Annotated in this window: 39 protein-coding genes and 1 pseudogene; 18 read left to right on the top strand and 22 right to left on the bottom strand. The window is 63.1% G+C overall.

Translation table 11 applies throughout. The features are described from left to right. Positions 1 to 412 precede the first annotated feature (412 nt). Together TU80_RS29090 and purD are read right to left on the bottom strand one after the other, a co-directional pair. A complete protein-coding gene (locus TU80_RS29090) occupies positions 413 to 3,184 on the bottom strand; it encodes a hybrid sensor histidine kinase/response regulator (RefSeq protein ID WP_017849673.1) in 2,772 nt (923 codons plus the stop codon). Positions 3,185 to 3,285: 101 nt separating this feature from the next. After that, positions 3,286 to 4,578, bottom strand: a complete 1,293-nt coding sequence (purD, locus tag TU80_RS29085) for a phosphoribosylamine--glycine ligase (protein WP_017849672.1) — start codon at positions 4,576 to 4,578, stop codon at positions 3,286 to 3,288. A gap of 21 nt (positions 4,579 to 4,599) precedes the next feature. Between purD and TU80_RS33605 the strand changes: the two are divergent. Next, positions 4,600 to 4,713, top strand: a pseudogene (locus tag TU80_RS33605) (outer membrane lipoprotein carrier protein LolA); the annotation flags it as partial. 15 nt (positions 4,714 to 4,728) lie between these two features. Here the strand turns inward: TU80_RS33605 and purH are convergent. From purH to TU80_RS29035, 10 genes are all read right to left on the bottom strand, one after another. Beyond that, positions 4,729 to 6,336 carry a bifunctional phosphoribosylaminoimidazolecarboxamide formyltransferase/IMP cyclohydrolase gene (gene purH / locus TU80_RS29080; protein ID WP_046384852.1) on the bottom strand — a complete coding sequence of 536 codons (1,608 nt, stop codon included), beginning with the start codon at positions 6,334 to 6,336 and terminating at the stop codon, positions 4,729 to 4,731. 81 nt (positions 6,337 to 6,417) lie between these two features. After that, complete coding sequence (fis, locus tag TU80_RS29075; RefSeq protein ID WP_002555375.1) at positions 6,418 to 6,738, bottom strand: DNA-binding transcriptional regulator Fis; 321 nt, start codon at positions 6,736 to 6,738, stop codon at positions 6,418 to 6,420. Further along, on the bottom strand, positions 6,735 to 7,748 hold the full coding sequence (gene dusB, locus TU80_RS29070) for a tRNA dihydrouridine synthase DusB (protein ID WP_017849670.1): 1,014 nt from the start codon (positions 7,746 to 7,748) through the stop codon (positions 6,735 to 6,737). Before dusB ends, fis begins: the two co-directional genes overlap by 4 nt. Before the next feature lie 185 nt (positions 7,749 to 7,933). Continuing rightward, complete coding sequence (locus TU80_RS29065) at positions 7,934 to 9,178, bottom strand: DUF3426 domain-containing protein (protein WP_057005977.1); 1,245 nt, start codon at positions 9,176 to 9,178, stop codon at positions 7,934 to 7,936. Positions 9,179 to 9,208: 30 nt separating this feature from the next. After that, on the bottom strand, positions 9,209 to 10,087 hold the full coding sequence (gene prmA, locus TU80_RS29060) for a 50S ribosomal protein L11 methyltransferase (protein WP_046384850.1): 879 nt from the start codon (positions 10,085 to 10,087) through the stop codon (positions 9,209 to 9,211). A 278-nt stretch (positions 10,088 to 10,365) separates the two neighbouring features. Continuing rightward, the gene (gene accC / locus TU80_RS29055; protein WP_017849667.1) at positions 10,366 to 11,727 is read right to left on the bottom strand and encodes an acetyl-CoA carboxylase biotin carboxylase subunit; all 1,362 of its coding nucleotides are present in this window, start codon (positions 11,725 to 11,727) and stop codon (positions 10,366 to 10,368) included. Positions 11,728 to 11,744: 17 nt separating this feature from the next. Next, positions 11,745 to 12,203 (bottom strand): acetyl-CoA carboxylase biotin carboxyl carrier protein, encoded by a 459-nt coding sequence (gene accB / locus TU80_RS29050; RefSeq protein WP_017849666.1) that lies wholly within the window; start codon positions 12,201 to 12,203, stop codon positions 11,745 to 11,747. A gap of 24 nt (positions 12,204 to 12,227) precedes the next feature. Next, entirely contained in the window at positions 12,228 to 12,683 is a 456-nt protein-coding gene (aroQ, locus tag TU80_RS29045) for a type II 3-dehydroquinate dehydratase (protein WP_017849665.1), read from the bottom strand. 296 nt (positions 12,684 to 12,979) lie between these two features. Then, positions 12,980 to 14,941, bottom strand: a complete 1,962-nt coding sequence (locus tag TU80_RS29040) for a methyl-accepting chemotaxis protein (protein WP_057005976.1) — start codon at positions 14,939 to 14,941, stop codon at positions 12,980 to 12,982. 53 nt (positions 14,942 to 14,994) lie between these two features. Beyond that, positions 14,995 to 16,665 carry a response regulator gene (locus TU80_RS29035; protein ID WP_057005975.1) on the bottom strand — a complete coding sequence of 557 codons (1,671 nt, stop codon included), beginning with the start codon at positions 16,663 to 16,665 and terminating at the stop codon, positions 14,995 to 14,997. A gap of 402 nt (positions 16,666 to 17,067) precedes the next feature. Here TU80_RS29035 and TU80_RS29030 point away from each other — a divergent pair, with 402 nt between their 5' ends. The 4 genes from TU80_RS29030 to speA all read left to right on the top strand — a co-directional run bounded on the left by TU80_RS29030 (position 17,068) and on the right by speA (position 21,336). Then, positions 17,068 to 18,045 carry a DUF2333 family protein gene (locus tag TU80_RS29030; protein WP_371928174.1) on the top strand — a complete coding sequence of 326 codons (978 nt, stop codon included), beginning with the start codon at positions 17,068 to 17,070 and terminating at the stop codon, positions 18,043 to 18,045. 2 nt (positions 18,046 to 18,047) lie between these two features. Continuing rightward, the gene (locus TU80_RS29025; protein ID WP_046384846.1) at positions 18,048 to 18,584 is read left to right on the top strand and encodes an NUDIX hydrolase; all 537 of its coding nucleotides are present in this window, start codon (positions 18,048 to 18,050) and stop codon (positions 18,582 to 18,584) included. A 322-nt stretch (positions 18,585 to 18,906) separates the two neighbouring features. Then, on the top strand, positions 18,907 to 19,278 hold the full coding sequence (locus tag TU80_RS29020) for a translation initiation factor Sui1 (protein ID WP_017849660.1): 372 nt from the start codon (positions 18,907 to 18,909) through the stop codon (positions 19,276 to 19,278). Between the two features lie 144 nt (positions 19,279 to 19,422). Then, positions 19,423 to 21,336, top strand: coding sequence for an arginine decarboxylase (gene speA, locus TU80_RS29015; protein ID WP_057005974.1), 1,914 nt, complete (start codon positions 19,423 to 19,425; stop codon positions 21,334 to 21,336). Between the two features lie 182 nt (positions 21,337 to 21,518). Here the strand turns inward: speA and TU80_RS29010 are convergent, their stop codons facing one another. Then, on the bottom strand, positions 21,519 to 22,856 hold the full coding sequence (locus tag TU80_RS29010; protein ID WP_057005973.1) for an MATE family efflux transporter: 1,338 nt from the start codon (positions 22,854 to 22,856) through the stop codon (positions 21,519 to 21,521). Positions 22,857 to 23,274: 418 nt separating this feature from the next. On the opposite strand from TU80_RS29010, the gene TU80_RS29005 reads away from it, so the two are divergent. After that, on the top strand, positions 23,275 to 28,176 hold the full coding sequence (locus TU80_RS29005; protein WP_057005972.1) for an alpha-2-macroglobulin family protein: 4,902 nt from the start codon (positions 23,275 to 23,277) through the stop codon (positions 28,174 to 28,176). Positions 28,177 to 28,370: 194 nt separating this feature from the next. On the opposite strand, the gene TU80_RS29000 is transcribed toward TU80_RS29005, so the two are convergent. Next, on the bottom strand, positions 28,371 to 28,664 hold the full coding sequence (locus TU80_RS29000; protein WP_017849656.1) for a hypothetical protein: 294 nt from the start codon (positions 28,662 to 28,664) through the stop codon (positions 28,371 to 28,373). Between the two features lie 90 nt (positions 28,665 to 28,754). Here TU80_RS29000 and pbpC point away from each other — a divergent pair, with 90 nt between their 5' ends. The 5 genes from pbpC to TU80_RS28975 all read left to right on the top strand — a co-directional run bounded on the left by pbpC (position 28,755) and on the right by TU80_RS28975 (position 33,525). Beyond that, on the top strand, positions 28,755 to 31,085 hold the full coding sequence (gene pbpC, locus TU80_RS28995; RefSeq protein ID WP_082643915.1) for a peptidoglycan glycosyltransferase PbpC: 2,331 nt from the start codon (positions 28,755 to 28,757) through the stop codon (positions 31,083 to 31,085). 159 nt (positions 31,086 to 31,244) lie between these two features. Further along, positions 31,245 to 31,553, top strand: coding sequence for a MazG-like family protein (locus TU80_RS28990; RefSeq protein ID WP_057005971.1), 309 nt, complete (start codon positions 31,245 to 31,247; stop codon positions 31,551 to 31,553). Next, positions 31,546 to 32,295 carry a methyltransferase gene (locus TU80_RS28985; protein WP_017849653.1) on the top strand — a complete coding sequence of 250 codons (750 nt, stop codon included), beginning with the start codon at positions 31,546 to 31,548 and terminating at the stop codon, positions 32,293 to 32,295. The genes TU80_RS28990 and TU80_RS28985 overlap by 8 nt, the downstream gene beginning before the upstream one ends. 24 nt (positions 32,296 to 32,319) lie before the next feature. Then, a complete protein-coding gene (locus TU80_RS28980) occupies positions 32,320 to 32,922 on the top strand; it encodes a DUF4136 domain-containing protein (protein ID WP_046485729.1) in 603 nt (200 codons plus the stop codon). Positions 32,923 to 32,967: 45 nt separating this feature from the next. After that, entirely contained in the window at positions 32,968 to 33,525 is a 558-nt protein-coding gene (locus TU80_RS28975) for a DUF4136 domain-containing protein (RefSeq protein WP_046485731.1), read from the top strand. A 35-nt stretch (positions 33,526 to 33,560) separates the two neighbouring features. Here the strand turns inward: TU80_RS28975 and TU80_RS28970 are convergent, their stop codons facing one another. Both TU80_RS28970 and TU80_RS28965 read right to left on the bottom strand, forming a co-directional pair. Continuing rightward, positions 33,561 to 34,409, bottom strand: a complete 849-nt coding sequence (locus tag TU80_RS28970; protein ID WP_057005970.1) for a MaoC family dehydratase — start codon at positions 34,407 to 34,409, stop codon at positions 33,561 to 33,563. 2 nt (positions 34,410 to 34,411) lie between these two features. Then, positions 34,412 to 35,764 carry a 3-oxoacyl-ACP reductase gene (locus tag TU80_RS28965; RefSeq protein WP_057005969.1) on the bottom strand — a complete coding sequence of 451 codons (1,353 nt, stop codon included), beginning with the start codon at positions 35,762 to 35,764 and terminating at the stop codon, positions 34,412 to 34,414. Positions 35,765 to 35,878: 114 nt separating this feature from the next. On the opposite strand from TU80_RS28965, the gene TU80_RS28960 reads away from it, so the two are divergent. Then, a complete protein-coding gene (locus tag TU80_RS28960) occupies positions 35,879 to 37,156 on the top strand; it encodes an acetyl-CoA C-acetyltransferase (RefSeq protein WP_017849648.1) in 1,278 nt (425 codons plus the stop codon). A 135-nt stretch (positions 37,157 to 37,291) separates the two neighbouring features. Beyond that, the gene (locus TU80_RS28955) at positions 37,292 to 38,191 is read left to right on the top strand and encodes a PA4780 family RIO1-like protein kinase (RefSeq protein ID WP_017849647.1); all 900 of its coding nucleotides are present in this window, start codon (positions 37,292 to 37,294) and stop codon (positions 38,189 to 38,191) included. 512 nt (positions 38,192 to 38,703) lie between these two features. Here TU80_RS28955 and cueR read toward each other — a convergent pair. The 3 genes from cueR to TU80_RS28940 all read right to left on the bottom strand — a co-directional run bounded on the left by cueR (position 38,704) and on the right by TU80_RS28940 (position 41,756). Then, entirely contained in the window at positions 38,704 to 39,105 is a 402-nt protein-coding gene (cueR, locus tag TU80_RS28950) for a Cu(I)-responsive transcriptional regulator (RefSeq protein WP_026140370.1), read from the bottom strand. 2 nt (positions 39,106 to 39,107) lie between these two features. Then, positions 39,108 to 41,309, bottom strand: coding sequence for a heavy metal translocating P-type ATPase (locus tag TU80_RS28945; RefSeq protein ID WP_057005968.1), 2,202 nt, complete (start codon positions 41,307 to 41,309; stop codon positions 39,108 to 39,110). A 66-nt stretch (positions 41,310 to 41,375) separates the two neighbouring features. Continuing rightward, complete coding sequence (locus TU80_RS28940; protein WP_046384837.1) at positions 41,376 to 41,756, bottom strand: hypothetical protein; 381 nt, start codon at positions 41,754 to 41,756, stop codon at positions 41,376 to 41,378. 147 nt (positions 41,757 to 41,903) lie between these two features. Here TU80_RS28940 and TU80_RS28935 point away from each other — a divergent pair, with 147 nt between their 5' ends. Both TU80_RS28935 and TU80_RS28930 read left to right on the top strand, forming a co-directional pair. Continuing rightward, entirely contained in the window at positions 41,904 to 42,095 is a 192-nt protein-coding gene (locus TU80_RS28935; protein ID WP_017849643.1) for a heavy-metal-associated domain-containing protein, read from the top strand. Positions 42,096 to 42,178: 83 nt separating this feature from the next. After that, positions 42,179 to 43,372 (top strand): multidrug effflux MFS transporter, encoded by a 1,194-nt coding sequence (locus TU80_RS28930; protein ID WP_017849642.1) that lies wholly within the window; start codon positions 42,179 to 42,181, stop codon positions 43,370 to 43,372. A 6-nt stretch (positions 43,373 to 43,378) separates the two neighbouring features. On the opposite strand, the gene TU80_RS28925 is transcribed toward TU80_RS28930, so the two are convergent. The 3 genes from TU80_RS28925 to TU80_RS28915 all read right to left on the bottom strand — a co-directional run bounded on the left by TU80_RS28925 (position 43,379) and on the right by TU80_RS28915 (position 45,157). After that, complete coding sequence (locus TU80_RS28925) at positions 43,379 to 43,564, bottom strand: hypothetical protein (RefSeq protein WP_057005967.1); 186 nt, start codon at positions 43,562 to 43,564, stop codon at positions 43,379 to 43,381. A 145-nt stretch (positions 43,565 to 43,709) separates the two neighbouring features. After that, entirely contained in the window at positions 43,710 to 44,723 is a 1,014-nt protein-coding gene (locus tag TU80_RS28920; RefSeq protein WP_057005966.1) for a zinc-binding alcohol dehydrogenase family protein, read from the bottom strand. A 140-nt stretch (positions 44,724 to 44,863) separates the two neighbouring features. Then, a complete protein-coding gene (locus tag TU80_RS28915) occupies positions 44,864 to 45,157 on the bottom strand; it encodes a putative quinol monooxygenase (RefSeq protein WP_057005965.1) in 294 nt (97 codons plus the stop codon). Between the two features lie 118 nt (positions 45,158 to 45,275). On the opposite strand from TU80_RS28915, the gene TU80_RS28910 reads away from it, so the two are divergent. The 3 genes from TU80_RS28910 to TU80_RS28900 all read left to right on the top strand — a co-directional run. Next, a complete protein-coding gene (locus TU80_RS28910) occupies positions 45,276 to 46,202 on the top strand; it encodes a LysR family transcriptional regulator (protein WP_017849637.1) in 927 nt (308 codons plus the stop codon). 137 nt (positions 46,203 to 46,339) lie between these two features. Beyond that, positions 46,340 to 47,035, top strand: a complete 696-nt coding sequence (locus tag TU80_RS28905) for an ArsR/SmtB family transcription factor (RefSeq protein WP_017849636.1) — start codon at positions 46,340 to 46,342, stop codon at positions 47,033 to 47,035. Between the two features lie 105 nt (positions 47,036 to 47,140). Further along, positions 47,141 to 47,845: MFS transporter (locus tag TU80_RS28900; RefSeq protein WP_248843153.1), on the top strand; the 705-nt coding region annotated here is incomplete at its 3' end.

Genomic DNA, 47,845 nt, shown 5'->3' with positions numbered 1-47,845 from the left:
AGGGGACTCTCGATTCCATGACATGGCCAGTTACCTCCTGGCCATGATTAATACATGTAAACGATGTCTCCGGTTTCAAACGTAAAGGATGTCTCCGGTCTGTACCGGGGCAAGCCCCCTCCCACATAGGATCTGTGGTGTTCGTCCATTGTGTGGCAGACGCAGGCTCAGTGTGGGAGGGGGCAAGCCCCCTCCCACATAGGAATCTGTGGTGTTCATCCATTGTGTGGCAGACGCAGGCTCAGTGTGGGAGGGGGCTTGCCCCCGATAGCGGTGTGACCGTCAGCTTATTTGTAACTGTTCCAGCGCTATCGAGAGCAAGCTTGCCATCGCCGTCTTTCAGTCGATGCATAGGTGACTGGTCCGCCGCCATCGGGGGCAAGCCCCCTCCCACACTCGATCGCATTTGACGTTAAGAGGGCGCATGCTCCGGCCGTGGCTGACGCTGCGCCACCCAGTACTCCACCAGCTCGCGCAATTGTGACAATTCCACCGGCTTGGCCATGTGCCCGTCCATCCCGGCCTGGCGTGCGCGCTCTTTGTGTTCCGAGAGGATGTGTGCGGTGAGCGCCACCACCGGCGTGCGAATGCGCTGGTGGCTGACTTCCCAGGCTCGCAACTGTTGGGTCGCGGAGAAGCCATCGAGGATCGGCATTTCACAGTCCATCAACACCAGATCATAGCGCTGGGCCTTCATCGCCTGCAGGGCTTCTTCGCCGTTGCTCGCGGTGTCCGGGTTGAGGTTGAGCTTGCCGAGCATGCCGCGGATGACTTTGGTGGAGATGCTGTTGTCTTCGGCCACCAGGATGCGGAAGTCGCTGGGCACGATGATGGCCGCCGGCGCGTTGAGGGGCGCGCGTGGCTGCCCGCCGCCTTTGCTGCGCTGGGTCAGTTCGTCGGCCAGGGTGGTCTTGAGGGTGTAGCCGGCCACCGGCTTGGCGAGGATGCGCTTGATCCCGCAATTGCGCGCAATGATCTTGCTCGGCGCGTTACTGATGCCGGTGAGCATGATCAGCAGGATGTCGTGGTTGAGGCTCGGGTCTTCCTTGATCTTGGCTGCCAGTTGCATGCCGGTCATGCCGGGCATGTTCTGGTCCAGCAGCACCACGTCGAAGTAATCACGCAGGTGCGCCTTGGTGCGCAACAACGCCAGGGCTTCCTTGCCCGACGGCACGGCGCTGACATTCAGGCCCCAGGCGGTGCATTGCTGCACCAGCACTTTGCGGCAGGTGTCGTTGTCGTCCACCACCAGTACCCGCGCACCCTTGAGCGGGCCGTCGAGGTCGGAGGTCGGGTGTTCCAGGCGTTCAGGGTCCAGCGGCAGGGTCAGCCACAGGGTGCTGCCTTGTTGTGCGCCGCTCTTGATGCCGAATTCGCCGTTCATCAACAGGATCAACTGGCGCGCGATGACCAGGCCCAGGTGGCCGCTCAAACGGGTGGCCGAGAGGAAGTTCTTGCTGTGCAGTTCGCTGTGCAGCAACGCATCGCGTTCGGCGGCTTCCATTGGCAGGCCGCTGTCCTGCACAGCAATGCGCAGGCGCGGCTTGGGGCTGCGCTCGTCGAGGGCGACGACGATCAACACTTCGCCTTCATCGGTTTTCTGCAGGGCGTTTTCCAGCAGGCTCAACATCGCCTGGCGCAGGCGCGTCGGGTCGCCGCTGATCACCCGCGGCACCTGGGGCTGGATAAAGCTGATCAGCTCGACGTTCTGCTGCTCGGCCTTGGCGCGGAAGATGCTCAGGCAGTCGTCGATCAGCGCATTGAGGTCGAACTGCACGTCGTCCAATTCGATCTGCCCGGATTCCAGCTTGGAGATATCGAGGATTTCGTTGATCAGTGTGAGCAGTTCGTTACCGGCGCTGTGGATCGTCTGCACATAGTCGCGCTGTTTGACCGACAACGGCGTGCCCAGCAGCAGTTCGGTCATGCCCAGCACGCCGTTCATGGGGGTACGGATTTCGTGGCTGATCTTCGCCAGGAACTCGGCCTTGGCGGCGATTTCGGCGTTGCTGGCCGCCAGCTCGCGGCTGAGGCTGAAGCGTGCTTCGACGATGGCGCGCTGGCGTTCGCCGAGGGCCAGGCTCATCAGCAGGCCACTGAGGCAGATAAAGCTGAGCAGGGTAATGATCAAGCCTTGCGGCGCCAGCAACGTGAGGCCAAGCAAGGCAGGCAGGATGATCAGTGTGCCGATGTTGAACACCACCATCCCCGCCACGAACAACCGCGCCGGCCGGTAGCCTTTTTGCCAGTGATAGGCCGAGACAAACAACATGCTCAGGCCGGCCAGGGCCACCAGGACGTAAGTGATGATGTTCAGCGGCAACGTGTTGACGAACAACAGCAGCAGGCCGCACAGCACGATCAACAGAATGTCGGCCATCAACAGTTTGTTCAGCGGGTGCGGGCCCAGCGGCATGAAGAAGCGATAGGCAAACATCAGCCCGCACGGTGCGGTCAGCAGCAGGGCGAGGTAGGCGCCCGGCGTCTGGATCGCGTGCCAGTTCTGCAGCCATGGCCCCAGCAGGTTGAGCAGCAACGCCAGGCTGAGCAGCAGCAGCACTTCGCAGGCCGCCAGCCACAGGCTGCTGCGTGAGCGGTGGTAGGCGAAGCGGGAGAGGTTGTGCAGGATCAGCATCAGCAGACAGCCGAACAGCAGGCCGTAGATCAGCGTCTGGCTTTGGTCGGCGGCGGCGAGTACGGCCGGCTCCAGGGTGATATAGGGGCGCAGTTCGTGTTCCGAGACCAGGCGCAGGTACACCTCAAGGGGCTTCGGGCTCTGGGGCATCGGCAGCATGAAGTCGCTGCTGGGCAGCGGGCGCTCGGCCTGGGGCTGGCGCGTGCCGGTGGTTTGCTGTTCCACCAGGGTGTCGCCATCCAGCACATACAGACTCAGGAGGGAAACGTCCGGGGCAAACACCCGCAGCACTTGCTCGTGCTGGCCGGGTTGCAGCTTGAAGCGTACCCACAACGCACCGTCCGGCTCGGCGGCAGTGATCCGGTCCAGTTCGATGGGGCTGAATTGATTGGTGTAGCGGGGCGAACGGATATCGCTCAGTTGCAGGTCGGCCTGTTCATCAAGCAATACTGCCCAGCCACTGCCTTGCGCAGCGGCCTGGGCCGGGAGCAAACAGAGCAGTGTCAGCAGACTGACAGTGAAACCTATGGCGATCCTGAGCCAGCGCACGGCGAAATCCCTTCGTAGGTTGAAGCACGGGTTAACTATGCGCGGGGTCATACGAGTACGGCAAGGGCCAGAGGCCCTTACCTAACCGAACGGATAGCGACTTAATGAGTCTCGCCACGTTCACGGGCAATCGCGCGATAGCCGATATCTTTACGGTAGAAGCAGCCGTTCCAGCTGATTTTCGCCGCCAGTTTGTAGGCCTGTTGCTGTGCAGCGTCGACACTGGCGCCCATCGCGGTGGCACATAGCACACGGCCACCTGCGGTCACCACCTTGCCGTCCTGCAGCGCAGTGCCCGCATGGAACACTTTGCCTTCCAGCGTCGCCGCCGCGTCCAGGCCTTCAATCACATCGCCCTTGGCGTAGTCGGCCGGGTAACCGCCGGCTGCCAGCACAATGCCGACGCTCGGGCGTGGGTCCCACTGGGCTTCAACCTTGTCCAGGGCCTGGGCCAGCGCGGCTTCCACCAGCAGCACCAGGCTCGATTGCAGGCGCAGCATCACCGGTTGGGTTTCCGGGTCGCCGAAGCGGCAGTTGAACTCGATGACCTTCGGGTTACCGGCCTTGTCGATCATCAGACCGGCGTAGAGGAAACCGGTGTAGACGTTGCCTTCATCGGCCATGCCGCGCACGGTCGGCCAGATCACCAGGTCCATCACACGCTGATGCACTTCGCTGGTCACGACCGGGGCCGGGGAGTAAGCCCCCATGCCTCCGGTGTTCGGGCCGCTGTCGCCGTCGCCGACGCGCTTGTGGTCCTGGCTGGTGGCCATCGGCAGGACGTTCTTGCCGTCGACCATCACGATGAAGCTGGCTTCTTCGCCGTCGAGGAATTCTTCGATGACCACGCGCGAACCGGCTTCACCGAAGGCGTTGCCGGCGAGCATGTCGCGCACGGCGTCTTCGGCTTCCTGCAGGGTCATGGCGACGATCACGCCTTTGCCCGCGGCCAGGCCGTCGGCCTTGATCACGATCGGCGCGCCTTTTTCACGCAGGTAAGCCAGGGCTGGCTCGATCTCGGTGAAGTTCTGGTAGTCGGCGGTCGGGATCTTGTGGCGCGCCAGGAAATCCTTGGTGAATGCCTTGGAACCTTCCAGCTGGGCCGCGCCGGCGGTCGGGCCGAAGCAGTCCAGGCCGCGGCTGCGGAACAGGTCGACGACACCGGCAACCAGCGGCACTTCCGGACCGACGATGGTCAGGGAAACGTTTTTCTCGGCGAAATCCGCCAGTTGTTCCAGGGCCAGCACGTCGATGGCGACGTTTTCGCACTTGGCTTCAATGGCGGTGCCGGCGTTGCCGGGGGCTACGAATACTTTCTGGACGCGTGGGTCCTGGGCAACTTTCCAGGCCAGGGCGTGTTCACGGCCACCGCTGCCAATAATCAAAACATTCATTTCAAAAACCTCTGAGAAACGCTGTGCTTCCCTGTAGGAGCGAGCTTGCTCGCGAAGGTCGTCAACGATAACGAGGGAAACCTGACACCTCGTGGCGTTTTTGAGTTTTTCGCGAGCAAGCTCGCTCCTACAGTCGGGAAGCGGTGCTGTTTAGTGACGGAAGTGGCGCATGCCGGTGAAGACCATGGCGATGCCGGCTTCGTCAGCCGCAGCAATCACTTCGGCATCACGCATCGAGCCGCCTGGCTGGATCACTGCGGTGACGCCGGCCTTGGCGGCGTTGTCCAGACCGTCGCGGAACGGGAAGAACGCGTCGGACGCCATCACCGAGCCCGCTACCTGCAAACCGGCGTGTTCAGCCTTGATCGCGGCGATGCGCGCCGAGTTCACACGGCTCATCTGGCCGGCGCCGACACCGATGGTCTGGCGGTTCTTGGCGTAGACGATGGCGTTGGACTTGACGTACTTGGCCACTTTCCAGGCGAAGATCAGGTCGTTGATTTCCTGCTCGGTCGGTGCGCGCTTGGTCACCACTTTCAGGTCGGCGCTGCTGATCATGCCGATGTCGCGGCTTTGCACCAGCAGGCCGCCGTTGACGCGCTTGTAGTCCCAGGCAGGGGCACGTTCGGCCGACCATTCGCCGCAGGCCAGCAGGCGCACGTTGGCTTTGGCGGCCACGATGGCGCGGGCTTCCTCGCTGACGGACGGGGCGATGATCACTTCGACGAACTGACGCTCGACGATGGCCTTGGCGGTCGCGGCGTCGAGTTCGCGGTTGAAAGCGATGATGCCGCCGAAGGCCGATTCGGTGTCGGTGGCGTAGGCCAGTTCGTAGGCCTGGCGGATGCCGCCTTCAGCGTCCGGGCTCACGGCCACGCCGCACGGGTTGGCGTGCTTGACGATCACGCAGGCCGGCTTGACGAAGCTCTTCACGCATTCCAGCGCGGCGTCGGTGTCGGCCACGTTGTTGTAGGACAGTTCTTTGCCTTGCAGCTGGGTCGCGGTGGCGATGCCCACTTCGGCCGGCTTGGCTTCCACGTAGAACGCCGCGCTCTGGTGCGGGTTCTCGCCGTAGCGCATTTCCTGGGCCTTGATGAACTGGCTGTTGAAGGTCCGCGGGAACTGGCTGCGACCTTCTGTGCTGAGGGTCTCGGCGGCCTGGTTCACGGTGCCCATGTAGTTGGCGATCATGCCGTCGTAGGCGGCGGTGTGTTCGAATGCCTTGAGCATCAGGTCGAAACGCTGGGCGTAGGTCAGGCCACCGGCTTTGAGGTTTTCAAGCACCTGGGCGTAGTCGCTGGCGTTGACCACGATGGCCACGTCTTTGTGGTTCTTGGCGGCCGAGCGAACCATGGTCGGGCCGCCGATATCGATGTTTTCGATGGCGGTCGGCAGGTCGCAGCCCGGCTTGTTGATGGTGGCTTCGAACGGGTAGAGGTTGACGGCCACCAGATCGATCGGCTTGATGCCGTGCTCGTTCATGATGGCATCGTCGATACCGCGACGGCCGAGGATGCCACCATGGATTTTCGGGTGCAGGGTCTTGACCCGACCGTCCATCATCTCTGCGAAACCGGTGTAGTCCGCGACTTCTACTGCGGCCACGCCGTTGTCTCGCAGCAGTTTGAAGGTCCCGCCCGTGGAGAGGATTTCCACGCCCAGGGCTTCCAGCCCCCGGGCAAATTCGAGAACCCCGGTCTTGTCGGAGACACTGATCAAGGCGCGGCGGATCGGCAGGCGGGTAGTCTGGTCGGTCATTTCAATTTCCATCAAAAGCAAAGGAGTCAGCAAAAAAGGCGACCGGTTTTACGCGGGCGCCTTTCTGGTCGGATTGAATGCTTACAGCAAATCGTATTGTTTGAGCTTTTTGCGCAAGGTGCCACGGTTGAGGCCCAGCAGCTCACTGGCTTTGGTCTGGTTGCCCTTGACGTAGTTCATCACGCTTTCGAGCAAGGGCGCCTCGACTTCGGAGAGCACGAGGTTGTACACGTCCGTGACGGAAGCGCCCTCAAGGTGGGCGAAATAATTGTGCAGCGCCTTCTCGACACTCCCGCGAAGGGTCTGGCCTTCTTCGCTCGGCGTGTTGAGGTGCTGTTTCAAATTGACGTTGTCGCTCACGGGTGTTGTTCCACTCACTAAAGTCTCGGTCATCATCGTCATGCGGCCACCCCCTCTCCGTCCCCTGTCACCAGGCTCTTGTCACGTTCGCTGAAGAACTCACGAACGTTGGCGCACTGTGCTTCCGTATCATCCAAACGATTGAAGTGGGCGCGAAACTCCCTGGCGCCCGGCAGGGTTGCGAGATACCAGCCGACATGCTTGCGAGCAATGCGTACTCCCATCACGTCTCCGTAGAAGGCGTGCAGGGCGGCCAGATGCTCTAGCAGAATACGTTCCACCTCGATCAACCCCGGTGCCGGCAACAGCTCGCCGGTACGCAGAAAGTGTTCGACTTCACGAAAAATCCATGGCCGCCCCTGGGCGGCCCGGCCAATCAACAGGCCATCGGCACCGGTCGCATGCAGCACGCGCCGGGCTTTCTCGGCTGAGTCGATATCGCCATTGGCAAATACCGGCATCGACACGGCCTGCTTGATCGCGGCAATGGTGTCGTACTCGGCTTCGCCGGTGTAAAGATCGGCGCGGGTGCGGCCATGCACCGCCAGCGCTGAAATACCCGCCTGTTCGGCGATCTTCGCCACCGTCAGGCCATTCTTGTTGTCCCGGTCCCAGCCGGTACGAATCTTCAGGGTGACCGGTACATCCACTGCGGCGACAACGGCCTGCAGGATCTCGGCGACCAACTGCTCATCCTTCAACAGCGCGGAACCGGCGGCCTTGTTGCAGACCTTCTTGGCCGGACAGCCCATGTTGATGTCAATGATCTGCGCGCCCAGCTCCACGTTGGCCCGGGCCGCCTCCGCCAGCATCTGTGCGTCGCCACCGGCGATCTGTACCGAGCGGGGCTCGGGATCACCTTCGTGGATCATGCGCAGCCGCGATTTGCGGGTGTTCCACAAGCTCATGTCGCTGGTGACCATTTCCGAGACTACTAGACCCGCGCCCAAACGCTTGCACAGCTGACGAAAGGGCTGGTCGGTGACCCCCGCCATTGGCGCGAGAATCAAACCATTGTGCAATGTGTATGGGCCGATGCGTACCGCCGACATAGGACTTCCCTGTTGTGGGGCCGGATCATTAGAGTTCGAAAAAGGGTTGGCATGATACCCGCTCTCGATGACTGGATAAAGGCTGAATTGGATAAAATCTGAACAGTTATTTCTTTATCGCCACCGGTTTGGTTGCCGGCGGTCCAGTCAATAATCCGTCGTCAAACCTCGATGACCGCGCCGATTCACTCGGGCGAATGAAAGCTCAGGCTGTAATTCACCGCTTTGTTGCCGGGGTCGAGGATGTCCAGGGAGATATGGATCGGCGTCTGCGACGGCATTTCACTGACCCCAGCCAGCTCACCGCTCAGGTATTCGGCGGGCTTGAAGCGCCGACTGGCGATCAGGTTGCCGTTCAGGTCGGCAAAGCGCAGTTCCAGCAACGGAAACGGCTGGGAGAACGTCGCGCGGTTATAGATGATTGCATCCACCACCAGCGCGCCGGCGAATTCAGGATGGCTGCGCACCACCAGGTTGCTGCTCTTGATGTGCGCGATATCGACCCGTGACGGCACCGTGCAGCCCAATGTCGGGCACAGTTGCTGGAACCACGGGCGATAGGCGTCCTGGCGCGCCAGGTCGTCGAACTGGTAGGCAATGTACTGGCCGGCGAGGCCGGCGGCGGCGATCAGCACCAGCAACAGCCAGAGCAGGCGACGGCCCCAGCTTGACGGGCGTTTGCCGGCGTACAAGTGCAGCGGGTCATCTTCGAGGTCCTGCAGCAGCTCGTCGTGGGCGCTGGCGGCGCTGCGCGAGCGCTTGCGGCCTTGGGGGGGCTCGTCGGGTTCCGGCGCGTCCACGTCGTCGCTGACCGCGCTCACGGGTGGATCGAGTTCGTCGTCTTCATCGGCAGGCGTGGAGCGCAGCGGCGGTTCATCGTCGATGTCGTCGGTAGCGAGGGACATCGACGGTTCGGTGCGCTGTTTAGTCGCAGGGACATTTGCCGGTTCAGGTTCGTCTTCGGGCGCTTTGGCGCGTTCTTCAGGCGGTTCGCTGAAGAGGCTGGCGGCCCATTTTTCTTCCTCGGCCTTGATCGTGTCGCGGCTGGCGCTGAGGGCATCTTCCTTTTTGCGTCGGTCGGCGCTGCCTTGCCGGCGTTCCGCGCCCAGCGGCTGGGTGTGTTGAATCTCGCGGCGTTCCAGCTTGGCCAGTTCTTTGTCCAGGTCCAGGTTGTCCAGGTCCAGCTCTTGCGCCGTCCACTGTTTCTGGCTGATCGCCCGCGGCGCCTCGGCGGCGTGCTCCGCTGCGGCCGGCTGTTCAGGCTTCGGCGCTTGCGCGTGGGCGCGCTGCTCCAGCAACTGGCGCGCGGCGTTGAACACTTGCAGGCACGAGCCGCAGCGCACCACGCCGCGCGCCACGTTCAACTGAGCGTGGCTGACGCGAAAGCGCGTTTGGCAATGGGGACACTGGGTGACGAAACTGTCGGTCATGCGGCCATCCGATTCAGGCAAGCGCTCATTCTAGCGCCGACGCCCGCTGATGCGTACCCAGCCATCACGATTGGCGATCGGGTCGAGCTCGAAATCCTGGGCGTAGGCTGCGGCTACGTCTTCACCCTGTTCGGCGAGGATGCCCGACAGCGCCAGGCGGCCACCCGGCTTGACCAGGCTCGACAGCTGCGGCGCCAGGGCCACCAGCGGGCCGGCGAGGATATTGGCGACCAGCACATCGGCCTGCACCTGGGGCAATTGCTCCGGCAGGTACAATGGGAATTTGCCTTCAGCAATGTGGTTGCGCCCGGCGTTATCGCGGGAGGCTTCCAGGGCCTGTACGTCGATATCGGTGCCGACGGCTTCCTTGGCGCCCAACAACAGGGCGGCAATCGCCAGAATCCCCGAGCCGCAGCCGAAGTCCAACACGTGGCAATCGTTCAGGTCCTGGCCGTCCAGCCATTCCAGGCACAGCGCGGTGGTCGGGTGCGTGCCGGTGCCGAACGCCAGGCCCGGGTCCAGCAGCAGGTTCACCGCGTCAGGCTCGGGGGCGGCGTGCCAGCTCGGCACGATCCACAGGCGCTGGCCGAAACGCATCGGCTGGAAGTTGTCCATCCAGCTGCGTTCCCAGTCCTGGTCTTCGATGATTTCGCTGTGGTGCTCGGGCAGCGGGCCGCCGGTGAGCAGTTCCATATGGGCCAGGACGCTGGCGGCATCGGTGCCGTCTTCGAACAGGGCCAGCAAGTGGGTGTGGGACCACAGCGGGGTGGTGTTGAGTTCCGGCTCGAAGATCGGCTGGTCTTCGGCGTCCATGAAGGTCACCGAGACGGCGCCCACTTCAAGGAACGCGTCTTCGTAGGTTTCGGCTTGTTCTGGGCTGATGGCGAGACGGACTTGCAGCCAAGGCATGGCGGGCACCTTTGAAAAAATGAGTGTGCAGCGGGGAGGGGCTGCGAAAGCGCGCAAGTTTACGCGAGCGTGGAGAAGAAGACGACTGTACTGACAGTACGCCGACCAAATGTGGGAGGGGGCTTGCCCCCGATGGCGGCAGCTCAGTCATAGATTAGGTGACTGACCCACCGCTATCGGGGGCAAGCCCCCTCCCACATTTGGACTGTGTACATCTTCAAAATGGAGGGGCCACAAACAACAAAGCCGCCCGAAGGCGGCTTTGTTGGGTGGAGCACTTACTGGTTGGCCAGTTTGTGTTCCAGGTAGTGAATGTTCACACCACCTTCGCAGAAGCCTTCATCGCGGACCAGATCCCGATGCAGCGGGATGTTGGTCTTGATGCCGTCGACCACGATTTCGTCCAGGGCGTTACGCATGCGGGCCATGGCCTCGTCGCGGGTGGCGCCCCAGGTGATCAGCTTGCCGATCAACGAGTCGTAGTTGGACGGAACCTTGTAGCCGCTGTACAGGTGCGAATCGACGCGAACGCCGTTGCCGCCTGGCGCATGGAAATGCTTGACCAGGCCTGGACTCGGGATAAAGGTTTTCGGGTCTTCGGCGTTGATCCGGCACTCCAGGGAGTGGCCGTGGATCTTCACGTCGTCCTGGGTGAAGGACAGCTCGTTACCGGCGGCGATGCTCAGCATCTCCTTGACGATATCGATACCGGTGACCATCTCCGAAACCGGGTGTTCTACCTGCACGCGAGTGTTCATCTCGATGAAGTAGAAACGGCCGTTCTCGTAGAGGAACTCGAAAGTGCCGGCGCCACGGTAGTTGATGTCGATGCACGCCTTGACGCAACGCGCCAGGACTTCCGCACGGGCTTTCTCGTCGAGGCCCGGTGCCGGTGCTTCTTCCAATACCTTCTGGTGACGACGTTGCAGCGAGCAATCGCGGTCGCCCAGGTGGATGGCGTGGCCCTGGCCGTCGGACAGCACCTGCACTTCCACGTGACGTGGGTTGGTCAGGTACTTCTCCAGGTAGACCATCGGGTTGCCGAACCAGGCAGCCGCTTCGGAGCGCGTCTGCTTGGCCGCTTCGATCAGGTCTTCTTCCTTGTGTACCACGCGCATGCCGCGACCACCGCCGCCGCCTGCGGCCTTGATGATCACCGGGTAACCGACTTCGCGACCGATGCGCAGCGCAGTGGTCTCGTCCTCGGGCAGCGGGCCGTCGGAACCTGGAACGGTCGGCACGCCGGCCGCGATCATGGCGTCCTTGGCCGAAACCTTGTCACCCATCAGGCGAATGGTCTCGGCTTTCGGGCCGATGAAGGCAAACCCGGATTTTTCCACCTGTTCGGCGAAATCGGCGTTTTCCGCGAGGAAGCCGTAGCCCGGGTGGATGCCATCAGCGCCGGTCACTTCCGCAGCGGCGATGATGTTCGAGACTTTCAGGTACGAGTTCGCAGCCAGTGGCGGGCCGATGCAGATGCTTTCGTCCGCCAGTTTCACGTGCATCAGTTCGGTATCGGCCGTCGAGTAAACAGCGACGGTCTTGATGCCCTCTTCCTTACAGGCGCGCAGGATACGCAGCGCGATCTCGCCGCGGTTGGCGATCAGGACTTTTTGCAGTTTCTTCGCAGGTTTCAACATCGAAGGCGCTCCGCGGTTCAAACGATGGTGAACAGCGGCTGGTCGTACTCAACCGGCTGACCGTTTTCTACCAGAATGGATTCGATGACACCGGCTTTTTCGGCCGTGATGTGGTTCATCATTTTCATCGCTTCCACGATGCAGATGGTGTCGCCTTCTTTCACGGTTTTGCCGACTTCAACGAAGGCTGGCGAACCCGGTGCCGGGGTGCGGTAGAACGTACCGACCATTGGCGACTTGGCCACGAAGCCGTTCAGCTTGGGCGCAGCAGGCTCGGCGGCGGCGACAGGCGCAGCGGCGACCGGAGCGGCAGCGGCAGGTGCCGGTGCTTGCATCTGCGGCGCGTAGAATTGCTGGGCCGGGGTCTTGCTGTGACGGCTGATGCGTACAGACTCTTCGCCTTCCTTGATTTCCAGCTCGTCGATGCCGGATTCTTCCAGCAGTTCGATCAGTTTCTTAACTTTACGGATATCCATGAATCGTCAACTCCCAAGGGTCGGTCAGGGGCGCTTGGCCGGTTGTTCAAGTTGTTCCAGGGCGGCCTCCAGGGCCAGTCGATAACCGCTGGCGCCAAGGCCGCAGATCACACCTACCGCTACGTCGGAGAAGTAGGAGTGATGGCGGAAAGGTTCGCGTTTGTACACGTTCGACAAATGCACTTCGATGAATGGGATGCTCACCGCCAGCAGCGCGTCACGTAATGCAACACTTGTGTGCGTAAAAGCGGCGGGATTGATCAGAATAAAGTCCACGCCTTCGCCGCGCGCGGCATGGATGCGATCAATCAATTCGTACTCGGCATTGCTTTGCAGGTACAGCAAATGGTGGCCGGCTTCACGGGCCCGTCGCTCCAGATCGAGGTTGATCTGTTCCAGGGTCACTGCCCCGTAGACGCCCGGTTCGCGGGTGCCGAGCAGGTTCAGGTTGGGTCCGTGAAGAACCAGTAAGGTCGCCATCGGCTGTTCCTTGTTATTGATGTGGGTACGGCAGAACCCGGCGACTATGCCGCAAAGCGTTTATGACTGTCCAGTTCTATGCAGTAGGCAGCACGATTAGCGAGGATTGCGCGAAATTTGTGACTGCGGCCCAGGATCCGGTCATTGGTAATACCGTCTTGAAACCTGTGGCGATCAAATGTGGGAGGGGGCTTGCCCCCGATAGCGGTGTGCCAGTCTCAATATCTGCAACTGATCCACCGCTATCGGGGGCAAGCCCCCTCCCACATTGGTTCTTCGCATGGCGCTAGATCGGGTCAGACGCGGAAGGCTTGGACGGCGGTGTTGAGTTGGCCGCCCAGCACCAGCAGGTGCTCACCCTGGCTGCGGCCCTGGCCGATGCGCAGCAGGTTGTCCTCACCCAACTGATGAATCCGTTCGCTGTTATCGCGAATCTCACTCACCGCACCGCTCTGCTGCGCGGTCACATCGGCGATACGCACGGAGGTGTCGGAAATGGTCTGGATCGCCCCGACGATTTCATCCAGCGCGCCGTCGGCGGCTTGTGCTTGCTGGGCGGTGGCTTCGGCGTGTTCGACCTGCGCGCGCATGCCTTCCACCGACTGGCGGGCGGCGGTTTGCAGGCCGGCGATGAGGCCCTGGATTTCGGCGGTGGCGCCAGCGGTGCGCTGGGCCAGGGAGCGCACTTCGTCGGCGACCACGGCAAACCCCCGCCCGGCGTCTCCGGCGCGGGCGGCTTCAATGGCGGCATTGAGCGCCAGCAGGTTGGTCTGGTCGGCGATCGAGCGAATCACCGTCAACACGCCGCCGATGGTCGCGGACTCTTCGGCGAGTTTCTCGATCATCTGCGCGTTTTGCTGCACTTCGCCCACCAGCGCGTGCAGCCCGGTCAGGCTCAGGCCGATCACCCGCTGGCCGTGCTTCACCGCCTGGCCCGCGCTGCGGCTGGCGCCGGCGGCCTGGCTGGCGTCCCCGGCGACTTGTTGAATGGTCGCTTCCAATTCGCCCAACGAATCGCGGATCTGCGCGGTGTCCCCGGCCTGCCGTTCGGCGCCATCATGCAGGCCGCTGCTCAGCTCGGCCAGGGCACGGCTGCTGCCGGCGACTTCCTCGGCATTGCCGCGAATGGTGCCCACCAGGTCCACCAGGTAGGCGCGCAAGCGGTTGAGGGAGGCTTCGATGTCGCGCAGTTCGCGGTTGGTCTTGCCCAAGGCAATCGGTTGGCTGAAGTCGCCTTCGGCCCAGGTCGACAGGGCCGGTGCCAGGTTGGTCAGCACCCGTGCCAGGCGCCGTTGCAGGGTATCGATCAGCAGGGCGATCAGCAGGATCAGGCCGATCATCACCCCTTGCATCAGGCGCACTTCGCCCTGGATCTTTGCGTGTTGCGCCCGCACGACGGGCTCCAGGCCGGCGATGGCCTGTTGCACACCGGCGATTTTCAGGTGGGTGCCGGCGGCGAGGTCGGCGCGCCGCTGGATCTGCTCGCGGGTACGCTTGAGTTCGGCCGGGTAGCGGGTCAGCAGGCTGTTGAGTTCGCGCTTGAGGTCGACGCCGGTGTCTTGTGTTTCGGTTTTTTCGCTGTTTTCCAGGCCCATCAGCGCCGAAAAGTCATCGGTGTTCGAACCGGCGTTGGCCTTGACTCCAAGTAAGGGCAATTGCTCCAGCAGGTCGGCCTGGCCGCGGATATTGCTGACTTCGCGCTCCACATCATCCGCCAGTTCGGCGCGCCCGCTGCTCACCAGCTTGTCGCGGGCCAGGGACAGCTTGCCCAGGTGTTGGGACGCCGCCAGCAGCGGCGGCAGGTAGCGCGCTGCGGCGGGCGAATCGACGCCGATGGCGTACTGGCTCAGTTGCTCGAGGTTCGCGCCCAGTTCGCGCTCGGCCTGCAACAGCAGCGCTTGCGGGTCGCCGGCCAGTTTGCCGGCGGCGAGCAGGTCGGTTTTGCTGAAGGTGTCCAGCTCCTTCAGGCTGGGGCGCAGGCTTTGTGCGAGGTCGGCGGGCAATTCGTCCAGGTGCTGCAGCAGGCTTTCCAGGCTCTGGCTGGCGCTGCTCAAGCGCAGGGCGTCGCCGCTGGCCAGGTAGTCGTCGATGTTGCGTGCGGCCTGGCTCTGGAAGGTCTGCGACAACCCCAGGTAGCGTTCCATCAGCAAATAAGGCCGTTCCAGCGCGCGTTGCGACCACCAGAGCGTCGCCCCGAGTGCCAGGCACACGGCCACCAGAAGGAGGGTATTGAGATTGGTCAGCAGCTTCAGGCGCATGCGTGGTTTCAACCGACAGCAAAAGTTAAGTGCCTGAAGTTATTGCGTTTCTATTACAAAGTTATGACGGAATCGCTGGATTCCGGTGAAAAGATGGCACTTTGACTTGACGTGTGCGCGGCTTGAACCCGATTGCGTCCGGCATCCTTGGCGCGGTACAGCGCCTCGTCGGCTTGGGCGGCCATCATCAGGCTGTCGGAATCGTCGCACAGCTCCACCAGCCCGGCGCTGAAGGTACACCACAAGTCATGCGGCTGGGCCGGGTAGTGAATTTCGGCAAAGCGCCCACGGATTTCATCCAGCACCTTGCAGGCCGATTCCAAGTCGGTATCGGGCATCACAATCGCAAACTCTTCACCGCCGTAGCGGCCGATGTAGTCGGTCTTGCGCAAGCGCTGTTTGAGGAACAGCGCCAGGCTCTTGATCACGCGGTCGCCCATGGGGTGGCCGTGGCTGTCGTTGACGCGCTTGAAGTGGTCGATGTCGAGCATGGCAAAGCTCAACGGCTTGTTCTCGCGACGAGCGCGGAAGGTGCAGTCTTCGAGCAATTGCAGGATATGGGTGTGGTTGTACAGGCCGGTCAGGCTGTCGCGCACCATCCGCGCCTTGAGGTTGCGCGCACGGGCCGCGCGGTTGCGCACGGTGGTGATCAGGTGGCGCGGCTTGATCGGCTTGGTGAGGAAGTCGTCGCCGCCTTCGCTCATGGCGTCCAGCTGTTTATCCAGGTCGTCTTCGGCCGACAGGTAGATGATCGGCACGCTGACGTACCGGTCGTTATGACGAATCACCTTGGCCAGTTCGGTGCCGGTGCAGGCGGGCATGTACATGTCGAGGATGATCAGGTCGGGCTGGAAATCCGCCAGCTCGGCCATGGCCTGGATCGGCTCGATCAGCGTGCGGGTGATGATGCCGGCGCTGTTGAGCAGGCGCTCGGTGTGCAGCGCCTGGGCCCGTGAGTCGTCGATGATCAGCACTTTATAGGGGTCGTATTGGGCGACGCAGGTCAGCACTTCGATCTTTTCCAGCAGGCTCGAGGCTTCCAACGTGCCGGTCAGGAACTCCTCGCCGCCGGCGCGCACGGCGGCGAGGCGGGTCGGGGTGTCGGTTTCATGCAGGCTGAAAAACAGCAACGGCAGCTTTTGCTCCAGGCCTTGCTGGGCCTCGGCGGCCAGTTGGAGGCCGAGGCCCGGGCCGCAGAAATCCACGTCCATCACAATCGCCGACGGCAGGCGCTCGGCCATCGCCACGCGATACGCCGCCACGTTGTCCAGGGACTGGGCGCTCAGGCCAAAGAATTCCAGCTGCTTGGCCAGACGCTCGGCGCGATCATGATCGGCCAGCATCACGTAGATCGGCTTGCGCATCGGCGGCAGGAAGGTTTGCTCAAGCTGATCGCCCTGGCGCAGGCCGGTGCGGGACAGGCGTTGCATCAAGCGGTTGATTTCGGTGATCAGTTGACTGCTCAGGCGGCCGCGATTGGCGTCCACCGCTTTGAGCGACTCGCCGATGTGCTGCGCCAGTTGGCCGTGTTCGGGCTGTTCGAAGCGTTCGGCGAAGCGCAGCAGGCGCAGGTTGGCTTCGCTGAGTTCGGAGAAGTCGGCGTCGGACCATTCGCTGCGTTGCAGGCGCTGCCAGATCTCAAGAATTTGACGTGCCTGATGAATTACCCGCTGGGCAAAGTGCTGCTTGAGACGCTCACGGCTGGGGTCTTCTGGCTCGGTCATATCCTGACTACTAGTGAAGGTGCGTGCTGAGGTCGACTGGTGGCTCTATGCTAGCACCTCTTTTCGGTTACATGAGTGTCATACGTCAATTAACTGCGAGTCCCTGGCATTCATTTAGTGACTAATTGGTCGTGCAGCGGAAAACGCGCGCATCCTTTATAGTCGAATGCCCCCTGGGCGTCCGTTGGATCATAGTTGTAGGGCGAAAAGCCCCGCATTGACGGGCACGATGGGGTAGGGTTGCTGTCGGAGTGTTTGAACGCACGCCGTCGATTGAAGTGCATGAACTCAAGTGATTGAAAGGATATCGCCATGCTGGACTGGAAAAACCGTGCAGGCAGTGCCAAAGGCCCCGCCCCTGAACCCAAGTCGGCCAACCGCAGCTATTTGCGTAGCGTGCTGATGAGCCGAGCGGTGCTTAGCGTACTCGGCTTGTATCTGTTGGTCACCGGTGCTTTGGGTTGGTACTGGAGCGAAGAGCCGGCGCTGTTCCCGGTCCAGCAGAACGCCCAGCTTGCCGCTGAAAAGGAAGGCAAGCAGATGGTGTTGGGTTACACCACTGTGGAAACCCTCAAGACCGTGGCCGGCACCTTGCTCAACAAGCCCGGGGGCTATATTTCCAACGACCGTTTCCCGCCGGGCCTGTGGATGGACAACATGCCAAGCTGGGAATACGGCGTACTGGTGCAGGTGCGTGACCTGACCCGCGCCTTGCGTAAGGATTTCGCCCGTTCTCAGTCGCAGTCGGCGGAAGACGCCGACCTGGCCAAGGCCGAGCCGCGTTTCAACTTCGACAACAAGAGCTGGGTGCTGCCTTCCAGCGAGTCGGAGTACCAGGAAGGCATCAACTCCCTGAATCGCTATGAAGTGCGCCTGTCCGACCCGAACCAGCGCGGCGCCCTGTTCTACGCGCGCGCCGACAACCTCAACAACTGGCTGGGCGATGTCGCCACACGCCTGGGTTCGTTGTCGCAACGTCTGTCGGCCAGTGTCGGCCGGGTCAAGCTGAACACCTCACTGAAAACCGAAGCGCTGGCGCCGGGTGAAGTGCCGCAGCTCGATGAAGAAGTGGTGGAAACCCCATGGATGCAGATCGACAACGTGTTCTACGAAGCCCGCGGCCAGGCCTGGGCCTTGTCCCATCTGTTGCGCGCCATCGAAGTCGACTTTGCCGACGTGCTGGCCAAGAAGAATGCGACGGTCAGCGTGCGCCAGATCATTCGTGAACTGGAGGCTTCGCAAGAGCCGGTCTGGAGCCCGATGATCCTCAACGGCAGCGGCTTTGGCATATTGGCCAACCACTCGCTGGTGATGGCCAACTACATTTCCCGGGCCAACGCGGCGGTGATCGACTTGCGTCAGTTGCTTAACCAAGGGTGATGATGGACGTGACTCAAAAGGAGGCCGCGCACCGCGCAGCCTCCGATGCGGAACTGATCTGCTGGGTCGACGAGCACGACAACCCGCTCGGCGCCCTGGTGCGCTCCGACCTGCGCCAGCGCGGCCTGATCGGCCGTTGCACCTTTATCTTCCTGTTCAACTCGGCAGGTGAACTGTGCGTACACCGACGCACCCTGAGCAAAGCCCTGTACCCCGGTTTCTGGGACACGGCGGCAGGCGGGATGGTGGCGGACGGCGAGAGTTATGCCGAGTCGGCCGCCCGCGAGCTTGAAGAAGAGCTCGGCGTGGGCGGGGTGGAGTTGGTCGAGCATGACCATTTCTACTTCGAGGACGGCGACAGCCGACTTTGGTGCAGATCCTACTCCGCCGTGTGGGACGGTGCGCTGTGCCTGCAGCCTGAAGAAGTCATGGAAGCGCGCTTTTTACCCCTTGAAATTGTCCTGCAGGAAGCGCAACAAAAGCCCTACTGCCCGGACGCGCAAGAGGGCTTGCGGCGCTATCTGGCCTCACGTCGCTAAAGTTGTATAAATTGGCGCGATTTGGCTCTTAGCAAGTGAGCTTTTTGTGGTTACACTGCGCGACTTTTCACCCGAACCACCCTTGTTCCACCCCCTGATTCCTGTAGGAGCGAGCTCGCTCGCGAAAACCTCAAGCGCGCTGTGGGTATCCTGAATGCCCGCGTCATCGTTGGCGATCTTCGCGAGCGAGCTCGCTCCTACAGGAATCGGGGGCAATGACATGGGGGGTTCGGTAGCGCTGCCCCTGCCTGAGTGGGGCTTCGCGGTCGGCAACCGCCTGAGCGTTTGCCGATCAGTCTTTGTCCTCACAAGAGGATTGCCGGTGGCCAAAAAAGCCGCATCCTTCGCCGCCCTCGGTGGCCTGGTATTTTCCACCGACGCAGGTCGACACTGCCCGGACTGTCGTCAGCCCGTGGACGCCTGTACCTGCAAACAAACCCTGATCCCCGAAGGCGACGGCATTGCCCGCGTGCGACGCGAGAGCAAAGGCCGTGGCGGCAAGACGGTGACCACCATCACCGGCGTACCGCTGGCCGAAGACGCGCTGAAGGAACTCGCCACCACGCTGAAAAAGCGCTGTGGCACCGGTGGCGCGTTGAAAGACGGGGTCATCGAGATCCAGGGCGATCACGTCGAGTTGCTGTTGGCCGAGCTGATCAAGCTCGGGTACAAGGCCAAGAAGTCCGGCGGCTGACAGCCTCTTTCCAACCAGTGTCTAAACTCTGTCCTGCGAGTGGGGTCTGACCTTACTCACAGGCAAATCGTCATTTTCATTCTTTAGACTGCGCCAGCCTCCAACGAGGGGCGGCGCCTTCGACTTCATTTATAGGGGACTTCAATGTCCGTACGACGCACACGCAAAGACGATGGCAGCCAATGGACAGTTGCGGACAGCCGCAGTGTTTACGGGATTCGTCATTGGGGGGCCGGGTATTTCGCGATCAATGATGCCGGTCGCGTTGAAGTTCGTCCGAACGGCCCGAAAAGCACGCCTGTCGACCTGTACGAGCAAGTCGACGAGTTGCGCAAAAGCGGCTTGTCCTTGCCGCTGCTGGTGCGTTTCCCTGACATCCTGCAAGACCGCGTGCGCCAGTTGACCGGTGCGTTCGATTCGAACATCGAGCGTCTGGAATACCAGAGCAAATACACCGCGCTGTACCCGATCAAGGTGAACCAGCAGGAGGCGGTGATCGAAAACATCATCGCCACCCAGGACGTGTCCATCGGCCTGGAAGCCGGCTCCAAGCCGGAACTGCTGGCCGTGCTGGCCCTGGCGCCGAAAGGCGGGACCATCGTCTGCAACGGTTACAAGGACCGCGAATTCATCCGCCTGGCGCTGATGGGCCAGAAGCTGGGTCACAACGTGTTCATCGTGATCGAGAAAGAGTCCGAAGTTGAGCTGGTGATCGAAGAAGCCGCCAACCTCAAGGTCAAGCCACAGGTCGGCCTGCGCGTGCGCCTGTCGTCCCTGGCGTCGAGCAAGTGGGCCGACACCGGCGGTGAGAAATCCAAGTTCGGGCTGTCGGCGGCGCAACTGCTGTCGGTGGTCGAGCGCTTCCGCGCCGCCAGCCTGGACCAGGGCATCCGCCTGCTGCACTTCCACATGGGCTCGCAGATCGCCAACCTGGCCGACTACCAGCACGGGTTCAAGGAAGCCATTCGTTACTACGGCGAACTGCGCAACCTCGGCCTGCCGGTGGACCACATCGACGTCGGCGGCGGCCTGGGCGTGGACTACGACGGTACTCACTCGCGCAACGCCAGCTCGATCAACTACGACATGGACGACTACGCCGGTGTCGTCGTGGGCATGCTCAAGGAGTTCTGCGACGCGCAGAGCCTGCCGCACCCGAACATCTTCTCCGAGAGCGGCCGTTCCCTGACCGCCCACCATGCCATGCTGGTGGTGCAAGTCACCGACGTCGAGAAACACAACGACGAAATGCCGCAGATCGAGAACAAGGAAAACCTGCCGGAAACCGTGCAATGGCTGGTGGACCTGCTCGGCCCGACCGACATCGAGATGGTCACCGAAACCTACTGGCGCGCCACTCACTACATGAGCGACGTGGCCACCCAGTACGCCGACGGCAAACTGACCCTGGCGGAAAAAGCCCTGGCTGAACAGTGCTACTTCGCCGTGTGCCGCCGCCTGCATAACTCGCTGAAAGCACGCCAGCGTTCGCACCGCCAGGTGCTCGACGAACTCAACGACAAGCTGGCGGATAAATACATCTGCAACTTCTCGGTGTTCCAGAGCCTGCCGGACACCTGGGCCATCGGCCAGGTATTGCCGATCCTGCCGCTGCACCGCCTCGACGAAGAACCGATGCGCCGCGCGGTATTGCAGGACTTGACCTGCGACTCCGACGGCAAGATCAAGCAATACGTCGACGAGCAGAGCATCGAGACCAGCCTGCCGGTACACGCGCTGAAAGAGGGCGAAGACTACCTGCTGGGTATCTTCCTGGTCGGCGCCTACCAGGAAATCCTCGGTGACATGCACAACCTGTTCGGTGACACCGACTCGGTGAACATCTATCAGCGTGAAGACGGTTCGGTGTACAGCGCCGGGATCGAGACCCACGACACCATTGAAGACATGCTGCGTTATGTGCACTTGTCGCCGGAGGAGTTGATGACGCATTACCGTGACAAGTGCGCGAGCGCGAAGATCAGTGCCAGCGAGCGCACGCAGTTTCTGGATGCGTTGCGCTTGGGTCTGACGCGTTCGTCTTACCTGTCCTCCTAAGCACCCATCCTTGTAGGAGCGAGCTTGCTCGCGAAGATCGTCAACGATGACATGGGCTGTCTGGATGCCCGTGTTGTCTGAACGTTTTTCGCGAGCAAGCTCGCTCCTACAATGACAATGACAATGACAGTGACAGTGACGGTGACGGTGACGGTGACAGTGACAGTGACAGTGAGGGGCGCTTATCCCAGCCACTGATTCTGTCGGTTCAAACGCCAGGCAATCGTCCAAAGCGTAAGACTGCGCAGGGCCATGAACAGCAGGAAGCTGATCCACAGGCCGTGGTTGCCGTAGCCCTGCAACAGCCAGGCGAATGGCAGCAGGATCAGCACCGTCAGCAGCATGCCGTTACGCATCTCCCGCGCGCGCGTGGCGCCGATGAACAGCCCGTCCAGCAGATAACTCCACACCGCAATCAACGGCAGCACCGCCAGGTATGGCAGGTAGATGTCGGCGGTTTCGCGCACGCTGGGAATGTCGGTCTGCATGGCGATGAACAGGTGGCCGGCGAAGGTGAAGAGCAGGGCGAAACCGACGCTGGCGATCAGCGACCAACCGCAGGCGACCACTAATGAGCGGCGCAACGCCTGACGGTCGTGCGCGCCAATGGCATGGCCGCACAGGGCTTCGACCGCATGGGCCAGGCCGTCCAGGGCGTGGGCCGTCAGCAGCAGGCCGTTGAGCAACAACGCGTTGGCGGCCACGGTGGCGTCGCCCAGGCGTGCGCCTTGCACCGTGATCATGAAAAACACCGACTGCAACGCCAGGCTGCGGATAAAGATGTCGCGGTTCACCGCCAGCAGCGGGCGCCAGCTGTGCCAGCGTTGCAAGGCGGCCCAGGCGATATGCCCGGGGTAGGCGCGCAGGGCTTTTTGCGTCAGGGCCAGGCCGAGCAGGGCGCCGGTCCATTCGGCGATCACCGAGGCGCGTGCGGAGCCGACGACGCCCCAATCCAGGCCGAGGACGAACCACAGGTTGAGGGCGATGTTGACCAGGTTGGTGGTCAGCAGGATCGCCAGCGGCGCGCGGGCGTTTTGCGTGCCGAGGAACCAGCCGACCAAGGCATAGCTGGCCAACGCGGCGGGCAGGCCGAACAGGCGGGTGTGGAAGAACTCGCGGGTCAGTTGATTGAGTTCGGGGGAGGGCTGCATCCATTCCAGGGCCAGGTGGCTCAGCGGGATGCCCACTGTACCGAGCAACATCGCCAGGCCCAGCGCCAGCAACAGACCTTGCAGCAGGATTTGCCGCAGCGCCGCGCCATCGTTGCGCCCGGCGGCCTGGGCGGCGAAACCGGTGGAGCCCATGCGCAGAAAACCCATGGCCCAGGCCAGGAAGGTATACAGGCTGGCCCCGACCGCCACGGCGCCCAGTTGGTGGGCGTGGGGCAGGTGGCCGATGACCATGCTGTCGACCAAGGCAACCAGCGGTACCGAGATGTTCGACAGGATCATTGGCGCGGCCAGGGCCCAGACGCGGCGGTGGGTGGGGCGGTGGCGCCAGTCGGTCAGTAAGGTGGACATGCAGGCTCCTTGGGGGAGCGGCATTGTAACTGTCCCCCCAGCACGCCGCAGAACCAATGTGGAATGGGGGGTTAAATGTGGGAGGGGGGCAAATGTGAGGAGGGCCAAATGTGGGAGGGGGCTTGCCCCCGATTGCAGTGGATCAGCTACAAATAAGCTGACTGACTCACCGCCATCGGGGGCAAGCCCCCTCCCACATTTGGCCTCATTCCACATTTGGCCTCATTCCACATTTAGCCCTCATTCCACATTTTGATTTTTTGTGATTTTGATCTTTTGTGTTTGTGGGATTTGGCTTGGATCGCGTGACGCGAAGAACCAAACTGCCCTCCGTCGGTCAATGTGACCAGCGCCACATCGGCTTGGCTGGCGCTGATATATAGTTCATCCCTCGGTTCCCTCTGACGACGAGTGCCCCATGCTTAACAAAGGACTGTTCCTGGCTTGCGCGCTGGCCCTGCTGAGCGCCTGCGATTCTTCCGATAAACCGACTGCGCCGAGCGCGCCGGCAGCCGCGAGCAGCGTGGCGCCGAAGCCGGCCAAGGCGGCGGTGGATGTGGCGGCGCTGAAGCAGCGCTACGCCGGGCGTGAGTTGAGTGTGGTGGACGTGTCCGAGGTGCAGTTGGACGGCGCCAGCACCTTGTCGGTGAGTTTTTCCGTGCCGTTGGACCCGGAGCAGAAGTTCGCCGACAAGCTGCATCTGGTGGACAGCAAGTCGGGCAAGGTCGACGGCGCCTGGGAGCTGTCGGATAACCTGATGGAGTTGCGCCTGCGCCACCTGGAGCCGCAGCGCAAGTTGGTGCTGACGGTCGACCCGGGCGTGCGCGCGGTGAATGACAACCTGTTGCCCGCCGAGTACGTCGCCCGCCTGGAAACCCGTGACCTGCAAGCCACCGTCGGTTTCGCCAGCCGTGGCACGCTGTTGCCCACGCGGCTGGCCGAGGGGTTGCCGGTGATTGCGCTGAATGTCGACAAGATCGATGTCGAATTCTTCCGGATCAAGCCCGAATCCCTGCCATCGTTCCTCGCCCAGTGGGGGCGCAATACCAGCCTGCAAAGCTATGAGTCCCGCGAACTGCTGCCGCTGGCCGATCTGGTCTACGGCGGCCGCTTCGACCTGAACCCGGCGCGCAATACCCGCGAAACCCTGTTGCTGCCGATCGCCGGCCTCAAGCAACTGCAGCAGCCGGGCGTATACCTGGCGGTGATGCGGGCGTCGGGCACCTACAACTATTCGCAACCGGCCACGCTGTTCACCTTGAGTGATATCGGCCTGTCGGTTCACCGCTACGCCAATCGCCTGGATGTGTTTACCCAGGCGTTGGACGGTGGCAAGGCGCTGGATGGCGTCGACCTCGAAGTGCTCGACGCCGAGGGCCGGGTGGTGGGCCAAGGCAAGACCGAGCAGGGCGGTCACGCCGAATTGCCGTTGCCGAAAAAGGCCCAGGTGCTGCTGGCCAAGCAGGGCGAACAAACCAGCCTGTTGCGCCTGGACAGCGCCGCGCTCGATCTGGCGGAGTTCGATATCGGCGGCCAACCGTCGCACCCGCTGCAGTTCTTTGTGTTCGGCCCACGCGATCTGTATCGCCCTGGCGAAACCGTGCTGCTTAACGCCTTGCTGCGCGACAAGGACGGCAACGCGGTCAAGCCGCAGCCAGTGAGCGTCGAAGTGCGCCGCCCGGATGAGCAGGTCAGCCGCAAATTCGTCTGGGACGCCGACGCCTCCGGCCTCTATCAATATCAACTGCAATTGGCCGGCGAAGCGCCGACCGGGCGCTGGCAGTTGGTGTTCGACCTGGGCGACGGCAAGCCGCAGTTGTACGAGTTCCTCGTCGAAGACTTCCTGCCCGAGCGCCTGGCGCTCGAACTCAAGGGCAGCGACACGGCATTGAGCCCGGCGGATAACCCGGTCATTCAGGTCAACGGCCGCTACCTCTACGGCGCGCCGGCGTCGGGCAACCGGGTCAGCGGGCAGGTGTATGTGCGTCCGCTGCGCGAGGCGGTGAAATCGCTGCCGGGTTACCAGTTCGGCTCCGTCACCGAAGAAGAGCTGAGCCAGGATTTCGAACTGGATGAAAGCGTGCTCGACGCCAAGGGCCAGGAAGCCCTGACCCTGGAAAGCAAATGGGCCGACGCCAAGTCGCCGCTGCAACTGATCGTGCAAGCCAGCCTGCATGAGTCGGGCGGGCGGCCGATCACCCGGCGCCTGGTGCAGCCGATCTGGCCGGCCGAGCAGTTGCCGGGCCTGCGCGGGCTGTTTGACGGCAAGGAAACCAACGGCGACGGCCCGGCGGAATTCGAAGTGCTGCTGGCCAACCAGGACGGGCAGAAACTCGCCGCGAAAAACCTCAAGGTCCGCCTGGTGCGCGAGCGCCGTGACTACTACTGGAATTACTCGGACAGCGACGGCTGGAGCTACCACTACAACGAGAAATTCCTCAACCTCGACGAACAGAGCCTGGACATCAAGGCCGGCGACACCGCCAAAGTCAGCTTCCAGGTGGAGTGGGGCCCGTACCGCGTCGAGGTCGAAGACCCGCAGACCGGGCTGGTCAGCAGCCTGCGCTTCTGGGCCGGCTACCAGGCCCAGGACAACACCGAAGGCGGCGCCGTGCGCCCCGATCAGGTCAAGCTGGCGCTGGACAAACCCGCCTATGGCGACGGCGATACCGCCAACGTCACGGTGACGCCGCCGGCGGCCGGTAAAGGCTACCTGCTGGTCGAGTCCGCCGAGGGGCCGCTGTGGTGGCAGGCGATCGACGTGCCGGCCGAGGGCAAAAGCTTCGCCGTGAAACTCGACCCGAAATGGGCGCGCCATGACCTCTACGTCAGTGCCCTGGTGATCCGCCCCGGCGAGCGCAAAGCCAACATCACCCCCAAACGGGCGGTGGGCCTGCTGCACCTGCCGCTGGATCGCACCCAGCGCAAACTGGGGCTGACCCTCACCGCGCCGGAAAAAATGCGCCCCAAACAAGCGCTGACGGTGAAAGTTACCGCGAAAAATGCCGACGGCAGCGTGCCCAAGCAGGTGCATGTGCTGGTGGCGGCGGTGGACGTGGGCATCCTCAATATCACCGAATACCCGACGCCCGATCCGTACTCCAGCCTGTTCGGCCGCAAGTCGTATGGCGTGGACCAGTTCGACATCTATGGTCAACTGATCGAAGCCGGCCAGGGCCGCCTGGCGAGCCTGGCCTTCGGCGGTGACGCCGCATTGGCCAAGGGCGGCAAACGCCCGGACACCAGCGTGACCATCGTCGCCCTGCAAAGCGCACCGGTGACGTTGAACGCGCAGGGCGAGGGTGAAGTCAGCGTCAATATCCCCGACTTCAACGGCGAGTTGCGCCTGATGGCCCAGGCCTGGAGCGATGACCGCTACGGCATGGCTGAAGCCAAAACCGTGATCGCCGCACCGCTGATTGCCGAACTGTCGGCGCCGCGCTTCCTCGCGGGCGGCGACCAGACCAGCTTGGCGCTGGACCTGTCCAACCTGTCGGGCAAGGCGCAAAAGCTCGACGTGCAACTGAGCGCCGAAGGGCAACTGGAACTGGTCGACAACGCCGCGCAATCGCTTGAACTGAAACAGGGCCAGCGCACCACGCTGCGCATCCCGGTGAAAGCCTGGGGCGGTCTGGGGCAGGGCAAGCTCAAGGTCACGGTGAATGGCCTGGACCTGCCCGGTGAAAACCTGCCGCCGTTCAGCCGCGAATGGACCTTGGGCGTGCGCCCGGCCTATCCGGCCTTGCTCAAGCACTATCGTGCGGTGCTCAAGGAGCAGCCGTGGAGCTTGCCGGCGGGGGCGCTCGATCAATTCGACAGCGCGGGGCGCGAGGCGTTGTTGAGCCTGTCGAGCCGGCCGCCGTTGAACCTCGGCGCGCAAATCAGTGCGCTCAAGGCTTACCCCTACGGTTGCCTGGAGCAGACCGCCAGCGGCCTGTACCCGTCGCTGTATGCCGACGATGCCTTGCTCAAGCGCCTGGGCATCAAGGGTGAGCCGGACGCCGAGCGCAAACGCAAGATCGAGCTGGGCATCGAACGCCTGCTGGGCATGCAGCGCTACAACGGCAGCTTTGGCTTGTGGGGCGCCGATGGCGAAGAGGAATACTGGCTGACTGCCTATGTCACCGACTTCCTGCTGCGCGCCCGCGACCAGGGCTTCGCCGTGCCGCCGCAAGCCTTGAAGAAAGCCAGTGAGCGTCTGCTGCGGTATGTGCAGGAGCGCAACCTGATCGAAGTTGATTACAGCGACAACGCCGAGCACACCCGCTTCGCTGTGCAGGCCTACGCCGGCCTGGTACTGGCGCGCAGTCAGCAGGCGCCGTTGGGCGCGTTGCGCAGTCTGTTCGAGCGGCGCAGCGATGCGCGCTCCGGGTTGCCACTGGTGCAACTGGCCATCGCCTTGCAGAAAATGGGCGACCAGCCGCGTGCCGATCAAGCCTTGCTCGCAGGGCTGGCGGCGCAGCGCAATGCCAAGGAATGGCTGGCCGACTACGGCAGCCCGCTGCGCGACCAGGCGATGATCCTGGCGTTGCTCGAAGAAAACGACCTGGCCAAGGGCAAGCGTGAAGAGCGCTTGTTCACCTTGTCGGATCAGTTGGCAGCCAGCCCGTACCTGTCGACCCAGGAACGCAACTCGCTGTTCCTGGCCGGGCGCCTCGGGTTCGCCCAGCCCGAGTCGAATTGGCAGGTGTCGCTCACCGGCAGCGGCGGCGTGCGCGAATTGAATAATCAACAGTCGACGCTGGCGTTGACGGGCGCGCTGCTGTCCAGCGACCTGAGCCTGCGCAATCAGGGCGAGACGCCGGTGTACCAGCAGTTGACGATCTCGGGTTATCCACAAGTGCCACCGGCCGCTGGCGGCGACAACCTGAGCATCCGCCGCGAATACCTGGGCATGAACGGCCAGCCGCTGAACCTGCGTAGCCTCAACAGCGGCGACCTGGTGCTGGTGCATCTGGCGGTCAGCGCCAAGCAGCGTGTACCGGATGCCCTGGTGGTGGACCTGCTGCCGGCAGGCCTGGAGCTGGAAAACCAGAACCTCGCGCAAAGCGCCGCAAGCCTGGAAAACGCCAGCAGCCAGGTGAAGGAATGGCGCGAGTCGATGCAGAACGCCTCGCTCAAGCATCAGGAGTTTCGTGATGACCGCTACGTGGCGGCGATGAACCTGGATGGCTATGGCACCACGCACTTGTTGTATCTGGCGCGGGCGGTGACGCCGGGGACGTATCGGGTGCCGCCGCCGCAGGTGGAGTCGATGTATCGGCCGAACTGGCAGGCGGTGGGGGAGACGCCGGTGGATCTGGTGATCAAGGGGCGTTGAAAGCTCGATGTGGAATGGGGGCTAAATGTGCAGTGGAGGCTAAATCTGGGAATGGGGCTAAATGTGGAATGAGGGCTAAATGTGGGAGGGGGCTTGCCCTCGATGGCGGTGGGTCAGTCACCTGATGCATTGACTGAAATACAGCTATCGGGGGCAAGCCCCCTCCTACAGGGATTGGTGGTGTTTTTTTGGGGTTAGTGGACTACCCAGCTGAGTAGCCACAGGCCGAGCATCAGCCAGATGATGCCCATGATGATCGATGCGCGCATGAAGGCGCGTACCGCCGAGTACAACAGCATCAGGCCGAGGATCAGGGTAATGATGCTGATGATGGAAGTGTCCATGCCCAAGGTGCGCGACAGGCCATCGATAAAGTTGCCACCGGCGTGGGTCAAGGCACCGAAGATGCCGCTGAGGCCGTCGACGATAAAACGGATGACGGAACCGAGCGCCTGGCCCAACCATTCGAAGAAGCTTTCTACCTGCATGTGTGTGTCCTGATGAGAAGGTGGGCGTGTCTGTGCCTTTGGTTGTTATTGCGACAGGCTAGTTCCCTACAAGCATAGAGGTTTGCCCGTTTGAGTTTGCGTTTAGTTGCTCGCTGGACCCTCGCGAGCCTGCTCCTGATGATTGCCCTGCTGTGGTTGGCCGACCGCATCTGGCCCCTGCCGCTGCCCAAGGACGACCTGGCGCGGGTGGTGCTGGCCGAGGATGGCACGCCGTTGTGGCGGTTTGCCGATGCCAATGGCGTGTGGCGTTACCCGGTGCAAACCGCTGAGGTGTCGCCGTATTACCTCGATGCGTTGCTCACCTACGAGGACCGTTGGTTCTACCAGCACCCCGGCGTAAACCCGTTCGCGCTGGCGCGGGCGACGTGGCAGAACCTGACCGGTGCGCGGGTGGTGTCGGGCGGTAGCACCTTGTCGATGCAGGTCGCCCGTTTGCTCGATCCCCATTCGCGCACGTTCCACGGCAAGCTGCGCCAGCTGTGGCGCACCGCGCAGTTGGAATGGCACTTGTCCAAGGCCGAGATTCTCAACCTGTACCTGAACCGCGCGCCGTTTGGCGGCACCTTGCAAGGCGTGGCGGCGGCCAGTTGGGCGTATCTGGGCAAGTCGCCGGCGCAACTGACCCACGCCGAAGCCGCCTTGCTCGCGGTGTTGCCCCAGGCGCCGAGTCGCCTGCGCCCCGACCGCCACCCCCAGCGCGCCCAGGAAGCGCGGGACAAGGTGCTGCGCCGCCTCGGCGAGTTCCAGGTATGGCCGTCATCGGCAGTGGCCGAAGCGCTGGAAGAACCGTTGCTGCTCGCGCCGCGCCTGGAGCCCAGCCTGGCGCCCTTGCTCGCCCGTCGCCTGAACCGCCCCGACAGCCCGCCGCTGATCCGCACCACCCTGGATGCCACCCTGCAACGCCGTCTCGAAGACCTGCTGCTGGGCTGGCGCGCGCGTTTGCCGGAATACACCTCGGCGGCGATCCTGGTGGTGGAGGAAGACAGCATGGCCGTGCGCGCCTACCTCGGCTCGGTGGACATCAATGATGCCAAGCGCTTCGGCCATGTGGACATGATCAGCGCCCTGCGTTCGCCGGGCTCGACCCTCAAGCCCTTCCTGTATGGCATGGCCCTGGACGACGGGCTGATTCACTCCGAATCGCTGTTGCAGGATGTGCCCAGGCGCTATGGCGATTACCGGCCGGGCAACTTCTCCATGGGCTTTACCGGCGCGGTGCCGGCGAGCACGGCGTTGTCCAGTTCGCTCAACCTGCCGGCGGTGCAGTTGCTGGAAGCCTACGGGCCGAAGCGCTTCGCCGCGCAGATGCGTATCGGCGGGGTGCCGCTGGCGCTGCCGGCGTTGGCCGAGCCGAACCTGGCGCTGATCCTGGGCGGCGCGGGCAGTCGCCTGGAAGATCTGGTGAGCGGCTACAGCGCTTTCGCTCGCGACGGCAGGAGCGCCACGATTCGATTACAGCCGGACGATACGCTTAGAGAACGGCCTTTACTGTCGCCAGGGTCCGCCTGGATTGTACGGCGTATCCTCAGCGGCCAGGCGCGGCCCGACCGCGACCCGCGCGCCGAACTGGTGCAGCGCCCGGTGCTGGCCTGGAAAACCGGCACCAGCTACGGGTTCCGCGATGCCTGGGCGATCGGCGTGGGGCCGCGCTATTTGATCGGCGTGTGGATCGGCCGCCCCGACGGCACGCCAGTGCCGGGGCAGTTCGGCTTGGCCTCGGCCGCACCCTTGATGTTGCAGGTACACGATGTGTTGACCAACCGCGACCGCCAACGCGGCATCAGCGCGCCGGTCAAACCGGTGCCGGCAAACGTCGGCGTGGCGGCGATCTGCTGGCCGCTGGGCCAGCCCATGAGCCGCAGCGATCCGAATTGCCGGCGCCAGCGCTTCGCCTGGACGCTGGACAACACCACACCGCCGACCTTGCTGGCACTGGATCAACCGCTGGGTGTGGGCTTGATGGAAAGCGTCTGGGTCAACCCCAAGGGTTTGAGGGTGGACGCCCATTGCCCGGGCGCGCAGTTGAAGAACATTGCCCTGTGGCCCGCGCCGTTGGAACCCTGGCTACCGCGGGCCGAACGCCGCGACGCACGCTTGCCGGCCGCGGACCCCGATTGCCCGCCGCCGGCCCTGGCGGCGTCCTCGCCATTGTCGATTGTCGGCGTGCGCGAAGGCGATCAACTGCGCCTGCCCGCCGCCAGCCAACAGGCGCTGCGCCTGAAGATCTCGGCGCTGGGCGGCAGCGGCCGGCGCTGGTGGTTCCTCAACGGTGCGCCGTTGGGCGACAGCGCCAACCAGGACAGCATCAACGCCAGTTTCGAGCAATTGGGCCGCTACCAGCTCAGCGTTCTCGACGAGGCCGGCCAAACCGCCCGAATCGAATTCAGCGTCGTCGACTGAATCGCCATCACTGCCAAACCAACCCCCACATTCCGATGTGTGAATCCATTCAAATGTGGGAGCAGGCTTGCCTGCGATAGCGCCCTAAAGTCCATCCCCCCGGATTCACTTGCCTTCATCCCTGATCCCCCCGAAGCTATACCCCTTCAGGAGCCCCTCATGAACCTCGAACACCTCACCGAACGCCTGCATCGCATCCGCGATACCAACGATTGGAAACAATTCCACAGCCCGAAAAACCTGGCCATGGCCGCCAGCGTGGAAATGGCCGAGTTGGTGGAAATCTTCCAATGGCTCACCGAAGACCAGTCGCGCCAGTTGCCCGGCGACACACTCGCCCATGCCGGCCAGGAAGTCGGCGATATCGTGCTGTACCTGCTGTTGCTGTGCAGCGAGTTGGGCCTGGACATGAACGAGGTGGTGCGCGCCAAGCTGGCCGACAGCGAACGGCGGTTTATCCATGAGTGATCGTCACTTCGACCAACTGGCCACGCGTTTTGCCGAGAAGATCTACGGCGGTGCCAAGGGCGCGATTCGCCTGGCGGTATTGCAGGCCGACCTCACCGAAGCCCTGCCGCAACGGCCGTTGCGTGTGCTGGATATCGGCGCGGGCCTGGGGCACATGTCGCTGTGGCTGGCCGAGCGCGGGCATCAGGTGACCCTGGCCGAACCCGCCGAGCCGATGCTGAGCGGTGCGCGCCAACGCTTCGCCGAGGCGGGGCAGAGCGCGACCTTCATCCATGCGCCCTGGCAAGACCTGCTCGGCCAACTCACCGAACCCTACGATGTGGTGCTGTGCCACGCGGTCCTCGAATGGCTGGCCGAACCCCACGCTATCCTGCCCGTGCTGCACCAGTTGACGGTGCCTGGCGGCTGGCTGTCCCTGGCGTTCTACAATCGCGATGCGCTGATTTACCGCAACCTGCTCAAAGGCCACTTCCGCAAAATGCGCAAGAACGACATGGCCGGCGAAAAACAGAGCCTGACCCCGCAGCAGCCGCTCGACCCGCGAGAGCTGGCGGCGCAACTCGAGGGGCTTTGGCAGGTCGAAAGCCAGAGCGGCGTGCGGGTGTTCCACGATTATATGCCGGTGGAATTCCAGGCCCGCGTGGCGTTGCAGGATGTGCTGGAGATGGAGCTCGCCCATCGTCGTCACCCAAGCTTTGCCGGACTTGGGCGTTATTTGCACTGGATCTGCCGTCCGGTTTAAGCGGCCCAGTCAGTGGAGGTCGAAATGCGTCGTTTCGGGTTAATCCTGTTGTCCCTTGGGCTGGGCGCCTGCTCCAGCCCCAATCCCTACGTGGCCACCTCGGCGCCGATGCCGCCGGCTCCGGCCCAGGCGGCCAGGACCTTTGATGCCAGCGCCTACCCCGCGCCGGTGCGTGACTACGGCGCCTACCGCATTTGGGCCTGGCGCAACGGCCAGTTGCCAGCGGGCACGGCCTGGGCGGACTCGGCGCAGATTGCCGAAGCGGTCAGCGGCGCCCTCGACCAGCGAGGCTTGCGCCCCCTGCACGACAACCGCGCGCCCGACCTGCTGGTGAGCGCCGACGTGCATCTGGAGAAGCGCCTCAAGCAGGTCCAGGATGACTACGGCTATGGGTACGGTGGCTACAATCGTTATGGCAATGGCTACGGCATGTACAACTCGGCGCCGATCGTGCGTACCTATGAAGTTCAGGTCGTGGTGGTGCGGGTCAATCTGTTCGATGCACGCAGCGGTCAGCCGGTGTGGAGCGCCAGCGCCGAAACCGGCAGTCAGGGCAGCCTCAGTGAGCGAGCCGATGCGTTGCGCAAGGCTGTGCAAAAGGCAATGACGGCGTATCCTCCCAGTTAACAGCTATTCTCATTTAATGCCCGGGTCGCTCGTTGGAGAACCATCATGTTTGGACGTATCGCAACGCTCGCTTTGGTCGTGCTGCTGGGCGGTTGCCAGACCAGCCAGGTCAACCACGATTTCGATGCCAGCCGGGACTTCGGCGCCTACCGCAGTTGGGCCTGGAAAGACCCGGCGCTGCAATACCGTCCCGATGATCCGCGGATCAAGAGCGACCTCACCGAACAACGTATCCGCCAGGCCGTCGGTGAACAACTCGACCAACGCGGCCTGCGCCCTGCGGCGGCGGGCACCCGGGCGGACCTGAATGCGCAGGCCTACCTGATCGTCGAAGACCGCCAGCAACAAGTCAGCACCAACTACGGCGGCGCCTGGGGCGGGCCGTGGAATGGCTACTGGGGCGCGCCGATGTACAACGAAACGCGCAACATCACCTACAAGGTGGCGACCATCCAGATCGACCTGCTCGACGGCAAGGACGGCAAACTCGTCTGGCGCGGCAGCGACGAGCAGATCATGGCCAGCTCGCCCGAGCCGCAGGATCGCAGCAACGCCATCCGCAAGACGATCGCGCGAATCCTTTCCAGCTACCCGCCGCGCTGACACGCTGTTGCCCCGAGAGAGATGAGCGGCCGGTTTCAGCCAATCGGCTGCCACCGGCCGACCATGTGCTCAATCTCCCCCGCGCCTTTCAACCACAACTGGCCACTGGAACCGGCGACGCTGGCGTGCAGGGTGACCTCGCTGGGCAGGCGCACCGGTTTCTTGAATTCGACCTCTATTTCGATATTCGCCGTGGGCAGGTGCTCGCCGAGGGCGGCGAGGGTGCGCGCCTTGTTCCACAGGCCGTGGGCGATGGCTTGGGGGAAACCGAATAGTCTGGCGGTCAGGGCGCTCAAGTGGATCGGGTTGTAGTCGCCGGACACCCGGGCGTAACGACGGCCGATATCGGCCGGGGCTTTCCAGCGGGTCAGTTCGCTGACCTGGGTGGGCGTGGGCAAGGCGTCGTCCGCCGCTGCGCCGTCGAGCTTCACGCCACGGCAGAGCATGCGGCTCTGCGCTTCCCACAGCAGGCCGAGGGCATCTTCGGCGGTGGTCACCAGCTCAAACGTCGCGCCTTTGGCGTGGGGTTTGAGATGGTGTGCGTGGACGGCGATGGTCAGCTCACTCACCGCCCCCAAGGGCCGATACACACGGATGCGATTGCGCAGGTGGACCAGCCCCAACAACGGGAACGGAAACGATGGCGCCGTCAGCAGTTTTAACTGCAGGCCGAACGCCAGCACGTGCGGATACGTCGCCGGCAGCATCGGGCTGTCGGCAAAGCCACACACCTGGCGATACGCTGCCACCTGCTCGGGGTTGACGCTCACGCGGCAGCGAAACCCCTGCTCGGGCAAATGGCTGCCGGTGATCCTGCGCTTGAGCGCCGCGCGCCAGTACAACGGCATAAGCTGCGGCGGGTGGTCCAGGGTGGTCCAGTCCATGCTTACGCTCCCAGTACACTTTGCCCACACACCCGCAGTGCCTGGCCGCTGACCGCGCCGGAACCCGGCTGACCGAGCCAGGCGACCGCTTCGGCGACGTCCTGCGGCAAGCCGCCTTGGCCCAGGGAACTCATGCGGCGCCCGGCCTCACGCAGGGCGAAGGGGATATGCGCGGTCATCTGGGTTTCGATAAAACCGGGAGCCACGGCGTTGATGCTGATCCCTCGCGCTTTCAACAGCGGCGCCCAGGCCTGGGCCAAGCCGATCAGCCCGGCCTTGCTCGCGGCATAGTTGGTTTGCCCGCGGTTGCCGGCAATCCCGCTGATGGAGGCCAGCAGCACCACGCGTGCGTTGTCGTGCAGGGTGCCGCTGTCGAGCAGGGCCTTGGTCAGCACTTGCGGCGCATTGAGGTTGACCGCCAGCACGGCGTCCCAGTATTCCGGGGTCATGTTGGCGAGGGTTTTGTCGCGGGTGATGCCGGCGTTATGGACGAGGATGTCGAGGCCGTCCGGCAGTTGTTCGATCAACTGGCGGGCGGCGTCTTCGGCACAGATGTCCAGCACGATGCTGCGCCCTCCCAGGCGCGCCGCCAGGGCTTCGAGGTCAGCCTTGGCCTGGGGCACGTCCAGCAGAATCACCTCGGCGCCATCGCGGGCGAGGGTTTCGGCGATGGCGGCGCCAATGCCGCGCGCCGCGCCGGTGACCAGCGCCTTGCGCGCGGCAAGCGGGCGGGTCCAGTCTTCGACGGGGGTGGCGCAGGCTTCCAGGCGAATCACCTGGCCCGAGATGTAGGCACTTTTGGGCGACAGGAAAAACCGCAACGCCCCTTCCAGCTGGTCCTCGGCACCTTGGCCGACCGACAGCAATTGCAATACGCCGCCGTTGCGCAGTTCTTTGGCCAGGGAGCGGCTGAACCCTTCGAGGGCGCGCTGGGCGCTGGCGGCGAACGGGTCGCTGAGACTTTCCGGCGCGCGGCCGAGGATCACCAGGTGCGCGCTGTGATCGAGGTTTTTCAGCAGGGGCTGAAAGAACTCGCGCAATTGCTTGAGCTGGTCGGTGTGTTGCAAGTCGCTGGCGTCGAACACCAGCGCCTTGAGCTTGGGGCCATGCCCGGGAATCCAGGCCGGGGCATCCAGCGGCCCGGCGCCGTAGTTATAAATGGCCTCGGTGAGTTTGTGCGCAAACGCCAGCACCTTGGCCGCCAGCGCCCCGCCGCCGAGCAGCAGCGCGCCGTCGACCGGGCGCAGACGCCCGGCTTGCCAGCGCTCCAGGCGTGCCGGTGACGGCAGGCCAATGGCGGCGACCAGGCGATGGCCGAGGCTTGAGTTGGCGAAGTCGATATAACGGTCAGACATGGAACGCTCTCCAAAGGCTGGGGTTCAAAGGGTTGACCACCTCGCGGCGGCAGTCGTTCGATTGAGCCTAGGCTAGTCTGAACGACTTACCCCACAACCGACAGGGAGCTTTCCATGACTCAATTGCGCCGTGTAGCGATCATTGGCGGTAATCGCATTCCTTTCGCCCGCTCCAATGGCCCGTATGCCACGGCGAGCAACCAGGCGATGCTGACGGCGACCCTCGAAGGCCTGATCGAGCGCTACAACCTGCACGGCCTGCGCCTGGGCGAGGTGGTCGCCGGCGCGGTGCTCAAGCATTCGCGCGACTTCAACCTGACCCGCGAATGCGTGCTGGGTTCGCGCCTGTCGCCGCAAACCCCGGCCTATGACATTCAGCAGGCCTGCGGCACCGGGCTGGAGGCGGCGTTGCTGGTGGCCAACAAGATTGCCCTGGGCCAGATCGAATGCGGGATTGCCGGTGGGGTGGACACCACGTCCGACGCACCGATCGGGGTGAACGAAGGGCTGCGCAAGATTCTGCTGCAGGCCAACCGCAGCCAATCCTTGGCGGACAAACTAAAACTTTTGTTACAACTCCGTCCCCATCACCTCAAACCCGAGCTGCCGCGCAATGGCGAACCCCGCACCGGTTTATCTATGGGTCAGCACTGTGAGCTGATGGCGCAGACCTGGCAGATTCCGCGCGCCGAGCAAGACCAGCTCGCCCTGGAGAGCCACCAGAAAATGGCCGCGGCCTACGCCGAAGGCTGGCACAACGATTTGCTCACCCCGTTTCTGGGCCTGACCCGCGACCACAACCTGCGCCCCGACCTGACCCTGGAAAAACTCGCCGGCCTCAAGCCCGCCTTCGAGCGCAGCGCCAAAGGCACGCTCACCGCTGGCAACTCCACGCCGCTGACGGACGGCGCCTCCCTGGTGTTGCTCGGCAGCGAAGCCTGGGCCAGGGAGCGCGGCTTGCCGATCCTGGCTTACCTGCGCGACGGCGAAGCGGCGGCGGTGGATTTCGTCAACGGCGCCGAAGGCCTGTTGATGGCGCCGGTGTACGCCGTGCCGCGTTTGCTGGCGAGGAATGGCCTGACACTGCAGGACTTCGATTACTACGAGATCCACGAAGCATTCGCTGCCCAAGTGTTGTGCACGCTCAAGGCCTGGGAAGATGCGGACTACTGCAAGACGCACCTGGGGCTGGACGCGCCGCTGGGTTCGATCGACCGCAGCCGCCTCAACGTCAAGGGCAGTTCCCTGGCCGCCGGCCATCCGTTTGCCGCGACGGGCGGGCGTATCGTCGCCAACCTGGCCAAGCTGTTGGACGTCGCGGGCAAGGGGCGCGGGCTGATTTCAATCTGTGCCGCCGGAGGGCAGGGCGTGACAGCGATCATTGAACGCTGAATTGCGTGGAAAACTGGCATATTGGATGCATTCTTCGGTGGTCAAAGCTCGGTAGCCCCTCCCCGAGGCGAGCCGATTGCCGTATAACGAGTGCCATACGCGTGTTTGGTAATAAAGGACCCACAATAAAAGCTGATGAAGACTCCTAAACGCATTGAACCCCTGATCGAAGACGGTCTGGTCGACGAAGTGCTGCGCCCACTCATGAGTGGTAAAGAAGCAGCTGTTTATGTGGTGCGCTGCGGCAACGAATTGCGTTGCGCCAAGGTTTACAAGGAGGCGAACAAACGAAGTTTTCGTCAAGCGTCCGAATACCAGGAAGGCCGAAAGGTCCGTAACAGCCGGCAGGCCCGGGCGATGGCCAAGGGTTCAAAATTCGGTAAGAAAGAAACCGAAGATGCTTGGCAGAACGCCGAAGTCGCGGCGTTGTTCCGCCTGGCCGGCGCGGGCGTTCGCGTGCCCAAACCGTATGACTTCCTTGAAGGCGTGCTGTTGATGGAGCTGGTGGCCGACGAGTACGGCGATGCGGCGCCGCGCCTGAACGACGTGGTGCTGGAGCCGGACCAGGCACGCGAGTACCACGCGTTCCTGATCTCCCAGATCGTGCTGATGCTGTGTACCGGCCTGGTGCATGGTGACCTGTCGGAGTTCAACGTACTGCTCACGCCGACCGGCCCGGTGATCATCGACCTGCCCCAGGCGGTGGATGCGGCGGGCAACAACCACGCGTTCAACATGCTGGAGCGGGATGTGGGCAACATGGCTTCCTACTTCGGGCGCTTTGCCCCGGAGCTGAAGAAGACCAAGTACGCCAAGGAAATGTGGGCGCTGTACGAAGCCGGCACCTTGCACCCGGCCAGCATCTTGACCGGCGAGTTCGACGAACCGGAAGAACTGGCCGACGTGGGCGGCGTGATCCGCGAGATCGAAGCGGCGCGACTGGACGAAGAGCGGCGCCAGGCGGCTCGCGCGGCGGATGATGCGCCACCGAGCAAAACGCCTGACGAACCACCGCCACCGCCTTGGATGCAGTGACCCCCCAAGCTGTTGTCGATATAAACAGTGTGGAAGTGATCTTCAGGCAATTGGAGATCTAAAAAGTGTAGAAGTGATCTTCAGGTAATTGGAGATCTAAATGTGGGAGGGGGCTTGCCCCCGATAGCGCCGTGTCAGTCGATACGTATATTGACTGGTCCACCGCTATCGGGGGCAAGCCCCCTCCCACATTGGTTTTGTGTACACCCCTTACCCCCTTCAGGCGCAGCAACCTCCCGACGCGTGGAAGTGATCTTCAGGCAATAGAAGATCTAAAAATGTGGGAGGGGGCTTGCCCCCTCCACATTGGTTTTGTGTACACCCCTTACCCCCTTCAGGCGCAACCACCACCCGACGCGTGGAAGTGATCTTCAGGCAATAGAAGATCTAAAAATGTGGGAGGGGGCTTGCCCCCGATAGCGCCGTGTCAGTCGATACGTATATTGACTGATCCACCGCTATCGGGGGCAAGCCCCCTCCCACATTGGTTTTGTGTACACCCCCTTACCCCTTCAGGCGCAGCAACCACCCGACGCCAATTCCTTGAGAATCGGACAGTCCGGCCGATGATCGCCGTGGCAGTGTTCCACCAGGTCCTGCAACGTATCGCGCAACTGCCCCAGCTCCAGAATCTTTTGGTTCAGCTCCTCGATATGCTGGCGCGCCAAGGCCTTCACATCGGCGCTGGCCCGTTGCCGGTCCTGCCACAACGTCAGCAGCTTGCCGACTTCTTCCAATGAAAACCCCAGATCCCGCGAGCGCTTGATGAACGCCAGGGTGTGCAAATCGTCGGCACCGTACACGCGATAGCCGCTCTCGGTGCGATGGGCGGCTTTGAGCAGGCCGATGGATTCGTAGTAGCGAATCATCTTGGCGCTCAAACCGCTTGAACGCGCCGCCTGGCCGATGTTCATGCTCATGGATGTGGGTCCTCCAGATCCTTGGGTTTCCAGGTTTTCAACAACAGCGCATTGCTCACCACGCTGACGCTGGACAAGGCCATCGCCGCGCCGGCCAACACCGGGTTGAGCAGGCCGAACGCCGCCAGGGGAATACCGATCAAGTTATACACAAAGGCCCAGAACAGGTTCTGGCGGATCTTCGCGTAGGTCTTGCGGCTGATCTCCAGCGCGGCCGGCACCAGGCGTGGATCGCCACGCATCAGGGTGATGCCGGCAGCGTGCATGGCCACGTCGGTGCCGCCGCCCATGGCGATGCCGATGTCGGCGGCGGCCAGGGCCGGGGCGTCGTTGATGCCGTCGCCGACCATCGCCACCACGCCGGTTTTTTTCAGTTCGGCGACGGTGGCGGCTTTGTCGGCCGGGAGCACTTCGGCGTGGACATCGTCGATGCCCAGCGCCTGGGCGACTACCCGCGCACTGCCGCGATTATCGCCGGTGAGCAAATGGCTGCTGATGTGCCGCGCCTTGAGTTGGGCCACGGCTTCCAGCGCGCCGGGCTTGAGAGTGTCGCCGAAAGCGAACAGCCCGAGTACCCGCGGTTGCGCGCCTTGCTCGATCAGCCAGGACAAGGTGCGGCCCTCGGCTTCCCAGGCCTTGGCCGAAGCGTTCAGTGCGCCCGCGTCCAGCCCGTTGTCTTCCAGCAGACGGCGGTTGCCCAGGGCCAGCGGCCGACCGTCGAGGGTGCCGGCAATGCCGCGCCCGGTCAGGGACTGGCTGGCGCTCACATCGGCCACGTTTAGCCCTTGTTCGTGGCAGGCATCCAGCACCGCCTTGGCCAGCGGGTGTTCGCTGCCGCGTTGCAAGGCGCCGGCCTGTTGCAGCAGCAGCGGTTCGTTGCCGTCGACTGCCGCCAAGTGGGCGATCTTCGGCGTGCCGGAAGTGAGCGTGCCGGTTTTGTCGAATACCACCGCGCTGACGGCGTGGGCGCGCTCCAGCGCTTCGGCATCCTTGATCAGGATACCGTGACGCGCCGCCACGCCGGTGCCGGCCATGATCGCAGTTGGTGTGGCCAGGCCGAGGGCGCACGGGCAGGCGATCACCAGCACGGCGACCGCATTGATGATCGCAGTCTCCAGCGAAGCGCCGTACAGCCACCAGCCGAGCAGCGTGAGCAACGCCAGCACCAGCACCGTCGGCACGAACACCTGGCTGACTTTATCCACCAGTTTCTGGATCGGTGCCTTGGCCGCCTGGGCGTCTTCCACCAGGCGGATGATGCGCGCCAGCACGCTTTCCGCGCCGAGGGCCACGGTGCGGACCAGCAAGCGCCCTTCGCCGTTGATCGCGCCACCGGTGACCTTGTCGCCTGGTTGTTTCGGCACTGGCAGGCTTTCGCCGCTGATCAGCGCTTCGTCGGCATGGCTTTGGCCGTCCACCACTTCCCCGTCCACCGGGAAGCGCTCGCCGGGTTTGACCAGCACGTGGTCGCCGAGCTTGAGCGCGTTGATCGCGACGTCTTCTTCGCGGCCGTCAACCACCCGAATCGCGCGCTCCGGGCGCAAGGCTTCCAGGGCCCGGATGGCGCTGGCGGTCTGGCGTTTGGCGCGGCTTTCCAGGTATTTGCCGAGCAGCACCAGGGCGATCACCACCGCCGAGGCTTCGAAATACAGGTGCGGCATGCTGCCGGCGGGCGCGGTGAGCCATTCATACAGGCTCAGACCGTAACCGGCGCTGGTGCCGATCGCGACCAGCAAGTCCATATTGCCGGCGCCGGCGCGCACGGCTTTCCACGCGGCGATGTAAAAGCGCGCACCGAAGATGAACTGCACCGGCGTGGCCAGGGCGAACTGGACCCAGGCCGGCAGCATCCAGTGCAGGCCGAAGGGCTGTGCCAGCATCGGCAGCACCAGCGGCAATGCGAGCACAATCGCCAGCAACAGCGCCCAACGCTCGTGGTGCAGGCGCTCGGCTTGATCGGCATCGGTCTTGGTTTCGCTTTGGGGCAGCGACGCGCTGTAGCCGGCCTTGTCGACGGCGGCGATCAGCACGGCGGGGTCCATCTGGCCGAGCACCTCGATATGGGCGCGCTCGTTGGCCAGGTTCACGCTGACACGTTGCACCCCCGGCACCTTGCCCAGCGCGCGCTCGACACGCCCGGCGCAGCTGGCGCAGGTCATGCCGCCGATGGGCAGGTCAAACGTGGTGGTTCCATTCATGGGGCAGTCCTCCTGAAGAAGTTGCCCCTAGGATCAACCTTGACCTGTGGGGAAGGTCAAGCGTCTTTAGTATTCCAATGCCGCAGGTTTGAGGTACATGCCTTCCGGGCCTTGGGCGATGCGCAACTTGCGCACATCACCGGCCTTCAGCGTGATGTTCTGCGCGGGTGGCGCCAACAGGCCCGGCAGGCAACCCGACGATTGGCCCGGCAGCAGCTTCAGGCGCAGCGACACATTGCCGGCCGGCAGGTTGAACGAGGTGGACTGTTCCTGGAACAGGCGCCCGGCCAACTGGTCCTGGATGTACAGGCCGATCTCGCAGTTGGTCGGTACTTCCAGGCGTTCGCGGGAAATGATCAACACCGCGTAGTCTTCGGCGGCGCTGGCCATGGGCGCAGCGGCAGACAAACTCATCAGGCCGACAAGGCCAAAAAACGACCAGCGCATGGCGAATGCTCCGTGGTTCACATCAAAGATGGGTGAAGCTTGGCCGACTGCGTCACCGAATACCAGCCCGGCGGCTATTTTTGCCGCTTGACCTTGCCATCGTGGCAAGGTCGACACTGCGTCCACCCTCATTAAAGGAGTCATGTCATGCAAGTATTCAACGTTGAAGGAATGACCTGCGGCCATTGCGTCCGGGCAGTGACCCAGGCGGTGCAGAATCAGGACCCGGCAGCCGAAGTGAAAGTCGACCTGGCGGCCAAGCAAGTCAGCGTGCAAAGCCAGTTGAGCCGCGACGTGATCGCCGGCTTGATCCGTGAAGAAGGCTACAGCGTCGCCTGATTTAATAGTTAGCGAGCTATCGTAATGTTCAACGCACCCAAGCGCGGCTAGACTGTCGGGCTGCCGACATACTTGGGTGCCTGATGAACCTGCGCATACTCCTGATTTTGGGCGCCTTGAGCGCCTTCGCGCCGCTGGCGATCGACTTTTACCTGCCGGGTTTCCCGGCGATGGCGACGGCGTTCGCCACCGATGAAAAACATATCCAGCTGACCTTGGCGGTGTATTTCGGCGGCCTGGCCATCGGCCAATTGATCTACGGTCCGCTGGCGGACCGCTTTGGTCGTCGTGTGCCGCTGCTCAGCGGGGTCACGTTGTTTACGCTGGCCTCCTTCGCCTGCGCCTACGCGCCGTCTTTGGAATGGCTGATCGGCGCACGCTTCGTGCAGGCCCTCGGCGGTTGCGCGGGCATGGTGATTTCCCGCGCGGTGGTCAGCGACAAGTGTGATGTGGTGACTTCGGCCAAGGTGTATTCGCAACTGATGCTGGTGACCGGCCTGGCGCCGATCCTTGCGCCATTGGCGGGCGGGCTGATGGTCGGGGTGTGGGGCTGGCAGTCGATCTTCCTGGCGCTGACGGTGTTCAGCGTGATGGCCGCGATCGCGGTGGCGGTCGGTTTGCCGGAAACCTTTCCGGCCCATCAGCCTCGGCAACCGTTGTCCGGGTCGCTGCGCCGCTATATCGACCTGTTGTCGGACCGGGTCTACCTCGGTTACGCCCTGACCGGGGGCATTTCGATTGCCGGGATGTTTGCCTACATTGCCGGTTCACCGTTCGTATTCATCAAACTCTATGGCGTGCCCGCCGAGCATTTCGGCTGGGTATTCGGCTCCAACGCCGCCGGCTTTATCCTGATGGCCCAAGTCAATGCGCGCTTGCTCGCCAAGCGCGGGCCGGCGTTCTTGCTGTCGCGCACGGTGTGGCTCTACATGCTGGCGGCGTTGGCGCTGCTCGGCGTCGCGGCCTTGCGCACCGATGCGTTGTGGCCGTTGCTGCTGCCGCTGTTTATCTGCATTGCCAGCCTGGGCTGCATTTTGCCCAACACCTCGGCCTGCGCCATGAGCGGGCAGGGCGCGCGAGCCGGTAGCGCCTCGGCAATGCTCGGTTGCATTCAGTTCGGCGTGGCAGCGGGGGCGGCTTCGTTGGTGGGCGTGTTGCACGACGGCACGGCGATGCCGATGGCGATGGTCATCAGCTTGTGCGGGGTCTTGGCGGTGACGATTGCACTGTCGACCCAGCGCCTGCAACGGGCACGTGCCCTACAGGCGCAGGTCTGAAAGACGTCAGCCAGCGGCGGCGGAGCGTTGCTGGTCGAGTGGGAAACGGTGGGGCGCCTGGATGCGCGCTTGCAGGGTCTCGGCGAAGGCGCGGGCTTCGGCCTCACTGCGGAAGGTGATGGGTTCGCCGTCGAGACGGACCTGCCATTTATTGCCCGGGGATTTTGCTAACGCTTTTATCAGGATCTTCATTGCTGACTTCCTCACGTAAAAGAATCGTGGCAAAGGCCGCCAATATAAACCCGAATACGTTCACAATGATGACAAAGGTCAATTCCCTGACTAGTGGTGTCGTCCATCACTTACACGAATGACGGACGACACTGACAGACCTCTTTCAGAACCCTTCCAGCACGATCTTACCCTTGGCCTTGCCGCTTTCGAGCAGCGCGTGGGCGCGGCGTAGGTTCTCGGCGTTGATCACGCCGAAGTGCTCGCCCACGGTAGTTTTCAGGGTGCCGGCATCGATCAGCTCGGCGACGCGATTGAGCAGGTTGTGTTGCTCGATCATGTCCGGCGTCTGGAACATCGAGCGGGTGTACATGAACTCCCAATGCAGCGACAGGCTCTTGCGCTTGAGTTTGCTCACGTCCAGGGCCTTCGGATCGTCGATCAGCGCCAGCTTGCCCTGGGGCTGCAAGGCTTCGACCAGTTGATCCAAATGGTGGTCGGTCTGGGTCAGGCTGGCGACGTGGGTCACCTGGGCCACACCCGCGTGTTTCAGAGCTTCGCTCAGCGGCTGGCTATGGTCGATCACCAGGTCAGCGCCAAGGGCCTTGGCCCAGGCCTGGGTTTCCGGGCGCGACGCGGTGCCGATGACCTTCAGTGCGGTGAGCTGGCTGGCCAATTGGGTCAGGATCGACCCCACGCCGCCGGCAGCGCCGACGATCAGCAGGCTCTGGCCTTCGTCCTTTTTACCCTCGCGCACTTGCAGGCGTTCGAACAACAGTTCCCAGGCGGTGATGGCGGTCAGCGGCAAGGCGGCTGCGTCGGCAAAACCCAGGCTCTTGGGCATATGGCCGACGATGCGCTCGTCCACGGTGTGCAGTTCGCTGTTGCCGCCCGGGCGTACCAGGGAGCCGGCGTAGAACACGTTGTCACCGGCCTTGAACAGCGTCACTTCACTGCCGACGGCCTTGACCACACCGGCCACGTCCCAGCCGAGCACCTTGGCGGCGCCGTTTTCCGGGGCGACGTTCTGGCGGACCTTGGTGTCCACCGGGTTGACCGAGATGGCTTTGACTTCCACCAGCAGGTCGCGCGGGCCGGCGACTGGTTCCGGCAGCTCGATGTCTTGCAGGGATTTCGGATCGTTGATCGGCAGTGAGGCGTAGTAGGCAATGGCTTTCATGGGGGCTCCAGAAGTAGGGAGTTGACTGTAGGAGCGAGCTTGCTCGCGAAAAACTCACAGGGGCCGCGCTGAATCAAAAGCGCGGCGTCATCGTTTACGATTTTCGCGAGCAAGCTCGCTCCTACAAAAAAACGCGGTGATCAGGCAAGAAATTTCAGGCGCTTGAGTTCGAAGTGCGCGAGTACGTCGGCGGCCTTGGCGCGGAAACTCTGGATGTGTGCGCTCTGGTCGTGGTCGCCCAGGGCCGCGTCGTCGCGCCAGCGTTCGAGCATGTAGAACGTCTCGGGATGTTGCAGGTCCTGGTGCAGGTCGTACTGTTCGCAACCGGCTTCCTGGCGGGTCGGTTCCAGCAGGCCGCGCAGCAGCGACTCGAGGGTGTGTTGTTGGCCAGGTTTGGCGATCAGCGTGGCGATGACGTTAAAGGCAGCGGACATATTCGACTCCTGACACGGGCTGTATGGGATGGGCAGATGATTGGCTATTTCCGATGCAGATAAAAGCGGCTAAAACAGCAGTCTGTTTCAACAATATTTTGATAATGGGTGGAATTGGATGCTGCGCTTTGATGATTTGCAGTTGTTCGTGCGCGCAGCGGACCTGGGCAGTCTGTCGGCCGCGGCGCGGGTCATGGACCTGTCGCCGGCGGTGGCCAGCGCGGCGTTGAAGCGTATCGAACAGCAACTGGGCACGCGCTTGCTGGCGCGCTCCACTCGCAGCCTGCGCCTCACCGCTGAAGGGGACGGTTTTCTCGGATATGCGCGCGCCGCGCTGAGCTCGCTGGACGAAGGGCGGCGGTTATTGGCCAGTGGCCAGGACCATGTCAGCGGTGTGCTGCAACTGTCGGCACCCTCGGATTTTGGTCGCAACCAGCTGTTGCCCTGGCTCGACGAGTTCCAGCGTGACTATCCGCAACTGACGGTGCGCCTGTTGCTGGGCGACCGCATTGCCGACCTGTTCCGCCAGCCGGTGGATATCGCCCTGCGCTATGGCGAACCGGAGGATTCCAGCCTGGTCGCGCTGCCCGTCGCGCCGGATAACGTGCGCGTGCTGTGCGCGGCCCCCAGTTATCTCGAGCGCCACGGCGAACCGCGGCATCTGGAGCAACTGGCCCAGCACAATTGCCTGCTGTATATGCTCGGCACCCGCGTGCATGACCACTGGACGTTTCATGACGGCAAACGCGAAGTCAGCCTGACTGTCGGCGGCGACCGCTTCAGTGACGATGCTGACGTGGTACGGCGATGGGCTGTCGCCGGGGTGGGCATCGCCTACAAGTCCTGGTTGGATGTGAGCAGCGACGTCCGCGCCGGACGCTTGCGCGTGATTCTGCCTGAGCTGCGCGGCGAGCGGACGCCGCTCAACCTGTTATGCGCGCATCGCGCGCAGTTGAGTAAGCCCATCAACCTGCTGCGGGAAATGCTCGTGTCCCGTTGTGCGACATTGACCGCGCAGTGGTCGGAACAATTCACCAGTGCGTAATAGCCTCCACTAAAGCCGGAAATTTCACTCAGATCCTGTCCCTATCCGCGCTGTCAGACGCCGGGGAACTGGCTGCTTGCGCACCTATACTTTGGCGCCAACCACAGCAGAGAAATGATTTAACAAGGAGTGAACACATGGAACAGGCACCTTGCATCAGTCAGATTGCCAGCTTGCTCGCCGAGCCAAAACGCACCGCCATGCTCTGGGCCTTGATGGACGGCTCGGCCAAGTCTTCCCAGGAACTGGCGACGCTCACGGGGTTGTCGCCGGCCTCGGCGAATGCCCATCTGGCGCGGCTTACCGGCGGCGGTTTGCTGCGTGTCGAAGCGCGTCGCGGCAAGCGGTTGTTTCGTGTGGCGGCGGCGGATGTCAGCACCGCCATCGATGCCTTGGCCAGCACCACCATGGCCAGTGCGGCGCGCAGCTCTCCGCAGGCTTCACCGCTGACCCTGGCGGCGCCGGCCCCGCTGCGCCATGCGCGGTTATGCCATGGGCACCTCGGCGGCGAGCTGGCGGCGCAACTGTATCAGCGGATGATCGCGGCCGGCTGGATCGAGCGCCACGAGCTCCGCACCCAAGTCACGGTCAAAGGCGCGCAGCACCTGGCCGGCCTGGGCATTTTCACCCAGGCGCTGGCCTTGCCGCTGGTGTGCGACTGTTTCGATTGGAGCCAGCAGCAACCGCACCTGGGCGGCGCGCTGGGAGCCGGGCTATTGCAACTGTTTTTGCAGTCGAACTGGATCCGTGCGGTCAACGAGTCCCGCGCCTTGCTCGTCAGCGACACCGGGTTGGCGGAAATCACCCGGTTGGCCGTGCCCGACGCGCTCTGACCTGGATGACGTCGTTCAGAGTTGCGATCAGGTCGCACCCAGCAATAACCCGGAAAAACCATGGCCCACACTCCCAGAGGGGATTATTCACACAGGGGATGGGGCATGGGTACGCACGGCTATAGCGCGGCAGAACGGCTGGAACGGTTGCCCATCAGCGGTTACCACCGAGTCATTTTTATCATCATCGCCCTGGCGTTTTTCTTCGACTCCATGGATCTGGCGATGATGACTTTCCTGCTCGGCTCGATCAAAGCCGAGTTCGGCCTGAGCACGGCCCAGGCTGGCTTGCTGGCCAGTTCGAGTTTTTTCGGCATGGTGGTGGGCGCGTCGTTGTCCGGGATGCTCGCCGATCGCTTCGGGCGCAAGCCGGTGTTCCAGTGGAGCATCGTGTTGTGGGGGATCGCCAGCTACTTATGTTCCACGGCGCAGACGGTGGAGACGCTGACGTTGTTTCGCATCCTGCTCGGCATTGGCATGGGCATGGAGTTTCCGATCGCGCAGTCGATGCTCTCGGAGCTGATTCCGGCCAAGGGGCGCGGGCGCTATATCGCGTTGATGGATGGCTTCTGGCCGTTGGGTTTTGTGGCGGCGGGGGTGCTGTCGTACTTTTTGCTGCCGCTGATCGGCTGGCGCGACATCTTCCTGGTGCTGGCGGTGCCGGCGGTGTTTGTGCTGGCGATCCGGTTAATGAGATGGTCACCCCCAACACCCTGTGAGGGCTACGCTTTCACGGGGTGTTTTGTTTTCGGAGGCCATCATCATGAGCGAGTCAGCACTGATCGGTATCGATCTCGGCAAACATACTTT

It is taken from the genome of Pseudomonas veronii (assembly GCF_001439695.1).
Lineage (GTDB): Bacteria > Pseudomonadota > Gammaproteobacteria > Pseudomonadales > Pseudomonadaceae > Aquipseudomonas > Aquipseudomonas veronii.
The sequence above is the reverse complement of the archived record's forward strand: the minus strand, read 5'-3'. Positions and strand labels throughout refer to the sequence as shown.

Bases quoted from the DNA above. Each gene is read 5' to 3' on its own strand.
- purD (WP_017849672.1), bottom strand. From the start codon at position 4,578: ATGAATGTTTTGATTATTGGCAGCGGTGGCCGTGAACACGCCCTGGCC.
- purH (WP_046384852.1), bottom strand. From the start codon at position 6,336: ATGACCGACCAGACTACCCGCCTGCCGATCCGCCGCGCCTTGATCAGT.
- fis (WP_002555375.1), bottom strand. From the start codon at position 6,738: ATGACGATGATGACCGAGACTTTAGTGAGTGGAACAACACCCGTGAGC.
- dusB (WP_017849670.1), bottom strand. From the start codon at position 7,748: ATGTCGGCGGTACGCATCGGCCCATACACATTGCACAATGGTTTGATT.
- TU80_RS29065 (WP_057005977.1), bottom strand. From the start codon at position 9,178: ATGACCGACAGTTTCGTCACCCAGTGTCCCCATTGCCAAACGCGCTTT.
- prmA (WP_046384850.1), bottom strand. From the start codon at position 10,087: ATGCCTTGGCTGCAAGTCCGTCTCGCCATCAGCCCAGAACAAGCCGAA.
- accC (WP_017849667.1), bottom strand. From the start codon at position 11,727: ATGTTGAAACCTGCGAAGAAACTGCAAAAAGTCCTGATCGCCAACCGC.
- accB (WP_017849666.1), bottom strand. From the start codon at position 12,203: ATGGATATCCGTAAAGTTAAGAAACTGATCGAACTGCTGGAAGAATCC.
- aroQ (WP_017849665.1), bottom strand. From the start codon at position 12,683: ATGGCGACCTTACTGGTTCTTCACGGACCCAACCTGAACCTGCTCGGC.
- TU80_RS29040 (WP_057005976.1), bottom strand. From the start codon at position 14,941: ATGCGCCTGAAGCTGCTGACCAATCTCAATACCCTCCTTCTGGTGGCC.
- TU80_RS29035 (WP_057005975.1), bottom strand. From the start codon at position 16,665: ATGACCGAGCCAGAAGACCCCAGCCGTGAGCGTCTCAAGCAGCACTTT.
- TU80_RS29030 (WP_371928174.1), top strand. From the start codon at position 17,068: ATGAGCCGAGCGGTGCTTAGCGTACTCGGCTTGTATCTGTTGGTCACC.
- TU80_RS29025 (WP_046384846.1), top strand. From the start codon at position 18,048: ATGGACGTGACTCAAAAGGAGGCCGCGCACCGCGCAGCCTCCGATGCG.
- speA (WP_057005974.1), top strand. From the start codon at position 19,423: ATGTCCGTACGACGCACACGCAAAGACGATGGCAGCCAATGGACAGTT.
- TU80_RS29010 (WP_057005973.1), bottom strand. From the start codon at position 22,856: ATGTCCACCTTACTGACCGACTGGCGCCACCGCCCCACCCACCGCCGC.
- TU80_RS29005 (WP_057005972.1), top strand. From the start codon at position 23,275: ATGCTTAACAAAGGACTGTTCCTGGCTTGCGCGCTGGCCCTGCTGAGC.
- TU80_RS29000 (WP_017849656.1), bottom strand. From the start codon at position 28,664: ATGCAGGTAGAAAGCTTCTTCGAATGGTTGGGCCAGGCGCTCGGTTCC.
- TU80_RS28990 (WP_057005971.1), top strand. From the start codon at position 31,245: ATGAACCTCGAACACCTCACCGAACGCCTGCATCGCATCCGCGATACC.
- TU80_RS28985 (WP_017849653.1), top strand. From the start codon at position 31,546: ATGAGTGATCGTCACTTCGACCAACTGGCCACGCGTTTTGCCGAGAAG.
- TU80_RS28980 (WP_046485729.1), top strand. From the start codon at position 32,320: ATGCGTCGTTTCGGGTTAATCCTGTTGTCCCTTGGGCTGGGCGCCTGC.
- TU80_RS28975 (WP_046485731.1), top strand. From the start codon at position 32,968: ATGTTTGGACGTATCGCAACGCTCGCTTTGGTCGTGCTGCTGGGCGGT.
- TU80_RS28970 (WP_057005970.1), bottom strand. From the start codon at position 34,409: ATGGACTGGACCACCCTGGACCACCCGCCGCAGCTTATGCCGTTGTAC.
- TU80_RS28965 (WP_057005969.1), bottom strand. From the start codon at position 35,764: ATGTCTGACCGTTATATCGACTTCGCCAACTCAAGCCTCGGCCATCGC.
- TU80_RS28960 (WP_017849648.1), top strand. From the start codon at position 35,879: ATGACTCAATTGCGCCGTGTAGCGATCATTGGCGGTAATCGCATTCCT.
- TU80_RS28955 (WP_017849647.1), top strand. From the start codon at position 37,292: ATGAAGACTCCTAAACGCATTGAACCCCTGATCGAAGACGGTCTGGTC.
- cueR (WP_026140370.1), bottom strand. From the start codon at position 39,105: ATGAACATCGGCCAGGCGGCGCGTTCAAGCGGTTTGAGCGCCAAGATG.
- TU80_RS28945 (WP_057005968.1), bottom strand. From the start codon at position 41,309: ATGAATGGAACCACCACGTTTGACCTGCCCATCGGCGGCATGACCTGC.
- TU80_RS28940 (WP_046384837.1), bottom strand. From the start codon at position 41,756: ATGCGCTGGTCGTTTTTTGGCCTTGTCGGCCTGATGAGTTTGTCTGCC.
- TU80_RS28935 (WP_017849643.1), top strand. From the start codon at position 41,904: ATGCAAGTATTCAACGTTGAAGGAATGACCTGCGGCCATTGCGTCCGG.
- TU80_RS28930 (WP_017849642.1), top strand. From the start codon at position 42,179: ATGAACCTGCGCATACTCCTGATTTTGGGCGCCTTGAGCGCCTTCGCG.
- TU80_RS28925 (WP_057005967.1), bottom strand. From the start codon at position 43,564: ATGAAGATCCTGATAAAAGCGTTAGCAAAATCCCCGGGCAATAAATGG.
- TU80_RS28920 (WP_057005966.1), bottom strand. From the start codon at position 44,723: ATGAAAGCCATTGCCTACTACGCCTCACTGCCGATCAACGATCCGAAA.
- TU80_RS28915 (WP_057005965.1), bottom strand. From the start codon at position 45,157: ATGTCCGCTGCCTTTAACGTCATCGCCACGCTGATCGCCAAACCTGGC.
- TU80_RS28910 (WP_017849637.1), top strand. From the start codon at position 45,276: ATGCTGCGCTTTGATGATTTGCAGTTGTTCGTGCGCGCAGCGGACCTG.
- TU80_RS28905 (WP_017849636.1), top strand. From the start codon at position 46,340: ATGGAACAGGCACCTTGCATCAGTCAGATTGCCAGCTTGCTCGCCGAG.